This is a genomic window from Pseudomonas sp. QE6, assembly GCF_041379005.1.
Taxonomy (GTDB): Bacteria; Pseudomonadota; Gammaproteobacteria; order Pseudomonadales; family Pseudomonadaceae; genus Pseudomonas.
Genome location: NZ_CP166873.1, coordinates 631,391 through 687,743, shown reverse-complemented (window position 1 = coordinate 687,743; position 56,353 = coordinate 631,391). Strand labels below are relative to the sequence as shown.

General features: G+C 66.7%; 49 protein-coding genes (2 of these 49 cut by a window edge). 26 read left to right on the top strand and 23 right to left on the bottom strand.

The features are described from left to right. Nucleotides 1–623: the 5' portion of an ABC transporter ATP-binding protein gene (locus ACAW63_RS03100; protein WP_371231615.1), read on the bottom strand. Its footprint begins 427 nt before the window's first position; 623 of the gene's 1,050 nt are visible here — the first part of the coding sequence; it begins with the start codon at nt 621–623; its stop codon lies off the left edge, out of view. Between the two features lie 295 nt (nt 624–918). Further along, complete coding sequence (locus ACAW63_RS03095) at nt 919–1,935, bottom strand: AraC family transcriptional regulator (protein ID WP_371231613.1); 1,017 nt, start codon at nt 1,933–1,935, stop codon at nt 919–921. 148 nt (nt 1,936–2,083) lie between these two features. Here ACAW63_RS03095 and ACAW63_RS03090 point away from each other — a divergent pair, with 148 nt between their 5' ends. Together ACAW63_RS03090 and ACAW63_RS03085 are read left to right on the top strand one after the other, a co-directional pair. Next, nucleotides 2,084–3,016: an SdiA-regulated domain-containing protein gene (locus ACAW63_RS03090; protein WP_371231612.1), complete on the top strand. Its 933-nt coding sequence runs from the start codon at nt 2,084–2,086 to the stop codon at nt 3,014–3,016. 58 nt (nt 3,017–3,074) lie between these two features. After that, on the top strand, nt 3,075–3,845 hold the full coding sequence (locus ACAW63_RS03085) for a CatB-related O-acetyltransferase (protein ID WP_371231610.1): 771 nt from the start codon (nt 3,075–3,077) through the stop codon (nt 3,843–3,845). 42 nt (nt 3,846–3,887) lie between these two features. On the opposite strand, the gene ACAW63_RS03080 is transcribed toward ACAW63_RS03085, so the two are convergent. From ACAW63_RS03080 to rpiA, 3 genes are all read right to left on the bottom strand, one after another. Further along, nucleotides 3,888–5,831, bottom strand: coding sequence for an autotransporter domain-containing protein (locus tag ACAW63_RS03080; protein WP_371231608.1), 1,944 nt, complete (start codon nt 5,829–5,831; stop codon nt 3,888–3,890). Nucleotides 5,832–6,042: 211 nt separating this feature from the next. Then, nucleotides 6,043–6,375 (bottom strand): YegP family protein, encoded by a 333-nt coding sequence (locus ACAW63_RS03075; protein ID WP_371231607.1) that lies wholly within the window; start codon nt 6,373–6,375, stop codon nt 6,043–6,045. Between the two features lie 90 nt (nt 6,376–6,465). After that, the gene (gene rpiA / locus ACAW63_RS03070; protein WP_371231605.1) at nt 6,466–7,137 is read right to left on the bottom strand and encodes a ribose-5-phosphate isomerase RpiA; all 672 of its coding nucleotides are present in this window, start codon (nt 7,135–7,137) and stop codon (nt 6,466–6,468) included. A gap of 202 nt (nt 7,138–7,339) precedes the next feature. On the opposite strand from rpiA, the gene ilvA reads away from it, so the two are divergent. The 3 genes from ilvA (at nt 7,340) to ACAW63_RS03055 (ending at nt 9,874) form a co-directional block, all read left to right on the top strand. Next, nucleotides 7,340–8,854, top strand: a complete 1,515-nt coding sequence (gene ilvA, locus ACAW63_RS03065; RefSeq protein ID WP_275609157.1) for a threonine ammonia-lyase, biosynthetic — start codon at nt 7,340–7,342, stop codon at nt 8,852–8,854. A 74-nt stretch (nt 8,855–8,928) separates the two neighbouring features. Then, entirely contained in the window at nt 8,929–9,396 is a 468-nt protein-coding gene (locus ACAW63_RS03060) for a DUF2269 domain-containing protein (RefSeq protein WP_371231603.1), read from the top strand. Nucleotides 9,397–9,406: 10 nt separating this feature from the next. Beyond that, on the top strand, nt 9,407–9,874 hold the full coding sequence (locus ACAW63_RS03055; protein WP_371231601.1) for a DUF2269 family protein: 468 nt from the start codon (nt 9,407–9,409) through the stop codon (nt 9,872–9,874). Between the two features lie 6 nt (nt 9,875–9,880). Here the strand turns inward: ACAW63_RS03055 and ACAW63_RS03050 are convergent, their stop codons facing one another. Further along, nucleotides 9,881–10,537, bottom strand: a complete 657-nt coding sequence (locus tag ACAW63_RS03050) for an HAD family hydrolase (protein WP_371231599.1) — start codon at nt 10,535–10,537, stop codon at nt 9,881–9,883. 147 nt (nt 10,538–10,684) lie between these two features. Between ACAW63_RS03050 and ACAW63_RS03045 the strand changes: the two genes are divergently transcribed. From ACAW63_RS03045 to ACAW63_RS03035, 3 genes are all read left to right on the top strand, one after another. Then, complete coding sequence (locus tag ACAW63_RS03045) at nt 10,685–11,164, top strand: RNA pyrophosphohydrolase (RefSeq protein ID WP_152227102.1); 480 nt, start codon at nt 10,685–10,687, stop codon at nt 11,162–11,164. A gap of 32 nt (nt 11,165–11,196) precedes the next feature. Continuing rightward, complete coding sequence (gene ptsP, locus ACAW63_RS03040; protein ID WP_275609153.1) at nt 11,197–13,476, top strand: phosphoenolpyruvate--protein phosphotransferase; 2,280 nt, start codon at nt 11,197–11,199, stop codon at nt 13,474–13,476. Nucleotides 13,477–13,550: 74 nt separating this feature from the next. After that, a complete protein-coding gene (locus ACAW63_RS03035; protein WP_371231597.1) occupies nt 13,551–14,576 on the top strand; it encodes a sensor domain-containing diguanylate cyclase in 1,026 nt (341 codons plus the stop codon). On the opposite strand, the gene ACAW63_RS03030 is transcribed toward ACAW63_RS03035, so the two are convergent. Further along, the gene (locus ACAW63_RS03030) at nt 14,573–15,319 is read right to left on the bottom strand and encodes an NRDE family protein (protein WP_371231595.1); all 747 of its coding nucleotides are present in this window, start codon (nt 15,317–15,319) and stop codon (nt 14,573–14,575) included. The genes ACAW63_RS03035 and ACAW63_RS03030 overlap by 4 nt on opposite strands. Nucleotides 15,320–15,433: 114 nt before the next feature. Between ACAW63_RS03030 and ACAW63_RS03025 the strand changes: the two genes are divergently transcribed. Both ACAW63_RS03025 and lgt read left to right on the top strand, forming a co-directional pair. Continuing rightward, a complete protein-coding gene (locus tag ACAW63_RS03025) occupies nt 15,434–16,216 on the top strand; it encodes a sulfite exporter TauE/SafE family protein (RefSeq protein WP_371231593.1) in 783 nt (260 codons plus the stop codon). 19 nt (nt 16,217–16,235) lie between these two features. Further along, nucleotides 16,236–17,036, top strand: a complete 801-nt coding sequence (gene lgt / locus ACAW63_RS03020; protein WP_275609130.1) for a prolipoprotein diacylglyceryl transferase — start codon at nt 16,236–16,238, stop codon at nt 17,034–17,036. Between the two features lie 213 nt (nt 17,037–17,249). Here lgt and ACAW63_RS03015 read toward each other — a convergent pair whose 3' ends face one another. Continuing rightward, nucleotides 17,250–19,034, bottom strand: a complete 1,785-nt coding sequence (locus tag ACAW63_RS03015) for a GspE/PulE family protein (RefSeq protein WP_371231591.1) — start codon at nt 19,032–19,034, stop codon at nt 17,250–17,252. Between the two features lie 73 nt (nt 19,035–19,107). Beyond that, nucleotides 19,108–20,472 (bottom strand): inorganic triphosphatase, encoded by a 1,365-nt coding sequence (locus ACAW63_RS03010; protein WP_371231589.1) that lies wholly within the window; start codon nt 20,470–20,472, stop codon nt 19,108–19,110. 175 nt (nt 20,473–20,647) lie between these two features. Here ACAW63_RS03010 and argE point away from each other — a divergent pair, with 175 nt between their 5' ends. Both argE and argA read left to right on the top strand, forming a co-directional pair. Further along, nucleotides 20,648–21,787 (top strand): acetylornithine deacetylase, encoded by a 1,140-nt coding sequence (argE, locus tag ACAW63_RS03005; RefSeq protein WP_371231587.1) that lies wholly within the window; start codon nt 20,648–20,650, stop codon nt 21,785–21,787. A 156-nt stretch (nt 21,788–21,943) separates the two neighbouring features. Further along, nucleotides 21,944–23,242 (top strand): amino-acid N-acetyltransferase, encoded by a 1,299-nt coding sequence (gene argA / locus ACAW63_RS03000; protein WP_371231586.1) that lies wholly within the window; start codon nt 21,944–21,946, stop codon nt 23,240–23,242. Between the two features lie 77 nt (nt 23,243–23,319). Here argA and gshA read toward each other — a convergent pair whose 3' ends face one another. From gshA to ACAW63_RS02985, 3 genes are all read right to left on the bottom strand, one after another. Beyond that, the gene (gshA, locus tag ACAW63_RS02995; RefSeq protein ID WP_371231585.1) at nt 23,320–24,906 is read right to left on the bottom strand and encodes a glutamate--cysteine ligase; all 1,587 of its coding nucleotides are present in this window, start codon (nt 24,904–24,906) and stop codon (nt 23,320–23,322) included. 164 nt (nt 24,907–25,070) lie between these two features. Beyond that, nucleotides 25,071–25,433 (bottom strand): PaaI family thioesterase, encoded by a 363-nt coding sequence (locus ACAW63_RS02990; RefSeq protein ID WP_370601720.1) that lies wholly within the window; start codon nt 25,431–25,433, stop codon nt 25,071–25,073. 36 nt (nt 25,434–25,469) lie between these two features. Beyond that, nucleotides 25,470–27,806 carry a Tex family protein gene (locus tag ACAW63_RS02985; RefSeq protein WP_371231583.1) on the bottom strand — a complete coding sequence of 779 codons (2,337 nt, stop codon included), beginning with the start codon at nt 27,804–27,806 and terminating at the stop codon, nt 25,470–25,472. Between the two features lie 365 nt (nt 27,807–28,171). Between ACAW63_RS02985 and ompR the strand changes: the two genes are divergently transcribed. Next, nucleotides 28,172–28,912, top strand: coding sequence for a two-component system response regulator OmpR (ompR, locus tag ACAW63_RS02980; RefSeq protein WP_371231581.1), 741 nt, complete (start codon nt 28,172–28,174; stop codon nt 28,910–28,912). A 119-nt stretch (nt 28,913–29,031) separates the two neighbouring features. Then, the gene (locus tag ACAW63_RS02975; RefSeq protein ID WP_275609122.1) at nt 29,032–30,351 is read left to right on the top strand and encodes an ATP-binding protein; all 1,320 of its coding nucleotides are present in this window, start codon (nt 29,032–29,034) and stop codon (nt 30,349–30,351) included. On the opposite strand, the gene ACAW63_RS02970 is transcribed toward ACAW63_RS02975, so the two are convergent. From ACAW63_RS02970 to ACAW63_RS02960, 3 genes are all read right to left on the bottom strand, one after another. Further along, on the bottom strand, nt 30,348–31,277 hold the full coding sequence (locus ACAW63_RS02970) for an LD-carboxypeptidase (protein ID WP_275609121.1): 930 nt from the start codon (nt 31,275–31,277) through the stop codon (nt 30,348–30,350). The two genes, ACAW63_RS02975 and ACAW63_RS02970, sit on opposite strands and share 4 nt — an antisense overlap. A 296-nt stretch (nt 31,278–31,573) precedes the next feature. Continuing rightward, on the bottom strand, nt 31,574–32,479 hold the full coding sequence (rimK, locus tag ACAW63_RS02965) for a 30S ribosomal protein S6--L-glutamate ligase (protein WP_015479406.1): 906 nt from the start codon (nt 32,477–32,479) through the stop codon (nt 31,574–31,576). Next, complete coding sequence (locus ACAW63_RS02960) at nt 32,476–32,886, bottom strand: ATP-dependent zinc protease (protein ID WP_236620561.1); 411 nt, start codon at nt 32,884–32,886, stop codon at nt 32,476–32,478. Before ACAW63_RS02960 ends, rimK begins: the two co-directional genes overlap by 4 nt. Before the next feature lie 167 nt (nt 32,887–33,053). Between ACAW63_RS02960 and ACAW63_RS02955 the strand changes: the two genes are divergently transcribed. Next, nucleotides 33,054–33,446, top strand: coding sequence for an RNA-binding S4 domain-containing protein (locus tag ACAW63_RS02955; protein ID WP_275609120.1), 393 nt, complete (start codon nt 33,054–33,056; stop codon nt 33,444–33,446). Between the two features lie 45 nt (nt 33,447–33,491). On the opposite strand, the gene ACAW63_RS02950 is transcribed toward ACAW63_RS02955, so the two are convergent. Further along, complete coding sequence (locus ACAW63_RS02950; protein ID WP_371231579.1) at nt 33,492–34,292, bottom strand: phosphatase PAP2 family protein; 801 nt, start codon at nt 34,290–34,292, stop codon at nt 33,492–33,494. Nucleotides 34,293–34,410: 118 nt separating this feature from the next. On the opposite strand from ACAW63_RS02950, the gene hslO reads away from it, so the two are divergent. The 5 genes from hslO (at nt 34,411) to ACAW63_RS02925 (ending at nt 41,495) form a co-directional block, all read left to right on the top strand. Then, nucleotides 34,411–35,304 (top strand): Hsp33 family molecular chaperone HslO, encoded by an 894-nt coding sequence (gene hslO / locus ACAW63_RS02945; RefSeq protein WP_371231578.1) that lies wholly within the window; start codon nt 34,411–34,413, stop codon nt 35,302–35,304. 168 nt (nt 35,305–35,472) lie between these two features. Continuing rightward, complete coding sequence (locus tag ACAW63_RS02940; RefSeq protein WP_371231576.1) at nt 35,473–37,014, top strand: phosphoenolpyruvate carboxykinase; 1,542 nt, start codon at nt 35,473–35,475, stop codon at nt 37,012–37,014. Nucleotides 37,015–37,211: 197 nt separating this feature from the next. Further along, nucleotides 37,212–39,137, top strand: coding sequence for an ATP-dependent DNA helicase RecQ (locus ACAW63_RS02935; RefSeq protein ID WP_371231574.1), 1,926 nt, complete (start codon nt 37,212–37,214; stop codon nt 39,135–39,137). A gap of 114 nt (nt 39,138–39,251) precedes the next feature. Beyond that, nucleotides 39,252–40,751, top strand: a complete 1,500-nt coding sequence (locus ACAW63_RS02930; RefSeq protein ID WP_371231573.1) for a flavin-containing monooxygenase — start codon at nt 39,252–39,254, stop codon at nt 40,749–40,751. A gap of 141 nt (nt 40,752–40,892) precedes the next feature. After that, the gene (locus tag ACAW63_RS02925; protein ID WP_371231572.1) at nt 40,893–41,495 is read left to right on the top strand and encodes a nitroreductase family protein; all 603 of its coding nucleotides are present in this window, start codon (nt 40,893–40,895) and stop codon (nt 41,493–41,495) included. Between the two features lie 139 nt (nt 41,496–41,634). On the opposite strand, the gene ACAW63_RS02920 is transcribed toward ACAW63_RS02925, so the two are convergent. Beyond that, a complete protein-coding gene (locus ACAW63_RS02920) occupies nt 41,635–42,534 on the bottom strand; it encodes a LysR family transcriptional regulator (protein WP_371231571.1) in 900 nt (299 codons plus the stop codon). A 104-nt stretch (nt 42,535–42,638) separates the two neighbouring features. On the opposite strand from ACAW63_RS02920, the gene ACAW63_RS02915 reads away from it, so the two are divergent. Together ACAW63_RS02915 and ACAW63_RS02910 are read left to right on the top strand one after the other, a co-directional pair. Continuing rightward, nucleotides 42,639–43,880: a 3-hydroxyacyl-CoA dehydrogenase NAD-binding domain-containing protein gene (locus ACAW63_RS02915; protein ID WP_371231570.1), complete on the top strand. Its 1,242-nt coding sequence runs from the start codon at nt 42,639–42,641 to the stop codon at nt 43,878–43,880. Further along, nucleotides 43,877–45,667, top strand: coding sequence for an acyl-CoA dehydrogenase C-terminal domain-containing protein (locus ACAW63_RS02910; protein WP_371231568.1), 1,791 nt, complete (start codon nt 43,877–43,879; stop codon nt 45,665–45,667). Before ACAW63_RS02915 ends, ACAW63_RS02910 begins: the two co-directional genes overlap by 4 nt. A gap of 70 nt (nt 45,668–45,737) precedes the next feature. Here the strand turns inward: ACAW63_RS02910 and ACAW63_RS02905 are convergent, their stop codons facing one another. Genes ACAW63_RS02905 through ACAW63_RS02895 form a run of 3 tightly spaced genes read right to left on the bottom strand, consistent with a single transcriptional unit; the run spans nt 45,738 to nt 48,366 of the window. Next, on the bottom strand, nt 45,738–46,250 hold the full coding sequence (locus ACAW63_RS02905; RefSeq protein WP_371231566.1) for a dihydrofolate reductase: 513 nt from the start codon (nt 46,248–46,250) through the stop codon (nt 45,738–45,740). 20 nt (nt 46,251–46,270) lie between these two features. Continuing rightward, entirely contained in the window at nt 46,271–47,335 is a 1,065-nt protein-coding gene (locus ACAW63_RS02900; RefSeq protein ID WP_371231565.1) for a hypothetical protein, read from the bottom strand. After that, nucleotides 47,332–48,366 carry a hypothetical protein gene (locus ACAW63_RS02895; protein ID WP_371231564.1) on the bottom strand — a complete coding sequence of 345 codons (1,035 nt, stop codon included), beginning with the start codon at nt 48,364–48,366 and terminating at the stop codon, nt 47,332–47,334. Before ACAW63_RS02895 ends, ACAW63_RS02900 begins: the two co-directional genes overlap by 4 nt. Before the next feature lie 165 nt (nt 48,367–48,531). Here ACAW63_RS02895 and ACAW63_RS02890 point away from each other — a divergent pair, with 165 nt between their 5' ends. Both ACAW63_RS02890 and ACAW63_RS02885 read left to right on the top strand, forming a co-directional pair. Further along, nucleotides 48,532–49,908 (top strand): DUF2868 domain-containing protein, encoded by a 1,377-nt coding sequence (locus ACAW63_RS02890; protein ID WP_371231562.1) that lies wholly within the window; start codon nt 48,532–48,534, stop codon nt 49,906–49,908. Further along, nucleotides 49,901–51,274 (top strand): GTPase/DUF3482 domain-containing protein, encoded by a 1,374-nt coding sequence (locus tag ACAW63_RS02885; RefSeq protein WP_371231560.1) that lies wholly within the window; start codon nt 49,901–49,903, stop codon nt 51,272–51,274. Before ACAW63_RS02890 ends, ACAW63_RS02885 begins: the two co-directional genes overlap by 8 nt. Before the next feature lie 84 nt (nt 51,275–51,358). Here ACAW63_RS02885 and ACAW63_RS02880 read toward each other — a convergent pair whose 3' ends face one another. Further along, nucleotides 51,359–51,826: a metallophosphoesterase family protein gene (locus ACAW63_RS02880; RefSeq protein ID WP_371231558.1), complete on the bottom strand. Its 468-nt coding sequence runs from the start codon at nt 51,824–51,826 to the stop codon at nt 51,359–51,361. 49 nt (nt 51,827–51,875) lie between these two features. Beyond that, nucleotides 51,876–53,267, bottom strand: coding sequence for a nucleobase:cation symporter-2 family protein (locus tag ACAW63_RS02875; RefSeq protein WP_371231557.1), 1,392 nt, complete (start codon nt 53,265–53,267; stop codon nt 51,876–51,878). A 304-nt stretch (nt 53,268–53,571) separates the two neighbouring features. On the opposite strand from ACAW63_RS02875, the gene ACAW63_RS02870 reads away from it, so the two are divergent. Further along, on the top strand, nt 53,572–54,012 hold the full coding sequence (locus ACAW63_RS02870) for a pilin (protein WP_371231555.1): 441 nt from the start codon (nt 53,572–53,574) through the stop codon (nt 54,010–54,012). A gap of 63 nt (nt 54,013–54,075) precedes the next feature. On the opposite strand, the gene ilvD is transcribed toward ACAW63_RS02870, so the two are convergent. Beyond that, complete coding sequence (gene ilvD / locus ACAW63_RS02865; RefSeq protein ID WP_371231554.1) at nt 54,076–55,914, bottom strand: dihydroxy-acid dehydratase; 1,839 nt, start codon at nt 55,912–55,914, stop codon at nt 54,076–54,078. Between the two features lie 375 nt (nt 55,915–56,289). Here ilvD and ACAW63_RS02860 point away from each other — a divergent pair, with 375 nt between their 5' ends. Continuing rightward, nucleotides 56,290–56,353, top strand: the 5' end (the start) of a protein-coding gene (locus ACAW63_RS02860; protein ID WP_371231553.1) for a hypothetical protein. The gene runs 251 nt beyond the window's last position; the window shows 64 of its 315 coding nt (coding positions 1–64); the start codon lies at nt 56,290–56,292; its stop codon lies off the right edge, out of view.

Below are 56,353 nucleotides of genomic sequence, written 5' to 3'. Positions count from 1 at the left end.
CGGTCGGACATGGTCAGGGCTTCTTCCTGGTCGTGGGTGACGAAGATGAAGGTGATGCCGGTCTCGTGCTGCAGACGCTTGAGCTCGATCTGCATTTCCTTGCGCAGCTTGAGGTCCAGCGCGGACAGGGATTCGTCGAGCAGCAGCACCTTGGGCCGGCTGGCCAGGGCGCGGGCCAGGGCGATGCGCTGCTGCTGGCCGCCGGAGAGCTGGTCGGCGCGGCGTGAGCCGACATCCGGCAGGCGCACCAGGTCGAGCATCTTCTGCACGGTGGCGTCGATGTCGGCGCGGCTCTTGCCTTGCATTTCCAGGCCGAAGGCGATGTTCTGGGCCACCGTCATGTGCGGGAACAGGGCGTAGCTCTGGAAGACGGTGTTGACCGGGCGGCGGAAGGGCGGGAGGCCTTCCATCGCATCGCCGTAGAGGCGGATGCTGCCGGAGGAGGGTTGTTCGAATCCGGCGATCAGTCGCAGCAAGGTGGTCTTGCCGCAGCCCGAAGGCCCGAGGAGGGTGAAGAACTCGTTGGCGCGGATTTCCAGTGACACGTCGTCCAGGGCTTTGAGGCCTTGTCCGGGTGTACCGAACTCCATGCATATCCGCTCGATGGTGATCGCGCTGGTCATGCTCGTACCATGCAGTTAAGCAGTTGTTATTGTTTAGGTTTTACGGTTTCTGAGACCGTTTCACCTAGCTGCGGATTGATAATGACCAAGCAGCCCGGTGCGCAGAACGATAGATCAGGCCAATAAGGGATAAATCAGGCCAAGTTGAAAACGCGCCCGGAAATGCTGGATTTCGGGCGTCAGCGGGGTGTCGTTCTTCAGGCTTTTCGTAGGAGCGAGCTTGCTCGCGAACAATCTCCGTGGGGCCGGGTTCGCGAGCAAGCTCGCTCCTACAGTGACGTTTCTGGTCGTGGCTTCAGCCCCGATACAGGCTCGGACTCGACCCGCTCCAGCGCTGGAACGCATGGCGGAAGCTGGCCGTCTCGCTATAGCCCAGTTGCTCGGCGATCAGGTAGATCGGCAGGTCGGTGTCCTTGAGCAACTGCCGCGCGCGGTCGAAGCGCACCTCGTCGAGCACCTGTTGATAACTGGTGTTCTGCTGTTGCAGGTGGCGGCGCAGGGTGCGGGTGGAGCGGTGCAGGTGGCGCGCCACGGCGTCCAGGTTGGCGGTGTCCTGCAGGTGGCTGGCCAGGTGTTGGCGCAATTGCTCGATCACATCGCCACGGCTGCTGAGTGTCGCGCTCATGCGCAGGCATTGCTGCACGCCGTTGTGACAGCTCACCGGGTCGGCCAGCGGCAGCGGCCGGTCCAGCAGCGCCGGGCTGAAGCACAGGGCGCTGGTCGGCGCGCCGAACTCCACGGGGCAGCCCAGGCGCTCGGTGTAGGTTTCCGCGTGCAATGGCGGACGGTAGGCCAGCAGCAGGCGGCGCGGGCGCACCGATTCGCCGAGCAGGTCGCGGATCACCGTGAGCAGCGAGGTCAGGCACAGTTCTGTGTTGAATACCGTCAGTTCCGGCGCGTAGCGGTAGCCGTCGGCGCTCAGGTGCACCTCATCGTCCCGTGGCACCAGGGCCAGGCGGAAGTAGGTGCCGAGCAGTTCGGGGAAGGACAGCGCCAGTTGCAGCGCATCGCGCAGGGTGCGGCTGGCGAGCATGCTGTAGCCGAGGATGCCGTAGGCCGAGACATGCATGCGCAGGCCGAGGTAGAGACCCAGGGCCGGATCGTGGTGGCAGCTCAGGGCGTTGGCGAAGACCCGCAGCTCCTGGGCGTGGGTGATCAGCTTGTGCGGGGTCAGCAGGTCCGCCTCGTCGATGCCGCTGCCTTCCAGCAGCTTCGGCCGCGGCACGCCGGCATGGTGCAGTACCTCGGTGGCCAGTACCACGGTGTGCAGGGTCGCCTGCTGGCGCTGTTCGGGAAGCAGATGCGGGGCCATCGATATGCCTCTTGCCGTCTCTTGCAAAGCAACAGGGATTGGTCATGCGCTAACCTGACTCTAGCCTGCCCACAGCCGCTGGTGGCCTTTAAGTTTGGCTTCAGGCGCTGCTGCCAACCTGCCAGGCCACTTTCATTCCGAGACCTCCATGCGTCGTCTGCTCAAACCTCGCCGCCTGCTTCCGCTACTGGGGCTGCTGGCCCTGGCCGCCCTGCTCGCGCTGGGCCAGAGCTTGCGCGTCTACGAGCGCGTCTGGTTCAAGTTCAACGAATGGCGGCATGCGGCGCACTGGCAGGATCAGTCCATCTGGCTGCCCGGCTATCGAGTGCTGATCGAGGCGCAACCCATCGAGGGGCTGGCGGACAACGTCTCGGCGCTGACCTACGATCCGGACCGGCAGACCCTGTTCACCGTCACCAACAAGCGCAACGAGCTGATCGAGCTGTCGCTGGAGGGCGAGGTGCTGCGCAGGATCGCGCTGCACGGCTTCGGCGATACCGAGGCCATCGAGTACATCAGCCGCAACGTCTACGTGATCAGCGACGAAACCCACCAGCGGCTGCTCCGCGTCGAATTGCGCGACGACACCACGCAACTGCGCGCCGAAGACGCACAGCAGCTGGCCCTGGCGCTGGGGCGCGGCGGCAACAGCGGCTTCGAGGGGCTGGCCTACGATTCGCTGGGCAAGCGCCTGTTCGTCGCCAAGGAGCGCAATCCGGTGCATATCTATGAGGTGCGCGGCTTCCCCTACGAGCAATCGCAGGAGCCCTTCGCGGTGCACGTGGTGGAAGATCTCGAGCACAACCGCAATCTGTTCGTCCGCGACCTTTCCAGCCTGCAGTACGACGAGCGCAGCGGGCACCTGCTGGCGCTGTCCGACGAATCGCGGCTGGTGCTGGAGCTGAGCGCCGAGGGCGAGCCGATCAGCTCGCTGTCGCTGTTGCGCGGCATGAGTGGCCTGAGCCGCAGCGTGCCGCAGGCCGAGGGCATCGCCATGGATGACCAGGGCACGCTGTACCTGGTCAGCGAGCCCAACCTCTTCTATGTGTTCAGAAAGCCCATGCCGATGGAGCCAAGGTAATGAAGCCGTTACAGTGCTGCTTTCCGACACGAAGTATGGCGTTTTGCCAGGATCGGCCATGAATATCTTCCAGGAAGCGCTGATCAACCGGCGCTTGAAAAAATCACTCGACAGCCACCAGTGCCGCCTGGCCGGCGGCATCAAGTCCCTGCGCGATGGCGCCCAGCTCATCCTCGAGCCGGGGGTGAAGATCGGCAAGACGAAGATCTTTTCGCCCAGGCTGGCCATCGGGGCCTACAGCGATATCGTCAGCGGCAGCGAGTTGCGCCATGTCTCGCAGATCGGCCGTTACTGCTCCATCGCTACCGCGGTGGTCATCGGCCAGGCGCGCCAGTCCCATCCCATCGACTGGCTGACCACCCATCACTTCGCCTCCAACCCCAAGCTGATCAAACGTCCGATCAAGCGCGAGCATCCCTACCACCCCGCGGTGATCGGGCACGATGTGTGGATCGGTCGCGACGTGTTGATCCTGGATGGGGTCAAGATCGGCACCGGTGCCATCATCGGTGCTCAGTCGCTGGTCAACGCCGATGTGCCGCCCTACGCCATAGTTGCCGGTACCCCGGCGCGGGTGATCCGCTATCGCTTCGAGCCCGAAGTGATCGAGGGTCTGCTGGCCAGCCACTGGTGGGAGTTGCCGCTGGATGTCCTGGGCGAACTGCCGCTGGATGATCCGCAGACCTGCCTGGCGACACTGCAAAACAGAACGCCGCCAGCGGCAGCCCATCCGCGGCGTCTGCGAATCGATTCGGAACCCTTCCGGCTGCGGATTATTCCCGCCGTGGAAGCCGCGCAGGCTGCTTCGTTCGACGCTTCCGGCACTTAGCGAAAGAAACGAGGCGCCCCAGGGCGCCCCGCCTTGCCTCGGTCAGAACTGCCACTGCACCCCGAGCGAATAGGACGCCTGGCTGCCTTCGCTGTGGGCGAAGCGCGTATTGGCCTCGGCGAACACGCCCAACTGCTCGCTGACCGCCAGCAGCGCGCCGGCCTGGGCCCGGCCGAAGTCCTTGTCCACGTCGCCCAGATCGGCGATACGGGTGCGGCCATCGCCCAGGGCGGTCAGCGCGATATCGTCCAGGCGGCCGTCCGCCAGATCCATCACCCAGCGCACGCTGGCGTAGGGTTTCACGGCCATCCGCTTACCCAGCGCCAGTTCGCCGCGCAGGCCCCAGCCGAGGCTGGCTTCCAGCGAGTCGTAGTCCTGCTCCTCGAAGCCCAGCGCGGTGCGCAGGTCGTCGTCTTCGTCGAAGTCGTCGATGCGGTAGTGCACGTAGTCCAGTCCGCCCTGCGGACCGGTCTTGATACCGGCGATGTCGAAGTCGTAGCCGCCGTCGACGCGGGCGCCCCAGAACCAGGCGTTGGTATCGCCGTCGATGCGCTGGTCCAGCAGCACCGGCCCGCCCTTGGCCTGCAGGTAGACCGCACGCTTGCTGTCGAGGTCGCTGTAGCCGGTGCTCAGCTCGCCGCCGAGCCAGGCCGGGCCGCCGTCGTTGAGCAGGCCGTAGAGTCCCAGTTGCCAGGTTTCCGCTTCCAGGCGGGCGCTGTGGTCCAGGTTGTCGCGGCTGCGCTGGAAGCTCAGGCTGCCGCCGAGGGTCAGCGCTTCGCTGGCACGGTAGTCACCCAGCAGGTGCACGCCGGCGCGGTGCGAGCGCGGGTCGCCGGGCATGTCGAAGCCGCTTTCCGGGGTGGTCTCGCCTTCCACGCCGACCTCACCATCGAAGCTGCCCACGGTGCGTGGGCTGCCCAGCAGCGTCAGCCAGCGGCGGTCGTGCATCCGGGTCAGGGCCAGGTGCTGGCGCTGCAGCTGGTCTTCCATCTGCCGCGCCATCGCGCCGCCGGAAGCGGTGGAGGCCAGCAGGTCGGCATTGGTCAGTTCCAGCAGCAGGCGCGTGAGCAGGCGCGAGAAGTCGCGCAGGCGCTGGTCGATGCGTTCCTGGCCGAAGGCGCCGGTGAGCACCTGCTCGTTGTCCAGCGCCGGGTTGTGCCAGGTGGCGCCGCCGGGGATGGCCGGGTTGTCGGTCTGCTCGTAGCCGTCCAGCTCGCCCAGTTCCCAGTTGGTCGCCTCGATGAACAGCACCGGGACGTTCAGGCCCTCGAAGCTTTCGCCGTCGCTGCAGCAGCCGGTGCCGGCGGGGTATTCCTCATTCAGGCCGGGGTTGGTGAACAGCGGGATCTTCAGTTCCTGGGCGATGCGCAGGAGCTGGTCGCGGTAGGCGCCCAGCGCCGGATTGTCCACGCTGTTGAAGCCGGCGTGGGCGTACATCTTGTCGCCGGTGATCAGGCTGTCGAGGTTGATCATCCCCAGCAGGTTGCTGCGTTGCTCGTCGCTCAGGGAGGCGACGTAGGCGCGGGAGCCGCGCAGACCTTCCTCTTCGGCGCCGAAGCCGACCACTTCCAGGCCGTTCTCCAGCTCGATGCCGCCCAGGTTGCGGGCGATTTCGGTCAGCACCGCGGCGCCGGATCCGTTGTCGTCCAGACCCTGCAGGGTCGGCCGGCCGTAGTAGGTGTCGTAGTGGGCGCCCAGCACCACGTACTGGCCGCTGCTGCCCGGGGCGCTGGCGATGACGTTCTGCGAGCTGCGGCTACCGGCCCAGGTGAAGTCCTGCACCTGCGTCTGGTAGCCGAAGCCCAGGCGCGACTGCATCAGCGCGGTGGCGCCGGCGAAGCTGGCGGTGCCGCGGTAACGGCCGGGGTAGTCGTTGATCAGGGTGTCGAGGGTGTCCCCGGCGTAGTCCCCGTACTCGTAGGCGCTGGCATCGATCGAAAACGCGGCGCATCCCAGGCTGACCGCAACGGCTAAGGGTTTGAACACGGCACTTTCCTCTGTGTCGATTGGAATCGCATCGGTCTTGATGCGTGCGCCGGAGGAAAGCAGGATGTGCGCCGTTTCGCCGAAGATGCTCGGAAATTGACGCTTGAGTGATAGAGAGTGTCGCGTCACTGTAACATTGGTGATACACGGCCGGCCTGCTGGCCAGCCGTGTCCGGGCGGGGGTGTTCGACGCTCCCCGAAAGGGGGCGCCTCAGGTTTCGTCGCTGACCGGCGCCTCGGGCGCGTAGCGCTTCACCGCGGCCACGCCGTTCTCGGCGTTGGCCTGGCTTGCGTACATCTGGCTCTGGCCGACGACCTGGCCATTGGTGGCCTTGAGCACGAAGTAGTGCTTGCCGTTGGAGGCGGCCTTCACTTCGAAGGCGCCTTCGCGCTGGGAGTTCTTGCGTACCGACTCGATGCCGTCCTGGGCCGAGGCCTTGGCCTTGTACAGCTCGCTGGTCAACACGATCTCGCCGTTGCTGGCGTGCAGGTTGAAGTGGAACTGGCCATCACTGGCCTTCTTGAGATGGTACTTGCCGGCCATGCCGTTTTCTCCGTTGGGTGGAAGGTATCCCCCAGCGTAGACGGCTGCGCGCGGAAAGGAGCGCCATCGGCTGGATGGCGCCCCTCGGGCTCAGACCTTGAGGGTCTTCACACCTTCGGCGGTGCCGAGCAGCAGCAGGTCGGCCGGACGCGCGGCGAACAGGCCATTGGTGACCACGCCGACGATGTTGTTGATCGCCTCTTCCAGCTGTACCGGGCTGTCGATGCGCAGGTTGTGCACGTCGAGGATGATGTTGCCGTTGTCGGTCAGCACGCCCTCGCGGTACACCGGGTCGCCGCCCAGCTTCACCAGCTGGCGGGCCACATGGCTACGGGCCATGGGGATGACTTCCACCGGCAGCGGGAAGGCGCCGAGGATCGGTACCAGCTTGCTGGCGTCGGCGATGCAGATGAACTGCTTGGCCACCGCGGCGACGATCTTCTCGCGGGTCAGCGCGGCGCCACCGCCCTTGATCAGTTCCAGGCGCTCGTTGGTCTCGTCGGCGCCGTCGACGTAGAACTCCAGCTCGCTGACGGTGTTCAGGTCATAGACCGGAATGCCGTGGCTCTTCAGGCGTGCGGCGGTGGCTTCGGAGCTGGCTACGGCGCCGTCGAACTCGGCCTTGTGCCGGGCCAGCAGGTCGATGAAGAAGTTGGCGGTGGAGCCGGTGCCCACGCCCACGATGCTCTTGCTGTCGAGGTGCGGAAGAATGTGATCGACGGCGGCTTGGGCCACTGCCTGCTTGAGCTGATCCTGGTTCATGGCGGACTGTCTTCTGGATGGTCGGCGCGCCGGGCGCCCGGGAAGGTACGAAGGGTCGGATTATAGCGGCCGCGAGCGCCTGGGTGTTGCGCCGCCGGACAACTGTTCCGGTCTTTCCCGCGCGGATTGTTCGGTGGCCCGCCCGGCGCCGGCTGGAGTAGACTCGCAACTCCTCGAAAATGCCGCCGAATGTGCCCTTCCGATGCTCGAACAATACGTCAAGAAGATCCTCACCTCGCGTGTCTACGACGTTGCCGTGGAAACGCCCCTGCAGCCCGCCCGCCAGCTCTCCGAGCGCCTGGGCAACCAGATTCTGCTCAAGCGCGAAGACCTGCAGCCGGTGTTCTCCTTCAAGATTCGCGGCGCCTACAACAAGCTGGCGCAGCTGACCCCGGAAGAACTGGCGCGCGGCGTGGTCACCGCCTCGGCGGGCAACCATGCCCAGGGCGTGGCGCTGGCGGCCCGTGAGCTGGGAATCAAGGCGACCATCGTGATGCCGCGCACCACGCCGGAGCTGAAGGTGCAGGGCGTGCGCGCTCGCGGCGGCAAGGCCGTGCTGCACGGCGATGCCTTCCCTGACGCGCTGGCGCATTCGCTGAAGCTGGTGGAAGAGAAGGGCTACGTCTACATCCACCCCTACGACGATCCGGAAGTGATCGCCGGGCAAGGCACCGTGGCGATGGAAATCCTTCGTCAGCATCCGGGCCGGCTGGACGCGATCTTCGTCCCGGTCGGCGGCGGCGGCCTGATCGCCGGCATCGCTGCCTACGTCAAATACCTGCGCCCGGACGTCAAGGTGATCGGCGTCGAGCCGGATGACTCCAACTGCCTGCAGGCCGCCATGGCCGCCGGCGAGCGCGTGGTGCTGGGGCAGGTCGGGCTGTTCGCCGACGGCGTGGCCGTGGCGCAGATCGGCCAGCACACCTTCGACCTGTGCAAGGACTACGTCGATGAAGTGATCACCGTCAGCACCGACGAGATCTGCGCGGCGATCAAGGACATCTACGACGATACCCGCTCGATCACCGAACCGGCCGGTGCGCTGGCGGTGGCGGGCATCAAGAAGTACGTGCAGCGCGAGAGCGCCAGCGGCCAGACCCTGGTGGCGATCGATTCGGGCGCCAACATCAACTTCGACCGCCTGCGCCATGTGGCCGAGCGCGCCGAACTGGGCGAGAAGCGCGAAGCGATCATCGCGGTGACCATCCCCGAGCGTCCGGGCAGCTTCAAGGCCTTCTGCGAAGCCATCGGCAAGCGCCAGATCACCGAGTTCAACTACCGCTACAACACCAACCAGGAAGCGCACATCTTCGTCGGCGTGCAGACCCACCCTGACAACGACCCGCGCGAGGCGCTGGTGGAGCAACTGCGTGGCCAGGGCTTCCCGGTGCTCGACCTGACCGACAACGAGCTGGCCAAGCTGCACATTCGCCACATGGTCGGCGGCCACTCGCCGCGGGTCAGCGGCGAGCAGGTGTTCCGCTTCGAGTTCCCCGAGCGGCCGGGTGCGCTGTTCAACTTCCTCAACCGCCTGGGCGGGCGCTGGAACATCACCATGTTCCACTACCGCAACCACGGCGCGGCGGACGGCCGCGTGGTCGCCGGCCTGCAGGTGCCGGACGATGAGCAGCACCTGGTGGCCGCAGCGCTGGAAGAGATCGGCTACCCGTACTGGGACGAAAGCGACAACCCGGCCTATCGCCTGTTCCTCGGCTGACGCCGGGAAGCAGTGCCGCCGCGGCGGGTGCTAGTCTTCGCTGAACGCAGGATTGTTCACAGGAACGCATGACCATGGAAAGCTACCAGACCTTCCGAATCCTCCACGGTGTCGCGGCGGTGCTGCCGTTCCTCGCCATCATCGGCCTGGCCTGGTACGGCTGGCGCAGCTGGCGCGGGGGCGACGCCGGGAAGATCGCCACAGCGCTGCAACGCATCGGCCTGGCTGGCTGGGTGCTGGTCGCCGGCAGCATCGCCAGCCTGCCGGTCACCGGCTGGCAGATGGTGCACGGCGCGGGCCTGCCGCTGGGGCAGACCTGGCTGCTGGGCAGCGCCTGCCTGCTGATCGTCGCCACGCTGTTCTGGCTGCTGTTCACCACCCGTCTGTGGCGCATCCGCGGGCTGGCCCTGGCCGCCCAGGGCAGCGGCGAGCCGATCGCCGTACGTGCGGTGCGCGAGTGGAAGTTCGGCTTGGCCTTCTTCGTGCTCTCGCTGCTGTGCGTGATCGCCATCCTGGTGCTGATGATCAGCAAGCCGGTCTGACGCGAACTCCGTGAGCGTCTACCTGCTGCTCAAGATCCTGCACATCCTCTCTTCCACGCTGCTGTTCGGCACCGGCCTGGGCTCGGCCTACTACGCCTGGCGTGCGTGGCGCAGCGGCAGCCTGGAGGCGATCCGGGTCACCTTCCGCCACCTGGTCACCGCCGACTGGCTGTTCATCGCCACCACGGCGGTGTTCCAGCCGCTGAGCGGCATGGCCATGGCGCATCTCGCCGGCTGGCCGCTGGATTCGGGCTGGCTGCTGTGGAGCCTGTCGCTGTATGTGTTTGCCGGCGCCTGCTGGCTGCCGGTGGTCTGGCTGCAGATCCGCGTGCGGGATATGGCCGAGGTGGCACACCGGGAAGGTGCGGCGCTACCGCCGCAAGCCTTCCTCTATATGCGCTGGTGGTTCGCCCTGGGTTGGCCGGCGTTCCTGGCCTTCCTGGGGATTTTCCACCTGATGGTGAACAAGACGCTCTGAGGTAGCTCAGTCGCGCAGGCTGATCACCGGCCAGCCGCGCGAAAGCGCGGTGGCGCGCAGGGTGTCGTCCGGGTCGACGGCGACCGGGTTGGCCACCCGCTCCAGCAGCGGCAGGTCGTTGCGCGAGTCGCTGTAGAAGTACGCGTCGTCCAGCTTCAGGCCGGTCTCGTCGAGCCAGCGTTGCAGGCGGGTCACCTTGCCGCCCTGGAAGCAGGGCACGTCGAAGGTGCGGCCGGTGTAGAGACCGTCCTTCATTTCGCATTCGGTGGCGATCAGCGTTTCCACGCCCAGGCGCTCGGCGATGGGGCCGGTGACGAAGCGGTTGGTGGCGGTGATGATCACCAGCTTGTCGCCGGCGGCGCGGTGCTCGGCCAGCAGGGCCTCGCCCTTGGCCAGGATGATCGGCTCGATGACCTCTTCCATGAACTGGCGGTGCCAGATCGCCAGCTGTTCCAGGCTGTTGCGGCCCAGGATGGCCTGGGTGAAGGCCTGGTAGGCGAACACGTCCAGGGTGCCGGCCACATAGTCGGCATAGAAGGCGTCGTTGCGCGCCTGGTACTCGCCGGCGTCGACCAGGCCACGCTGGCACAGCCATTCGCCCCAGCTGTGGTCGCTGTCACCGGCCAGGAGAGTGTTGTCGAGATCGAAGAGAGCCAATCGCACGTCGAATTACCAATGGTTGCCTATGCTGAAAAGTCGCCTAGAGTAACGGCTTTTGTCGGCCCTGCACATGACGCCGCGCCTCGCGTTGCCGCTGTCACAAGCTTTGTGGAACAATGCGGGCACACGCGATTTCGAGGATGTACCGCCGTGATCGATCCCGATGGTTTTCGCCCTAATGTCGGCATCATCCTTTCCAACGATGTCGGACAAGTATTGTGGGCACGGCGTATCAACCAGGAAGCCTGGCAATTTCCCCAGGGCGGCATCAACGCCCGCGAAACCCCTGAGGAAGCGCTGTTCCGCGAATTGAATGAAGAAGTCGGCCTGGAAGAGCAGGACGTACGGATTCTTGCCTGTACCCGTGGCTGGCTGCGTTACCGCCTGCCGCAACGCCTGGTGCGGACCAACAGCCAACCGCTGTGCATCGGGCAGAAACAGAAATGGTTCCTCCTGCGCCTGACCGGCGAGGAAAGCCGGGTGCGCATGGATGTGACCGGCAAACCGGAATTCGATGGCTGGCGTTGGGTCAGCTACTGGTACCCGCTGGGCCAGGTCGTGACCTTCAAGCGCGAGGTCTACCGCCGGGCCCTGAAGGAATTGGCACCGCGCCTCCTGGCGCGCGACTAGCACGCAAGTTCAAGGAGTTAGACCCCCACGCCATGCTCAACACGCTGCGTAAGATCGTCCAGGAAGTGAACTCCGCCAAGGACCTCAAGGCGGCGCTGGGCATCATCGTGCAGCGCGTGAAGGAGGCCATGGGGACCCAGGTCTGCTCGGTCTATCTGCTGGACGCCGAGACCAACCGCTTCGTGCTGATGGCCACCGAGGGCCTGAACAAGCGCTCCATCGGCAAGGTCAGCATGGCGCCCAACGAGGGCCTGGTCGGCCTGGTCGGCACCCGCGAGGAGCCGCTCAACCTCGAGAACGCCTCCGAACACCCCCGTTACCGTTACTTTGCCGAGACCGGCGAGGAGCGCTACGCCTCCTTCCTCGGCGCGCCGATCATCCACCACCGCCGGGTGATGGGCGTTCTGGTGGTGCAGCAGAAGGAGAAGCGCCAGTTCGACGAAGGCGAGGAAGCCTTCCTCGTCACCATGAGCGCGCAGCTCGCCGGCGTAATCGCCCACGCGGAAGCCACCGGCTCGATCCGCGGCCTGGGCAAGCTCGGCAAGGGCATCAGCGAAGCCAAGTTCGTCGGCGTCCCCGGCGCTCCCGGCGTGGCCGTGGGCAAGGCCGTGGTGGTGCTGCCGCCGGCCGACCTCGAAGTGGTCCCGGACAAACCCATCGACGACGTCGAGGCCGAGGTCGAGCTGTTCAAGCAGGCCCTTGAATCCGTCCGCGAGGACATGCGCAACCTCTCCAGCAAGCTGGCTACCCAGCTGCGCAAGGAAGAGCGCGCCCTGTTCGACGTCTACCTGATGATGCTCGACGATGCCTCCATCGGCCTCGAGGTCAAGCGCATCATCCGCTCCGGCCAGTGGGCCCAGGGCGCCCTGCGCCAGGTGGTGATGGAGCACGTGCAGCGCTTCGAGCTGATGGACGACGCCTACCTGCGCGAGCGCGCCTCGGACGTCAAGGACATCGGCCGCCGCATCCTCGCCTACCTGCAGGAAGAGCGTCAGCAGTCGCTGACCTACCCGGACCAGACCATCATCGTCAGCGAGGAGCTGTCGCCGGCCATGCTCGGCGAGGTGCCCGAGGGCAAGCTGGTGGGCCTGGTGTCGGTGCTCGGCTCGGGCAACTCCCACGTCGCCATCCTCGCCCGTGCCATGGGTATTCCCACGGTCATGGGCGCGGTCGACCTGCCGTATTCCAAGGTCGACGGCATCGACCTGATCGTCGACGGCTACCACGGCGAGATCTACACCAACCCGTCGCCGCAGCTGGTCAAGCAGTACGGTGAAGTGGTCGCCGAGGAAAAGGAACTGAGCAAGGGCCTCGCCGCGCTGCGCGAGCTGCCCTGCGAGACGCTGGACGGCCACCGCATGCCGCTGTGGGTCAACACCGGCCTGCTGGCGGACGTGGCGCGCGCCCAGGAGCGCGGCGCCGAGGGTGTCGGCCTGTACCGCACCGAAGTGCCGTTCATGATCAACGACCGCTTCCCCAGCGAGAAGGAACAGCTCGCCATCTACCGCGAGCAGCTTTCCGCCTTCCACCCGCTGCCGGTGACCATGCGCACCCTGGACATCGGCGGCGACAAGGCGTTGTCCTACTTCCCGATCAAGGAAGACAACCCCTTCCTCGGCTGGCGCGGCATCCGCGTCACCCTCGACCACCCGGAAATCTTCCTGGTGCAGACCCGCGCCATGCTCAAGGCCAGTGAAGGCCTGGACAACCTGCGCATCCTGCTGCCGATGATTTCCGGCACCCACGAGCTGGAAGAAGCGCTGCACCTGATCCACCGCGCCTGGGGCGAGGTGCGCGACGAGGGCGTGGACATCCCCATGCCGCCGATCGGCATGATGGTGGAGATCCCCGCGGCGGTGTACCAGACCCGTGAGCTGGCGCGCCAGGTGGACTTCCTCTCGGTCGGTTCCAACGACCTGACCCAGTACCTGCTGGCGGTGGACCGCAACAACCCGCGCGTCGCCGACCTCTACGACTACCTGCACCCGGCCGTGCTGCAGGCGTTGAAGAAGGTGGTGGACGACTCCCACGCCGAAGGCAAGCCGGTGAGCATCTGCGGCGAAATGGCCGGCGATCCGGCGGCCGCCGTGCTGCTGATGGCCATGGGCTTCGATTCGTTGTCGATGAACGCCACCAACCTTCCTAAAGTGAAGTGGTTGCTGCGGCAGATGACCCTGTCCAAGTCCCGCGAGCTGCTCGGCCAGCTGATGACCTTCGACAACCCGCAGGTCATCCACAGCTCGCTGCACCTGGCGTTGCGCAACCTCGGCCTCGGCCGCGTAATCAACCCGGCGGCGACCATCCAGGCCTGACGCCGGACCCCATGCCTTCCCAGATGCGGGAGGTACCCAGACGGTGAGGCCGGTCACCGGCCAAGGCGAAGCTTATGGACGAGCTCGACGTCAGTCCCGGCACGGACTCCCACGACAGTGCCCTGACCCTGCGCCTGGCTCTGAAGATCGTCAGTGACGGCATCTGGGACTGGAACATCCGCACCAATCACGTCAGCCGCAGCCCCGGCTGGTACAGCATGCTCGGCTACGACGCGGACAGCCTGCCGGAGAACGTCGCGACCTGGCATGAGGTGATCCACCCGGACGACTTCGAGCAGGTGATGCGCGGCTTCAACGCCTATGTCGAGGGGCGCAGCGAGCAGTATGCCGAGGAATACCGCTGCCGCTGCCGCGATGGCAGCTACCTGTGGGTCAGCGATCACGGCCGCTTCGTCGAGTTCGACGAGACGGGGAAGGCGACCCGGATGATCGGCGCCCATCGCAATATCCACGAACGCAAGCTGGCCGAACTGGCCTTGCAGCAGAAGAATCTCGAATTGCAGCAGCTCAACCAGCAGCTCGAAGCGCTGGTCGAAGCGCGCACCGAGGCGTTGCGCCGGGCCAACGAGGCGCTGGTCGAGCAGGCGGCAGAGGCCCTGCGCCTCGCCGAGATCGACCCGCTGACGCAGATCGCCAACCGCCGCCGTTTCGAACAGCAGATGCATGCCGAATGGCAGCGCCTGCAGCGCCATGGCCACGCCTGCGCGCTGATGATGTTCGACCTCGATCATTTCAAGCGGGTCAACGATCGCCTGGGACATCAGACGGGCGACCGCGTACTGGTGGCGGTGGCGGAGGTGGTGCGGCAGCAGTTGCGAGAGGAGGACTGCTTCGCCCGCTGGGGCGGCGAGGAGTTCATCGTGTTGCTGCCGGAAACCAGCCGCGACGCCGCGCGGGAGCTGGCCGAACGGCTGCGCCTGAGCGTTCGCCGGGCCGACACCTCGCTACCGGTGCAGTTGACCGCCAGCTTCTCGATCACCGCGATGCATTCCGGCGAGGACCTGATGGCGCTGATGCGCCGGCTGGACGACGGGCTCTATCGCGCCAAGCAGCAGCGCGACTGCATCGTGACCTGCTAGAGGCTCAGGCGTACGTCGCCCAGGCGCGCGCCGCTGGGGCCGAAGCTGCGTTCCAGCAGTTCGCGGCGACCGTCGGCGTGAACGATCAGCGCCGTGCTGGCGCGGGTGCCGTAGTTCGCGCTGGCGATGAACACGCTCGACAACAGCTTTTCGGTGGCCAGGCCCACGCCGGTCTCGGGCAGTTCTGCGTCGCTGGCCTGGCGCTCGTCGGCCAGCAGGGCGACGAGCGATTCGGCCTCCGGTTGTTCGAGCTGTGTTTCCAGCGCTGAACGGGCGCGGAGCAGCTTGGGCCAGGGCGTATCCAGCGCGGCGTTGGACAGCCCGTGCACGCCGGGCGCCACCGCCGTCGGCGGGCCGATGCGCGGGTTGAAGTAGCAGAGCTGCCCGGCGTCGCCGACCAGCAGGTTGAAACCGCTGTAGTCGCTGGCGCGGTGCGCGACCTGCTGCAGATATTCCAGTGGTGTCTGCCGGCCCTGCAGGAAGGCGGCGACCAGCTCGCCGCGCGAGCGCGGCCCCAGCGGTTGGCCCGGATCACGGACGTTGGTCAGCGCCGCGAAGCGGCCGTCCGGGGCGATGCCCATCCAGGTACCGCCCGCTTCCAGGTCGCGGCCCGCGTAAAGGCCGGGAAAGTCCTCCCATGCCGCCAGCGGCAGGGTGGGGCGGGCGTAGAACTCGTCGCGGTTGGCCGCGACGATCAGCGGCGCGGCGTGGTCGGGGCGCCAGGCGAAGACGATCAGGCACATGGGTCGAACTCCGTAGTGTGTCGGCAGTCTATCAACTCCACCGATGTCCCGGAGTGGTTGGAGCGCCCCGGAGGCATCGGCTACCATGCCCGCTTTGCTCACGAAGGTTGCCCCATGGAGTTCGTGCTCTACCTGGTGCTAGGCGCCTGTGCCGGTGTGCTGGCCGGCCTTTTCGGGGTCGGCGGCGGGCTGATCATCGTTCCGGTGCTGGTGTACAGCTTCAGCGCCCACGGTTTCTCGGCCGATGTGCTGACGCAGATGGCGGTCGGCACGTCGCTGGCGACCATCATCTTCACCTCGACCAACTCGGTCCTCGAGCATCACCGCCGTGGTGCGGTGCGCTGGCGGCTGTTCTTCTGGATGACCGTGGGCATCCTGGTGGGCAGCGCCCTGGGAGCGCTCACCGCGTCGAAGATCCAGGGGCACGTGCTGCAGAAGATCATCGGGGTCTTCGCCATCCTGGTGTCGATCCAGATGGCGCTGGGCCTGCAGCCCAAGGGCGGCGGCGAGCTGCCAGGGCGCGTCGGCCTGGGCGTCGCCGGCGGGGTGATCGGCTGGGCTTCGGCGATCTTCGGCATCGGCGGCGGCTCGCTGACCGTGCCTTTCCTGTCCTGGCGCGGCGTCTCCATGCAACAGGCGGTTGCGACTTCGTCCGCCTGCGGGCTGCCGATCGCCATTGCCGGTGCGATATCGTTCATCGTCGTCGGCTGGCACAACGCCAAGCTGCCGGAAATGAGCGTCGGTTTCGTCTACCTGCCGGCGCTGGTGGGCATTGCCCTGGCCAGCATGTTCTTCGCGCGCATCGGGGCGCGGCTGGCGCACCGCCTGCCGGCGAAAGTCCTGAAGCGCCTGTTCGCCCTGCTGCTGTTCAGCGTGGGGCTGAGTTTCCTGATCTGATTCCTGCTAGGAGAAGCGGATGCTGCCTTATCCACAGATCGACCCGGTTGCCGTCGCGCTCGGGCCGCTGAAAATCCACTGGTACGGCCTGATGTACCTGATCGGCATCGGTGGTGCCTGGCTGCTGGCGTCGCGCAAGCTCCACCAGTTCGACCCGACCTGGACCAAGGAGAAGCTCTCCGACCTGGTGTTCTGGGTGGCCTGCGGCGTGGTCCTGGGTGGTCGCCTGGGCTACGTGCTCTTCTACAACCTGGACGAGTACATCGCCAATCCGACGCTGATCTTCGAGGTGTGGAAGGGCGGCATGTCGTTCCACGGCGGGCTGATCGGCGTGATGCTGGCGACCTGGTGGTTCGGCAAGCGCAACAACAAGAGCTTCTTCCAGCTGATGGACCTGATCGCGCCGCTGGTGCCGATCGGCCTCGGCGCCGGGCGTATCGGCAACTTCATCAACGGCGAGCTGTGGGGCAAGGTGACCGACGTGCCCTGGGCGATGGTCTTCCCCACCGGCGGCCCGGAGCCGCGCCATCCGTCGCAGCTGTACCAGTTCGCGCTGGAGGGCGTGGCGCTGTTCGTCATCCTCTGGCTGTTCACCCGCAAGCCGCGCCCGACCGCATCGGTCTCCGGCCTGTTCGTGCTGTGCTACGGCATCTTCCGCTTCATCGTCGAGTTCGTCCGCGTGCCGGATGCCCAGCTGGGCTACCTGGCCTGGGGTTGGCTGACCATGGGCCAGGTGCTGTGCGTGCCGATGGTCCTCGGCGGCATCGCGCTGATGGTCTGGGCCTACCGCCGCGCACCGGCTCAGCCGGCGGCGAACTGAGCTTCGCCTGAGTGAAAAAAGCCGCCCTCGGGCGGCTTTTTGCTTTTCGCAGGGCGTATGACGCTCCGCGTGATACGCCGATTGACCTGGGTTTCAGGGCGCTCCGAGATCGGCCCCGGAGCCGCGGCAGGGGCCTGCGGATCGGCGTACAACCGCGAACGGTTGTACGCCCTACGGGCAACCCGCGCGCCTCGTCGCGCAGCCGGGGCGGCCTTACTTCTGCTCGCTCTGCGGCGTGACGCGCAGCACTTCCTCGATGGTGGTCAGCCCGGCGGCGACCTTCTGCGCGCCGGACAGGCGCAGGCTGCGCATGCCTTCCTTGAAGGCCTGGCGGCGCAGCGGGATCAGGTCGGTATCCGCGCTGATCTGCTCCTTCACGGTTTCACTCAGCAGCATGATCTCGTAGACCCCGGCGCGGCCGCGGTAGCCGGTGTCACGGCACTCCAGGCAGCCGACGGCGCGATGGGCGTTGGTCGGCAGCGGGGCGTTCCACGGCCGGGTCAGTTCCTGCCAGTCCGCCTCGTTCAGCTCCATCGGCGCCTTGCAGTGCGGACAGAGGGTACGCACCAGGCGCTGGGCCATGACCCCGAGCACGGTGGCGCGGATCAGGTAGTAGGGCACGCCCAGTTCCAGCAGACGGGTGATGGCGGTGGGCGAGTCGTTGGTATGCAGGGTGGAGAGCACCAGGTGGCCGGTGAGCGCCGCCTGGATCGCCATCTCGGCGGTCTCCAGGTCGCGGATCTCGCCGACCATGATGATGTCCGGGTCCTGGCGCAGCAGGGCGCGCACGCCGCTGGCGAAGGTCAGCTCGATGTTGTGCTGGACCTGCATCTGGTTGAACGAGGGCTCGATCATCTCGATCGGGTCCTCGATGGTGCAGACGTTCACCTCGTCGGTGGCCAGTTGCTTGAGCGTGGTGTAGAGCGTGGTGGTCTTGCCCGAACCGGTCGGGCCGGTGACCAGGATGATGCCGTTGGGCTGGCTGGTCATGCTCTGCCAGCGGCGCAGGTCGTCCGGCGAGAAGCCGAGCTGGTCGAAGGTCTTGAGCAGCACCTCGGGGTCGAAGATACGCATCACCATCTTCTCGCCGAAGGCCGTGGGCAGCGTCGACAGGCGCAGCTCCACCTCGGCGCCGTCCGGAGTCTTGGTCTTCACCCGGCCGTCCTGCGGCTTGCGCTTTTCGGCGACGTTCATCCGGCCCAGGGATTTCAGGCGGCTGACCACCGCCATGGTGACCTGCGGCGGGAACTGGTAGACGTTGTGCAGCACGCCGTCGATGCGGAAGCGCACCGTGCCCTGTTCGCGGCGCGGCTCGATGTGGATATCGCTGGCGCGCTGCTGGAAGGCGTACTGGAACAGCCAGTCGACGATGGTGACGATGTGCGCGTCGTTGGCATCGGGTTCCTGGTCCGCCGCGCCCAGGTTGAGCAACTGCTCGAAGTTGCCCACGCCGCTGATCTTCTGGTCCTTGGCGGTCGCCCCGCTGACCGACTTGGCCAGCCGGTAGAACTCCACGGTGAAGCGCTGGATGTCGGTGGGACTGGCCACCACGCGCTTGATCGGGCGCTTGAGCACGTGGATGAGGTTGCTTTCCCAGGCCTGCACGAAGGGCTGCGCGCTGGCGATGGTGACTTCGTCCGGGGCCACGGCCACCGCGAGGATCTGGTGGCGCTGGGCGAAGGCGTAGGACATCAGCGGGGTGACTGCGGCGACGTCGATCTTCAGCGGGTCGATGCGCAGGTAGGGTTGTCCGCTGTAGTCCGCCAGCCAGTGCACCAGGGCGTCGAGGTCGAGCTTGCGCCCGCCGCGCTGGCGGTCCTCGATCTGCTGCGCGGCGAGGAATTCCAGCGGGTGCTGCTGGTTGTTCACCGCGCTGCGGCGGATGGCCAGGCACTGCTCGGCATCATCCTGGGCCACGCGGCCCTGGCTCACCAGTTCGCGCAGGATGTCGCCCAGATCGAGCAAACGGTCCTGGGCGGATGGGGCATAGGCGGACATACGGATTCCCTTCGTGTAGGGCGGGCTTCGTGTAGGGCGGGCCTGGCTCGACCCGCCGCGTTGCCGGGCCAGCTTATTTCAAAAGCGCCTTCCACGGCTTGAGGGTCAGCACAGTATGGGCCTGGGCCGCCAGGGCATCCAGGCGACCCTCTGCGTCCGGGCCGGCCAGCAGTTCTTCCAGCTTGGCCAGCTCGCCGTACAGGCGGTCGACTTCCGGCAGCTCCAGCACGCCGCGCGCCGGGCGCAGCCAGACCAGCATGCGCTGCAGGCGCGGCAGTTGGTCGGCGAGCACCTCGGGCAGTTGCTGGGCGCGTTGCAGCGGCATGGCCTGGGCCTCCTCGGCGAGCATGCGCTGCAGCCACTTGCCGAACGCGGCACCGCCCAGGCGGTTGGCGCGCTCGTTGCGCTCGCTGGTCCAGGCCTTGGCCAGCAGCCAGCTGGAGGCGCTCAGGGAGAACTGGCCCCAGCGGGTGTTGCCCAGCTCCTCGCGGAAGGCCTCCGGCATCTGCTGGCGCACGCTTTCGTCGTCGCGGCCCTGCTCGATGCGCGGCTGCCAGTCGGCGATCAACGCGTCGAGGGCGGCGCGCAGCTCACGGGTGCTGGCGCGCGGTACGGCCTGGCCGAGGCTGCCGAGCAGGGCGCGCAGGTCCATCAGCTGGCGCAGCCAGTCTTCCAGCAGGCGCCAGTGGCCGTTGAAGCGGTATTGCTCGGCCAGGCGCTGGCTGCTGCCCAGCAGCGCCCAGGCGAGCGCGGCGAAGGCGCCGTCGAGCGGGGTTTCCGCCAGCAGCTTCTGGGTGTCGGGCTGGATGCTGTAGCTGGCCGGGTCGAACAGCCGGTAGCCGCGCTCGGCCTTGCTGATGTCGCAGGGCATCAGCGGCAGGTCGGCGGCCAGCTCCAGCGCCAGTTCCAGCAGCGCGGCGGGTTCGCCCTGGCGTAGTTCCAGCTCCAGCTCGCAGATTTCCTCCTCCTGCTTGCCGGCCACCACCTTGCCCAGGTCCAGCGCGGCCTCGATGACCACCTTGGTCTTGCCGCGGCCCCAGGCGATCTCGGCGCGCTGGCGGGTGAAGTCGGTGCTGAAGATCGGCTTGAGCTGCTTCTTGTCCAGGTCGGCCAGGGCAGCAGGCCAGCACTGGTCGTCGAGTTTCTTCAGGTCGAGTTTGTTCTTCTCCAGGTACCAGTCCCACTCGTTGCGCTCGGACAGCCCGGCGACGCTCTGGCCGCGGGTCTTCAGGGTCTGGATGAACTGCTCGCCGTCGCGGCGCATGCGCAGGGCTACGCGGGCGCGGGCCAGCTCGCGGGCTGGCGTGTCGTAGTACTGGTTGAACAGCTCGCGGGGTTCCCAGCCGGACTTGTTGCGCTTCTTCAGTGCCGGGTGATCGCGCAGGGCGGCGAGGGTTTCGCGGCTGGCGCGCAATTTGATTTCGGTTTCTTTCTGCATGGCGATGTCCGGGTCAGGGCGGTTGCGCCCGTCTGGCGAAAAGCTTGAGGACGGGCGCGGAAAAGACGTCAAAGGTGTGCAGTTTACAGGGAGTTCGGCATGCCTGCCGGGCGGCGCGAGGTTTTACCGCAGGCCGGCATGGTCCATAGTGGGAACAAAGCCTTTGGAGACCACCATGTCGTTGCCGCCCCTGAAACAACGCTTCGCCGAGCTGATCGCGCTGCCGTCGGTGAGCTGCACCCAGGCCGCGCTGGACCAGTCGAACCGGCCGGTAGTCGAACGCCTGGCCGGCTGGCTCGACGAGCTGGGTTTCGCCTGCGAGCTGCAGGAAGTCTCGCCGGGCAAGTGCAACCTGATTGCCGTGCTGGGCGGCGGCCCCGGCGGGCTGGTGCTGGCCGGGCATACCGACACCGTGCCTTGCGACGAAGCCTTGTGGAGCAGCGATCCGCTGCGCCTGGACGAGCGCGATGGGCGCTGGTTCGGCCTGGGTGCCTGCGACATGAAGGGCTTCTTCGCCCTGGCCATCGAGGCCGTTCTGCCCCTGCTGGAGCAGCCGCTCAAGCAACCGCTGATCCTGCTCGCCACCTGCGACGAGGAAAGCTCCATGGCCGGCGCCCGCGCGCTGGCGGCCGCCGGCCAGCCGCTGGGGCGGGCCGCGGTGATCGGCGAGCCGACCAATCTCAAGCCGATCCGCCTGCACAAGGGGGTGATGATGGAGCGCATCGACATCGTCGGCCAGAGCGGCCATTCCTCCGACCCGAGCCTGGGCCGCAGCGCGCTGGAGGCCATGCACGCCGCCATCGGCGAACTGCTGGCGCTGCGCGGCGAGTGGCAGCGCGAGTTCGCCAACCCGCAGTTCAGCGTGCCGCAGCCGACGCTCAACCTCGGCTGCATCCACGGCGGCGACAACCCCAACCGCATCTGCGGCCAGTGCGCCCTGGAGTTCGACCTGCGCCCGCTGCCCGGCATGCAGCCCGAGGCGCTGCGCCAGGCCATTCGCGAGCGCCTGCGCCCGGTCGTCGAGCGCCATGCGGTGCAGCTCGACTACCGCCCGCTGTTCCCGGCCGTGCCACCTTTCGAGGAGGCCGCCGACAGCGAGCTGGTGCGTATCGCCGAAAGTCTGACCGGGCATCACGCGGAAGCGGTAGCCTTCGGCACCGAAGCACCGTATCTTCAGCAGCTCGGCTGCCAGACCCTGGTGCTCGGCCCTGGCGACATCGCCTGCGCCCACCAGCCGGACGAGCACCTTGCCCTGGAACGTATCGAGCCAACCGTGGAACTGCTGCGCGGCCTGATTCGTCACTATTGTCTATAAGACTTGCCTGTAGCGCGCTCGGACACCGGGCCCAACGTACTCACGAGGAGAAACCTGTCGATGTTCATGCGACGACGATAACCGCGCCGCCCCCTGGCCGAGCCTCGGCCGCATCCGACAGTTTTCCGCCCACTCGAACGACAGGCTTTTCAAGCAATGCACGACTACGTCAACTGGCTGCGCCACGCTTCGCCCTACATCAACTCGCACCGGGACTGCACCTTCGTGGTGATGCTGCCCGGCGAGGGCGTGGAAGATCCGAATTTCGGCAATATCGTCCATGACCTGGTGCTGCTGCACAGCCTGGGCGTGCGCCTGGTGCTGGTGCACGGCTCGCGCCCGCAGATCGAGGCGCGCCTGGCTTCCCATGGACTGGCGCCGCGCTTCCACCGTGGCCTGCGCGTCACCGACGCACCGACCCTGGGTTGCGTGATCGACGCGGTGGGCAGCCTGCGCATCGCCATCGAAGCGCGGCTGTCCATGGACATGGCCGCCTCGCCCATGCAGGGCTCGCGCATGCGCGTGACCTCCGGCAACTTCGTCACCGCGCGCCCCATCGGCGTGGTCGATGGCATCGACTACCACCACACCGGCGAGGTCCGTCGGATCGACCGCAAGGGCATCAACCGCCAGCTCGACGAGCGCAGCATCGTGCTGCTTTCGCCGCTGGGCTATTCGCCCACCGGGGAAATCTTCAACCTCGCCTGCGAGGACGTGGCCATGCGCGCGGCCATCGATCTGGGCGCGGACAAGCTGATCCTCTACGGAGCCGAGCGCGGCCTGCTGGATAACGACGGCAAACTGGTGCGCGAACTGCGCCCGCAGCAGGTGCCGGCGCATCTGGAACGCCTCGGCGCGAGCTACCAGGGCGAGCTGCTCGATGCCGCGGCCCAGGCCTGCCGGGCCGGCGTGCGGCGCAGCCACATCGTCAGTTACACCGAGGATGGTTCGCTGCTCAGCGAACTCTTCACCCGCACCGGCAACGGCACCCTGGTGGCCCAGGAGCAATTCGAGCAGCTGCGCGAGGCGGGCATCGAGGATGTCGGCGGCCTGCTGGAGCTGATCCGGCCGCTTGAAGAGCAGGGCATCCTGGTGCGCCGTTCCCGCGAAGTGCTGGAGCGCGAGATCGAGCAGTTCAGCATCGTCGAGCGCGAGGGGTTGATCATCGCCTGCGCGGCGCTCTATCCGATTGCCGATTCCGACGCCGGCGAGCTGGCGTGCCTGGCGGTGAACCCGGAGTACCGCCATGGCGGGCGCGGCGACGATCTGCTCGAACGCATTGAGCAGCGCGCGCGCAATCTGGGCCTGAAGACCCTTTACGTACTCACCACGCGCACCGCTCACTGGTTCCGCGAGCGCGGCTTCCAGCCCAGCAGCGTGGAGCGCCTGCCGGCGGCGCGCGCCTCGCTGTACAACTACCAGCGCAATTCGCAGGTGTTCGAGAAGAGCCTGTAAGGCCCTTTTCGTAGAGCATGGTGCGGAAATGAAAAAGAGGCCCGAGGGCCTCTTTTTCGTTCTGCGTGGCTGCGCACTCAGACGCTGAGCAGCCCCAGGATGCTCGCCTGGTAGGCCGCGACGAAGGTGTCGAAGTCGCCCTCGGGCTGCGCTTCCAGTTCCGCCTGCTCCTGCAGCGACTGGCTGGCCATGTCCTCGAAGCGCGCCTGCTCCTCGGCGGACAGCGGCTGCGCGCGCAGGGTGGCGGCGTGCTGGCGGCTGTAGCGCAGGGCGAAGGCTTCGAAGCTCTCGCCGCGCTCGCGCATTTCCGCCAGCACCTTCGCCGAGGGCGTCAGGCAGGCGTCGGCGACCTTGGCGCGCTGTTCGGCCAGGCTCTGCGCGTGCAGGCTGCCGCCGCGGGCGCGGTCGAGCAGTTCGATGATCGGCGCGATGGCGTCGAGCAGACCGCTGGCCCACTCCTTCATCTCCACCTGCTGGCCGCCGCGCTCCAGTTTCAGACCGGGGCGACGGCCTTCCTTGACTACCTTGAGGAAGTTGCTGGTGGCCGCGCCGCATTCGCAGCCGCCCAGCGGCGGGCTCTCGGAGAGGGCGCAGAAGAGCAGGAAGGCGTCGAGGAAACGCGCTTCGGGGAGGTCGATGCCCAGCGGCAGGAAGGGGTTGATGTCCAGGCAGCGCGCTTCGACGTACTGCACGCCACGGGCCATCAGCGCCTGGATCGGGCGCTCGCCGGTGTAGGTGACGCGTTTGGGGCGAATGCTCGAGTAGTACTCGTTCTCGATCTGCAGGATGTTGGTGTTGAGCTGCACCCACTCGCCGTTGACCTTGGTGCCGACCTTCTCGTACGGCGCGTAGGGCGTGCTGACCGCGCGGCGCAGGCTGTCGATGTAGCTGTCCAGGTCGTTGTAGCAGGGCGTCAGGCCCGCCTGGGCGTTGTTCTGATAGCCCAGGTCGCTCATGCGCAGGCTGGTGGCGTAGGGCAGGTAGAGCGTGTGCTCGTCGAAGGACTCCAGGCCGTGCGGGCGGCCGCGCAGGAAGCCGGCGTCCAGGGCCGGGGAGGCGCCGAACAGGTACATCAGCAGCCAGCTGTAGCGGCGGAAGTTGCGGATCATCGCGATGTAGCGGTGCGACTGGTAGTCCCGCGCGCTCTTCTCGCTGCCTTCTTCCTCGCGCAGCACTTCCCACAGCGCTTCGGGCAGGGAGAAGTTGTAGTGGATGCCGGCGATGCACTGCATGGTCTTGCCGTAGCGCAGGGCCAGGCCCTTGCGGTAGACGTACTTCAGGCGGCCGATGTGGGAGCTGCCGTAGCGGGCGATCGGGATGGTCTCTTCATCCGGCAGCTCGCAGGGCATGGACGGGCTCCACAGGTATTCGCCGTCGAGCTTCTGGTAGGCGAAGCGGTGGATTTCGCCCAGATCGTCCAGGGTCTTTTCGACGCTGCTGGCGGTCGGCGTGATGAACTCCAGCAGCGACTCGGAGTAGTCGGTGGTGATCTGCGGGTTGGTCAGGGCCGAGCCCAGGGCGCGCGGGTGGGGGGTCAGCGCCAGCTTGCCGTGCTCGTCGACGCGCAGGCATTCGCGCTCGATACCGTGCAGGCACTGGGTGAGCAGGGACAGGTTGTCAGCATCGCCGAGCAGAGCCAGGCGGCGGGAGAGTTGGTCGCTCAAGTTGGAAGTCCTTCACACGGCAGTCGCCCCACTATGGGGGTGGACTGGGCGGTCTACAAGGGGAGAACACAACCGGCGTTGTCGCCTGGCTTGTACGGACGCAGCGCCGGCGCCCGTGATTGCGGGCTCCGGCGTCCAGCATAGGTCAGATGTCGCGGTGCCAGTTACAGCTGGGCGAAGGTGCCTTGTCCCTTGGCGACCAGCTTGTCGCCCTGGTGGATGTCGGCCTCGACCACCAGCGAGCGCCGCCCGGCGTGCAGGACCTTCGCCACACAGCGCACCTCGCCCTCGGCGACCGCGCGGATGTAGTTGATCTTGCATTCCAGGGTGACGCTCTGCCGGTCGAAGCCATGGGCGCTGGAGCAGGCCAGGCCCATGGTCATGTCCATCAGCGTGAAGAGTGCGCCGCCGTGCATGACGTTGCCGCGATTGCGCAGGTGCTCGGCCATCGGCAGCAGCACCTCGGCTTCGCCGTCGGCGACGCGCACCGGCTGCACGCCGATGGTTTCGCTGAAGCGGCTGATCATCAGCTCGCGGGCGGGCATCTCGCTCATGGACCTTCCTTACTTCTTCTTCAGTTGCTTGGCGTTGGCGAACAGCGAGGCCATGGCGTTGTTCGCCGGGGCCTTCTCCTGCTGGCGCGGGGCGCCACGATCGGGACGCTGGCCGCCTTGCGGACGACCGCCGCCGCGCGGACCTTCGACCTTTTCGCCGGGGGTGTCGCTCATGCGCATGGACAGGCCGACGCGGTTGCGCGGGATATCCACTTCCATGACCTTCACCTTGACGATGTCACCGGCCTTGACCACTTCGTACGGGTCCTTGACGAACTTTTCCGACAGCGCGGAGATGTGCACCAGGCCGTCCTGGTGGACGCCGATGTCGACGAAGGCGCCGAAGTTGGTGACGTTGGTCACCACGCCTTCGAGCACCATGCCGGGCTTCAAGTCCTTGAGGCTCTCGACGCCTTCCTGGAACTCGGCGGTCTTGAACTCCGGGCGCGGGTCGCGGCCGGGCTTGTCGAGTTCCTTGAGGATGTCGGTGACGGTGGGCAGGCCGAACTGCTCGTCGGTGAACTTCTTCGGGTCCAGGCGCTTGAGGAAGGCCGAGTCGCCGATCAGCGAGCGTACGTCGCGGCCGGTGTCGGCGGCGATGCGTTGTACCAGCGGGTAGGTTTCCGGGTGCACCGCGGAGGCGTCCAGCGGGTTGTCGCCGTTCATCACGCGGAGGAAGCCGGCGGCCTGTTCGAAGGTCTTGTCGCCCAGGCGGCTGACCTTGCGCAGATCGTCGCGGGTCTTGAACGCGCCGTTGGCGTCACGGTGCGCGACGATGTTCTGCGCCAGGGTGCTGTTGAGGCCGGAGATACGCGCCAGCAGGGCGGCGGAAGCGGTGTTGACGTCCACGCCCACGGCGTTCACGCAGTCTTCCACTACCGCGTCCAGGCTGCGCGCGAGCTGCAGCTGGGACACGTCGTGCTGGTACTGGCCGACGCCGATGGATTTCGGCTCGATCTTCACCAGCTCGGCCAGCGGGTCCTGCAGGCGGCGGGCGATGGAAACGGCGCCGCGCAGCGATACGTCCAGCTCCGGGAATTCCTTGGCAGCCAGTTCGGACGCCGAGTACACCGAGGCGCCGGCCTCGCTGACCATGATCTTGGTGCACTTGAGCGCCGGGTATTTCTTGATCAGCTCGGCGGCCAGCTTGTCGGTCTCGCGGCTGGCGGTGCCGTTGCCGATGGCGATCAGTTCCACCTGGTGCTTGGCGCACAGCGCGGCGAGCAAGGCGATGGTCTGGTCCCACTGGTTCTTCGGCGCGTGCGGGTAGACGGTGGCGGTGTCCAGCAGCTTGCCGGTGGCGTCGACCACGGCGACCTTCACGCCGGTGCGCAGGCCCGGGTCCAGGCCCAGGGTGGCGCGCGGGCCGGCCGGGGCGGCCAGCAGCAGGTCGTGCAGGTTGCGCGCGAAGACGTTGATCGCCTCAAGGTCGGCGCCTTCGCGCAGCTCGCCCAGCAGGTCGGTTTCCAGGTGGGTGTAGAGCTTGACCTTCCAGGTCCAGCGCACCACTTCGGACAGCCACTTGTCGGCGGCCCTACCCTGGTTACTGATGCCGAAGCGCTCGCCGATCATGGTTTCGCACGGATGCGCGGTGCCCGGCAGCTCCTCGCCGACCTTCAGGGAAACGCTCAGCACGCCTTCGTTGCGGCCACGGAAGATCGCCAGGGCGCGGTGCGACGGGGCGTTCTTCAGCGGCTCGTCGTGCTCGAAGTAGTCGCTGAACTTGGCGCCTTCGGTTTCCTTGCCCGGCACCACGCGCGCGGTGAGGGTGGCGTTGTCCTTGAGGAAGCCGCGCAGGCGGTCCAGCAGGGTGGCGTCCTCGGCGAAGCGCTCCATGAGGATGTACTTGGCGCCTTCGAGCACGGCGCGGGTGTCGGCGAAGCCCTTCTCGGCATCGACGAAGCGCGCGGCTTCGGTTTCCGGGGTCAGGGTCGGGTCGGCGAACAGCGCGTCGGCCAGCTCGCCCAGGCCGGCTTCCAGGGCGATCTGGCCCTTGGTGCGGCGCTTCTGCTTATAGGGCAGGTAGAGATCTTCGAGGCGGGTCTTGGTGTCGGCGAGCTTGATCTCGCGGGCCAGTTCCGGGGTCAGTTTGCCCTGTTCCTCGATGCTGGCGAGGATCGCGCCACGGCGGTCTTCCAGCTCGCGCAGGTAACGCAGACGCTCTTCGAGCATGCGCAGCTGGGTGTCGTCCAGGCTGCCGGTGACTTCCTTACGGTAACGGGCGATGAAGGGGACGGTGGAGCCTTCATCGAGCAGGGCGACGGCAGCGGCGACTTGCTGCGGTTGAACGCGGCCGGAGGGCAGTGCGGAAAGCTCTTCGGCGATACGGGTGTTGATGCTGTCCATAAATCCACCTGACAAAACAATCGAAATACGGGGCGCCTGATCTGCTGCGCGTCGGCATAACTGCGTTGAGGGCAGCTGAAAAATGCTCATTGACTGCAGTCAACTCCGCTTTTTCAGCTGCCCTCGCCTTGTTCTGCTCTAGCTCGCGAGATCATGAAGCAGGCTCATAACAGAGCGCCCGGACCGGAGACCCCGGCCTTCGGACAGGCTCTGTGACAACGCCCCGCCGCAAAAGCGCCGCATTATACCCACGACAATTTCACCCGGTGGTCGGCTGGTCGGGGAAAAATCTGCTAACAATGGACAGGCCGTGTGCCACCGCGGCTGGGCGATAATGCCCGTCGAATCAGATTCTGGGAGTCTCCATGAGCAACGCTGCCACCCTGCCGGAAGGCGAAAAGATCCTCGTGGTCGATGACGACGCACGCCTGCGCCGTCTGCTGGAACGCTTCCTCGACGAGCAGGGTTACCGCGTCCGCGCCGTCGAGAACACCGAGCAGATGGACCGTCTGCTGGCCCGCGAGCTGTTCCAGTTGGTGGTGCTCGACCTGATGATGCCCGGCGAGGATGGCCTCTCCGCGTGCAAGCGCCTGCGCGAGGCGAACAACCAGATCCCGATCATCATGCTCACCGCCAAGGGCGACGAGTCCAGCCGCATCCAGGGCCTTGAGCAGGGTGCCGACGACTACCTGGCCAAGCCGTTCAACCCGCGCGAGCTGCTGGCGCGGATCAAGGCCGTGCTGCGCCGCCAGGCGCCGCTGGTGCCGGGCGCGCCGGCGGGCGAGGACGAGATCGTCACCTTCGGCGACTACGAGCTGCACCTGGCCACCCGCGAGCTGAAGAAGGGCGAGGAAGTGCACATGCTCACCACCGGTGAGTTCGCCGTGCTCAAGGCCCTGGTACAGCACGCCCGCGAGCCGCTGACCCGCGACAAGCTGATGAACCTGGCCCGCGGCCGCGAGTGGGACGCCCTGGAGCGTTCCATCGACGTGCAGATTTCCCGCCTGCGCCGGCTGATCGAGCCCGACCCGTCCAAGCCGCGCTATATCCAGACCGTCTGGGGCGTGGGTTACGTGTTCGTGCCGGATGGTGCCGCCCGTAAATGATGTTTCCCCTGTAGGCGCGAGGGGGACGCCATCGTTATTGCTCGCGAACGGCCCCTGCGCCGAAGCTGGTTCGCGAGCGAGCGCGCTCCTACAAAAAGCCGTTCTCTGGTAGTCCGTTCTTGAAAACACCCCTCTGGTTCCCGCAAAGCTTCTTCGCCCGCACCCTCTGGCTGGTGCTCATCGTCGTGCTGTTCTCCAAGGCGCTGACCCTGGTCTACCTGCTGATGAACGAGGACATGCTGGTCGACCGTCAGTACAGCCACGGCGCGGCGCTGACCGTGCGCGCCTACTGGGCGGCGGACGAGAAGTCGCGCGAGGCCATCGCCCAGTCCGCCGGGCTGAAGTGGGCGCCCCACGAGCAGGGGCAGCCGGAAGAGGTGCATTGGCCGTACACCGACATCTTCCAGCGGCAGATGCGCATGGAACTGGGCATCGACACCGAGACGCGCCTGCGCATCCATCATCCGTCGATGCTCTGGGTGCGCGCGCCGACCCTGGGCGAGGGCTGGATCGGCGTACCGCTCTACCCGCACCCGCTGCGCGGCCAGCAGATCTGGAGCGTGCTGGGCTGGTTCCTCGGCATCGGCCTCTTGTCCACGGCCGCCGCCTGGATCTTCGTGCGCCTGCTCAGCCAGCCGCTCAAGCGCCTGGTGTTCGCCTCCCGCGAGTTCGGCAAGGGGCGCAGCGTGCGCCTGCCGCTGGGGCCGGAGACGCCCAGCGAGATGGCCGAGGTATACCGCGCCTTCAACCAGATGGCCGACGATGTCGAGCAGGCCGGGCGCGAGCGCGAGCTGATGCTGGCCGGCGTGTCCCATGACCTGCGCACGCCGCTGACGCGCCTGCGCCTGTCGCTGGAACTGATGCCCGAGAGCGATCGGGAGATGGTCGAGGACATGGTCCGCGACATCGAGGACATGGACGCGATTCTCGACCAGTTCCTCGCCTTCATCCGCGACGGCCGCGACGAGCCGGTGGAGGAGGGCGACCTGTACGGCCTGGTGTGCGAGACGGCCGATGCCTTCAACCAGACGGAAGAACGCGTGCGCCTGTGCCTGGAGCCGCTGCCGCCGTTCCGTTTCCGCCGTGTGTCGATCAAGCGCATGCTCGGCAACCTGATCGAGAACGCGCTCAACCATGGCGGCGGCAAGGTGGAAGTGGCAGCCCACGTGGCCGGTGGCGGCGCGGCGCCCTACGTGGTGCTCAGCGTGCTCGACCGCGGCGCCGGCATCGACCCGCAGGAGCTGAGCAGCATCTTCAATCCCTTCATTCGCGGCGACAAGGCGCGCGGCGGCAAGGGCACCGGGCTGGGGCTGGCCATCGTCAAGCGCATCGCCGAGCAGCACGGTGGCAGCATCGAGCTGCGCAACCGTGAGGGGGGCGGGGTGGAAGCGCGGGTCTGCCTGCCGTTGGGGCTGCTGCTGCCGCGCAACGCCCACTAATCCCAGCGCAGGGATTTGCCTTCCAGCAGCGCCCGGCGTCCGTAGGGCCAGGCGCGATTGTGCGCGCCGTGGCCGCTGGGCAGGCCGTGGTAGAGCGGAACGCCCAGGGTGGCGACGTACTCGCTGATGATCTCTTCCAGGCTATGCGCCACGCCCTTGCGCGGGCAGTCGGTGAAGCCGCCCAGGCACACCGCGCCCAGGCGTGCCCCACCGCGGCTGTTGAGCAGTTGCCAGAGGCTGCGTTCGAGGCGGTAGTAGGGCTCGCCGACGTCTTCGAGGATCAGGATCGCGCCGTCCGGCACATGCAGCGCGCCTTCGGTACCGGCCATGCAGGCCAGCGCAGTGAGGTTGCCGCCGATCAGTTCGCCCTCCACGGAGTGCTTCGGCCCTGCCAGGTGCTGCACCGCCAGCTTGCCCGGATTTCCCGCCAGCACATGGCTGACCGAGGCCAGCGAAGCCAGGCGCTCGTGCTGCTCGCTGGGCGCACTGAGCGGTTGCAGGCCGAGGGCGGTGGCCACCGGTCCGTGGATCGCCGGCAGGCCATGGCGGTGGAAGGCGCTGAGCAGGATGGAGATGTCCGAGAAGCCGATCAGCGGGCGCGGCGAGGCGGCTTGCAGGCGCTTCCAGTCCAGTCGCGGGACCAGTTGTCCACAGCCGTAGCCGCCACGCAGGCACCAGACGGCGCTGACGTCCTCCAGCTCGAAGGCGGCGTGGAAATCTTCCAGGCGCTGCTGCGGCGTGCCGGCCAGGTAGCGGTAGCGCGCATCGGCGTGTTCGCCCAGGTGGTAATCCACGCCCAGCACTTCCAGCTGGCGCAGGGTCGCCTCCAGCACCTCTTCGGCGATGGCCGAGGCCGGCGCGACCAGGGCGATGCGGCCTTCGATGGGCGACCACTTGAGTTCGGCGTTGGAGCGGGGTGCGGGCATGTCTGATATCCGGTTACTGCGGGAGAACCTGTAGGAGCGAGCTTGCTCGCGAAGGGTTCAGTGGGGCAATGATGGGCTGGGCGCTTTCCGTTGGCTGGGTTGCCGTGCATTTCCTCACCCCATCCCTCTGTGAGAGGGATGGGGTGAGGGCGAGACCCAGTGCAGGGCTTAAGGGTGCTTCATGAAAGTTCGTTCCTGACATCCCTGCCGTGACTACGTGCTTCTCTGAGCCTCCTGCCAGGCCATCCGTGGCCTGGCGTTCGCCGGCGTGACGCATGCGTCACGAAAGCCCCGGCTCACCCCTTGCCCTTGGTCCGCGCCAGATGCGGCCCGCCATTTTTCTCCAGGTACTCGATGATCACCCCGGCGATGTCCTTGCCGGTGGTGGTCTCGATGCCCTCCAGCCCCGGCGAGGAATTCACTTCCATCACCAGTGGGCCATGGTGGGAGCGCAGGATGTCGACGCCGGCGACCTTCAGTCCCATGATCCGCGCGGCGCGGATGGCGGTCATGCGTTCTTCCGGGGTGATCTTGATCAGGCTGGCGCTGCCGCCACGGTGCAGGTTGGAGCGGAATTCGCCGGGCGCGGCCTGGCGCTTCATCGAGGCGATCACCTTGTCGCCCACCACGAAGCAGCGGATGTCGGCGCCGCCGGCTTCCTTGATGTACTCCTGCACCATGATGTTGTGCTTGAGCCCCATGAAGGCCTCCAGCACGGACTCGGCGGCCTTCTCCGTCTCGCAGAGCACCACGCCGATGCCCTGGGTGCCTTCCAGCAGCTTGATCACCAGTGGTGCGCCGCCGACCATCTCGATCAGGTCCGGCACGTCGTCGGGGGAGTGGGCGAAGCCGGTGATCGGCAGGCCGATGCCCTTGCGCGAGAGCAGTTGCAGGGAGCGCAGCTTGTCGCGGGAACGGGCGATGGCCACCGATTCGTTGAGCGGGAACACCCCCATCATCTCGAACTGCCGCAGCACGGCGCAGCCATAGAAGGTCACCGATGCGCCGATGCGCGGGATCACTGCGTCGAAGCCTTCCAGGGGCTGTCCGCGATAGTGGATCTGTGGCTTGTGGCTGGCGATGTTCATGTAGGCGCGGAGGGTGTCGATCACCACCATCTCATGGCCGCGTTGCTGCCCGGCCTCCACCAGTCGACGGGTGGAATACAGGCGCGGATTGCGCGACAGCACAGCAATTTTCATTGATCACCTGAAGGGGTGGAGGAAACCATGATGAGGGGTTTGTCCTGGACGTAGGTCAGGCCCGGGTTGACCACCAACTGGCCGTGGACGAGGGCCTTGGAACCTAGCAGCACGCGATAGCGCATGGTCTTGCGGCAGGCCAGGGTGAATTCCACCGGCCAGGCGCGGTCGCCCAGGGCCAGCAGGGTGCGGATCACGTAGCGGGTCTGGGCCTGGCCGTTGGAGCTCTTGATGGTCTTCATCGTCACCACCGGCGCTTCGCAGCGGTGGCGACGCTGCACCTGGGTGCCGAGGTGGGCGACGAAGCGCACCCAGCTCTGGCCGTTGCGCTTGAACGGCACGATCTCGCTGGCATGCAGGCTGGAGGTGCTGGCGCCGGTGTCGATCTTCGCGCGCAGGCCGACCATGCCCAGTTCAGGCAGGGCGATCCATTCGCGCAAACCGATTACCGACAGCTGGTCGAATGTCTTCAAGGCAGGCGTCCCCGGCGTTTGCCGGCATTCTAGTCAGGCCGGTTGTGCCCCGCCAGCGGGGCGCGCGGTACACTCGCAGACCCGCATGACGAGGTTATGAAGTGAGCGAAAAAGACGACGACAAGGTCCGCCTGGACAAGTGGCTGTGGGCGGCGCGCTTCTACAAGACCCGCTCGCTGGCCAAGGAGGCCATCGAGGGGGGCAAGGTGCATTGCCGGGGCGAGCGCTGCAAGCCGGGCAAGGAGCCGAAGATCGGCGAGGAATATGTGATCCGCACCGGCTTCGACGAGCGCACCGTGGTGGTCAAGGCGCTATCGATGGTGCGCCGTGGCGCGCCCGAAGCGCAGTTGCTGTATGAGGAGACCGCCGACAGCGCGAAGCGCCGCGAGGATGCGGCCGCAATGCGCAAGGCTGGTGCGCTGGGCCTGCAGACCGACGGGCGGCCAACCAAGAAGCAGCGCCGCCAGCTGTTCAGCTTTCGCGATCAGGAGTGAGTCGCCGGCGAGGCGCATCGGCACCTCGCCGGGACGGTGGGACGGTCAGGCCGCGACGACGCTCAGGCGGTTGAGCAGCGGGATTTTCGTCAGCAGGCCGAACAGTGGTTCGGTCCAGCGCACCAGCGCGGCGCTGCCCTTGGCGGCGAACGGGGTGAAGCAGCTCCAGGCCAGGGCCACCAGCGCCATCTGCACGCCGCCGATGTAATCGTCCTGGCCCCAGTGGGCGCCAGCCACCAGGCGCGGCAGCATGAACAGCAGCGCCAGGCCCCAGATCACCACCCATTGCAGGGCGCTGCGGGCGAACAGGGTGAGGAACAGCGCCCAGATCAGCAGCACCGAAGCATGGTCGCCGGGGAAGCTGCGGGCGGACTCGTCCTTGATCTCGAAGGCGGTGTTCTCCCAGCTCGGGAAGTACTGCTCCAGGCGCACGGCATCCGGCACAACGGTGGAGATGCTCGCGTGCTGCCAGCCGAAGTGGTGGGCGATCTTGGCGTAGAGGATGCGCACCACCACCAGGACCGCGGCGGCACAGAGGAAGCCGAAGGTGGCTGCGCGGGCCTGGGCGGCCTTGAAGATCCAGTCGCCCCGGATCAGCAGGAGCAGCAGGATCACGCCGACCAGCAGGTCGAACGGACGGGTGCTGGCCACCGCCCAGGTCAGGCGCCAGGCGTCGTTGGTCGCCAGTGGTTCGTTCAGAAGGCTGAACAGGCTGAAGTCGAACAGGTTCATCGCCTCTCGGGCGGGCTCCCAGAGCCACAGCAGGAGCAGCGCGAACGCGAGCAGGTGACAGGCGATGAAGGGCTTCCAGGACCAGGTGGCTTGGAACGGATTGGCTTTATCCATAAAATCGATTCCCCCTTACGGAACCACCCCACTGCGGGTGGGTGCTGCAAAGCGCGCTTTATAGGCCTTTGCCATCAACTTGTCATTTATTTGTGCCTATCGCAGCGTTGTGCCCAGCATGTCTCAGATCGATCAAAGTCAGCGTTTCCTGTTCGACAACACCGATGTTCGCGGTGAACTGGTGGAGCTCGACCGCAGCTACGCCGAAGTGCTGGCCAAGCACCCCTACCCGCAGCCGGTCGCCCAGCTGCTCGGGGAAATGCTGGCCGCCGCCGCGCTGCTGTGCGGCACCCTGAAGTTCGACGGCCTGCTGGTGCTGCAGGCGCGCTCCAACGGCGCGGTACCGCTGCTGATGGTGGAGTGCTCCAGCGACCGCGAAGTGCGCGGCCTGGCCCGTTACGAAGCGGACGCCATCGGCGATGCCGCCGGGCTCGCCGAACTGATGCCCCATGGCGTGCTGACCCTCACCGTCGACCCGAAGAAGGGCAAGCGCTACCAGGGCATCGTGCCGTTGGAGGGCGTGACCCTGGCCGACTGCCTGTCGACCTACTTCGCCACCTCCGAGCAGCTGCCGACCCGCTTCTGGCTCAACGCCGACAGCCGTCGCGCCCGTGGCCTGCTGCTGCAACAGCTGCCGGCCGACCGCCAGCGCGACGCGGAGTCGCGGGAAGCCAGCTGGCAGCATGTCACCACCCTCGCCGACACCCTCACCGCCGAGGAGCTGCTGGGCCTGGACAACGCCACCGTGCTGCACCGCCTGTACCACGAGGACGACGTGCGCCTGTTCGACCCGCAACCGCTGGTCTTCCGTTGCAGTTGCTCGCGGGAACGCTCGGCCAACGCGCTGGTCAGTCTTGGGCACGAGGACGCCGAGCGCCTGCTCGCCGAGCAGGGTGGCGAAGTCGTGATCGACTGCCAGTTCTGCAACCAGCGCTACCGTTTCGACGGTTCGGACGTTGCCCAGCTGTTCTCCGGTGGTGGTAGCAAAACGCCCTCGGAAACCCGCCACTGACCGCTTCTATCCGTCCGATAGCCGCACCAATGGCGCGCTTGCCGGATCAGAGGCTGCACGAAAACAGTTCTTTTCTGGCATAATCCCGCGACTTTTTTCCGCGGTAGTGGGAATTAGAAGTCACTACGCAATGTTTGGAGGACTCGGCTTCGGCCGACGGGGACCCACATGACGCAAGCCAATAAAGCCGTTTACACCGACATCAGCGTTGCCCAACTGGTCGAAGAAGCCATTCGCCGCGGCGAAGGCGAACTCGCCGACAACGGCTCGCTGGTCGTACGTACCGGCCATCGCACCGGCCGCTCGCCTGCCGACCGTTTCATCGTCGAAGAGCCGGGCAGCAAGGATTCCATCGCCTGGGGTGCCATCAACCGTCCGTTCCCGGCTGACAAGTTCGATGCCCTGTGGGACCGTGTCGAGGCCTTCAACAACGCCCAGGACCACTTCGTTTCCCACGTTCATGTAGGTTCGGCCCACGACCACTACCTGGCCGTGAAGATGACCACCGCCACCGCCTGGCAGAACCTGTTCGGCCGCGCGCTGTTCATCGAGCCTGAGCAGTACAACCCGGCCGGCCGCGAAGAGTGGCAGGTCCTCAACGTCGCCAACTTCGAGTGCGTGCCCGAGCGCGACGGCACCAACTCCGACGGCTGCGTGATCCTCAACTTCGCCCAGAAGAAAGTGCTGATCGCCGGCATGCGCTACGCCGGTGAAATGAAGAAGGCCATGTTCGGCGTGCAGAACTACCTGCTGCCGGAAAAGGACGTGCTGCCGATGCACTGCGCCGCCAACATCGGCGAAGCCGGTGACGTCACCCTGTTCTTCGGTCTGTCGGGCACCGGCAAGACCACCCTGTCCGCCGACGAAAGCCGCTACCTGATCGGCGACGACGAGCACGGCTGGGGCGAGGGCGTCGTCTTCAACATCGAAGGCGGTTGCTATGCCAAGTGCATCGACCTGTCCGAGAAGAACGAGCCGGTGATCTGGAAAGCCATCAAGTTCGGTTCCGTGCTGGAAAACGTCGTCCTCGACGAAAACCGCACCCCGGACTACGCCGATGACAGCCTGACCCAGAACAGCCGCGCAGCCTACCCGCTGGAGCACGTCGAGAAGCGTTCCGAGAAGAACCTCGGCGGCGAACCCAACGCCGTGATCTTCCTGACCTGCGACCTGACCGGCGTTCTGCCGCCCGTGTCGATCCTCAACAACGAGCAGGCGGCCTACCACTTCCTGTCCGGCTACACCGCGCTGGTGGGTTCCACCGAAATGGGTTCGGGCGGCGGCATCAAGTCGACCTTCTCCACCTGCTTTGGCGCGCCCTTCTTCCCGCGCCCGGCCGGCGTCTACGCCGAGCTGCTGATCAAGCGCATCAAGGCCTTCGGCTCCAAGGTCTACCTGGTCAACACCGGCTGGACCGGTGGTGGCTACGGCGTTGGCAAGCGCTTCAACATCCCGACCACTCGTGGCGTGATCGCCGCCATCCAGAGCGGCGCTCTGGTCGGCGCCGAGACCGAGCACCTGGACATCATCAACCTGGACGTGCCCAAGGCCGTTCCGGGCGTCGAGACCGTCCTGCTCAACCCGCGCAACACCTGGGCTGACAAGGCCGCCTACGACGAAGCCGCCAAGGGCCTGGCCAGCAAGTTCATCGAGAACTTCAAGAAGTTCGACGTGAGCGACGCCATCAAGAACGCCGGCCCGCAGCTGTAAGCGAGCCCGTTCTGCGAAAGAGCCGCCTTCGGGCGGCTTTTTCATTGGTGCCTCGGAACGGTCCTGCTCCAAGGTGCTCTTCGTAGGAGCGAGCTTGCTCGCGAACCGGAGTTGGGCTGTTCGCGAGCAAGCTCGCTCCTACAATGGACGTCCCTAGGCTCACGGGATCGTCCATGACAGGCAAGGGAGTTATCCACATGCACGACACCCTCGAACGCGTCTTCGGCTTCCGCCAGTTCCGCCCCGGCCAGGAGGCGGCGGTCAGCGCCGTGCTCGCCGGGCGCTCGGCGGCGGCGATCTTTCCCACCGGCTCGGGCAAGTCGCTGTGCTACCAGTTGCCGGCGCTGCTGCTGCCGCACCTGACGCTGGTGGTGTCGCCGCTGCTGGCGCTGATGCAGGACCAGCTCGCCTTCCTCACCCGCCACGGCATCGCCGCCGCCAGCATCGATTCGGCGCAGGGCCGCGAGCAGACCGCGCAGACCATGGCCCGCGCGCGCAGCGGCGAGTTGAAGGTGCTGATGATCTCGGTGGAGCGTCTGAAGAACGAGCGCTTCCGCAACTTCATCAGCGAGGTGCCGATTTCCCTGCTGGTGGTGGACGAGGCGCACTGCATCTCCGAATGGGGCCACAACTTCCGCCCCGATTACCTGAAGCTGCCGGACTACCAGAAGCAATTCCGCATTCCCCAGGTGCTGCTGCTCACCGCCACGGCCACGCCGGCGGTGATCGCCGACATGCGCGCCAAGTTCGCCATCGCCGAAAGCGATGTGGTCACCACCGGCTTCTACCGCGCCAACCTCGACCTGCAGGTGGAGCCCATCTCCAGCGCCGCCCGCCGGACGCGGCTGGTGGAGTGGCTGCGCGAGCGGCCGGGCAAACCGGCCATCGTCTACGTCACCCAGCAGAAGACCGCCGAGGACATCGCCGCGCACCTGGCCGAACGCGGCATTCCCGCCTGCGCCTACCACGCCGGGATGGAGCACCCCGAGCGCGAGGGCATCCAGCGCCGCTTCATGGACGGCCAGTTGAACTGCATCGTTGCCACCATCGCCTTCGGCATGGGCATCGACAAGAGCGACATCCGCCAGGTGGTGCACTACGACCTGCCCAAGTCGCTGGAGAACTACAGCCAGGAAATCGGCCGCGCCGGGCGCGACGGCCAGCGCTCTGAGTGCCTGGTGCTGGCCAACCGCGACAGCCTCAACGTGCTGGAGAACTTCGTCTACGGCGATACCCCCGAGCGCGAAGGCATTCGCAACGTGCTGGAGGAGATCCGTCAGGCGCCGAATGGCCAGTGGGAGATCATGCTGGTGCCGCTGTCGGACCAGTCCAACATCCGCCAGCTGCCGCTCAAGACGCTGCTGGTACAGCTGGAACTGCGCGGCATCATCGCGCCGCGTTTCGCCTATTTCGCCGAATATCGCTACAAACTGCTCATCGATTCCGCCGCATTGCTCGGCCACTTCGAGGGTGAGCGGCGGCAGTTCGTCGAAGCCATCCTCAACACCTCGGCGCGCGCGCGGACCTGGTCGACCCTGGATTTCGACGCCCTCTACAGCCGCCACGGCGCCGAGCGCGCGCGGGTGGTGAAGGCGCTGGACTACTTCCAGGAGCGCGGCTGGGTCGAGCTGGAAAGCAAGCAGATGACCGAGGTCTACGCGGTACGCGACGCGCGGTTCGATGTGGATAGGTTGAGCGCGGAACTGCACCGCTACTTCAAGCGCCACGAGGAAAGCGAGATCGCCCGCATCGGCGCCATGCTCGACCTGCTGGCCAGCGAGGAGTGCCTGAGCTGGCGCCTGGCGCAGTACTTCGGCGACGAACAGGCGCCCCGGCATTGTGGCCATTGCTCGGTGTGTGCCGGCCGCGTCGCCCGTCTGCCGGAGCCACCCGCGCTGCCGCCGCTGGACGGCCAGTCCCTGCACAACCGCTGCGCCGCCTTCCTGGAGAAATACCGCAGCGCGCGAGGGATGGCGCCGAGCGCCGACTGCGTGACGCGCTTCCTCTGCGGCATCAGCGTGCCGGCCTTTACCCGCATGCGCGCCCGCACCTTGCCGGGCTACGCGACGCTGGAGGATTACCCCTACGCCCGCGTGCGCGACTGGGTGCAGGCGCAGCTGTAACAGGCCAGACGCCACGCACGACTAAAGGTCGGCGTGGCGCCGCCGGGCTCCCTTGTAGGGTGTGGGGAGGCATTCCTGCCTAGACTCACAAGGGCGTCGCAAGAGGAACCCCGCATGTCCGTCGAGCACCTGGATGTACTGATCATCGGCGCCGGCCTGTCCGGCATCGGCGCTGCCTGCCACCTGCAGAAGCAGTGCCCCGGCAAGTCCTACGTCATCCTCGAGGGCCGCGAGGCCATGGGCGGCACCTGGGACCTGTTCCGCTACCCAGGCATCCGCTCCGACTCGGACATGTACACCCTGGGCTACAACTTCAAGCCCTGGACCGACCCCAAGGCCATCGCCGACGGTCCGTCGATCCTCAACTACATCCGCGAGACCGCCCGCGAGTACCGGGTCGAGGACAAGGTGCGCTACCGCCACCGCGTGCTCAAGGCCGACTGGGACAGCGCCGGCGCGCGCTGGAACCTCGTCGTGCAGCGTGGTGACGAGGACGAGCCGGTGCGCATGAGCGCGCAGTTTCTCTTCATGTGCACCGGCTACTACCGCTACGACGCCGGCTACACCCCGGAATTCGCCGGGCGCGAGAGCTTCGCCGGACAGGTCATTCACCCGCAGCTGTGGCCGGAGAACTTCGACTACAGCGGCAAGCGCATCGTGGTGATCGGCAGCGGCGCCACCGCCGTCACGCTGATCCCCTCGCTGACCGACAAGGCTGCCCACGTCACCATGCTGCAGCGCTCGCCGTCCTACGTGATCACCCTGCCGGCGAAGGACCCGATCTCCAACTTCCTGCGCAACTTCCTGCCGGAGAAGTGGGTGTACCGCCAGGCGCGGGCGCGCAACGTGACCATGCAGATGGTCTTCTTCATGGCCTCCAAGGCGTTTCCCGGTGCGGTGCGCAAGCTGATGCTCAAACTGGCCAGCCTGCAGCTGGGCAAGGACTTCGACATGCGCCACTTCAGCCCGCGCTACAAGCCGTGGGACGAGCGCGTGTGCTGCGTGCCGGATGGCGACCTGTTCAAGGCGCTGCGCCAGGGCCGCGCCTCGGTGGTCACCGACCATATCGAGCGTTTCACCGAGAAAGGCATCCTGCTCAAGTCCGGGCAACTGCTCGAAGCGGACGTGATCGTCACCGCCACCGGGCTGGACCTGGTGATGTTCGGCGGCGCGGAACTGGCCATCGACGGCAAGCCGTTCGACGTCACCCAGAGCATGGGTTACCGCGGCATCATGCTGCGCGATTTGCCCAACCTCGCCGCCATCGTCGGCTACACCAACGCCAGCTGGACGCTCAAGGCCGACCTCTCCAGCGAATACTTCTGCCGCCTGATCAACCACCTCGACGCCATCGGCATGCGCCAGTGCACGCCGCGCCAGACCGATGGATCGGTGAAGGAAGAACCCTTCCTCAACCTCAACTCCGGCTATATCCAGCGCGCCGCCGACCGCATGCCCAAGCAGGGCGACCGCACCCCGTGGAAGCTCTACCAGAACTACGCGCTGGACCTGGCCCTGCTGCGTTTCGGCAAGGTCGAGGACGGCTACCTGAGCTTCACTTCGCCCCAGCAGCGCCAGGCCACGGCGGCGCCGGTGGAAGTGCTGGAGAGCTGATCGCCGCGACGGCGCCCGAGGTGACGGGCGCCGTTCAATCGACGGTCTGGATAGACATTATCGATACGCCGCTCTGCAACGGGGCGGTCTCTGGGATTACCATGCGCGCCATTCCCGCCCATGCCAGCCAGAGGATTTTCCATGCTGATCGAAGACGCCATCCGCAGCCGCCGTTCCATTCGTGGTTTCGACACTTCCTATGTGATGAGCCGCGAGGAGAAAGACGACCTGCTGCAACAGGCGCTGCTTGCCCCCACCTCCTTCAACCTGCAGCACGTGCGCCTGGTGGACGTCAGCGATCCGCAGCTGCGCGCGCAGATCCGCGAAGCCGGCTGGAATCAGGTGCAGATGACCGATGCCTCGATGCTGGTGATCGTCTGCGCGCAGGTCGACAGCTGGGAGAAGAACGCCGAGCGCGTGTGGGACGGCGCCCCGGCTGAAGTGAAGAACTACATGGTCGGCGCCATCGACGGCTACTACCGCGACAAGCCGCAGACCCAGCGCGACGAAGCCATGCGCAGCAGCGGCCTGGTGGCCCAGACCCTGATGCTCGCCGCCCGTGGCCGCGGCCTGGACAGCGTGCCGATGGTCGGCTTCGACTTCGACGCCGTGGGCAAGCTGATCAACCTGCCGGACAACCACGTGATCGGCCTGATGGTCGCCGTGGGCAAGCAGGCGGTGGAAGCCAAGCCGCGCATCGGCCGGCTGCCGGTGGAAGAGACGATCATTCGCGATCGGTTCTGATCCCCACGAAACGCGCCTCCGGGCGCGTTTTGCTTTTCGTAGGAGCGAGCTTGCTCGCGAACCAGCCCAACACCAGTGTTTCGGGGGACGTCTGTTCGCGAGCAAGCTCGCTCCTACAACTTGGGCCTGGCCACGTCATTCACTCCGGCGCCGCCTCGACGACCCGCTCGATCAGCCACTGCAACGCCGTATCCCGCTCGCGCTGGGCGAGATAGACCAGCTCCAGATGGAACTGCCCCACGTCGAACGGCAGCTCCAGCACCTGCAGCGGCAGTAGCTGGGCGAAATGCGCCGCCAGCCGCGTCGGCAGCACCGTGAGCAAATCCGTGGTCGCCACCAGATGCGCCGCCTGCAGGTAGTTGGGCGTGGTGTAGGCGATCTGCCGCTTCAGCCCCTGGCTGGCCAGCCACTGATCGACCATGCCCTTGGTCTGCCCGCCGGAAACCCACAGGTGCCGCTGCTGGAGAAAGGTCTGCAGATTGATTCTTCCATCGACCTGCGGATGCCCGCGCCGGGCCAGCAGGCGCAGCGTCTCGCTGGCCCAGGGGCGGCGCAGGAAGCGCGCCGGCAGCTCCTCGAAGCGCCCCAGCACCAGGTCGAGGTTGCCCTTGTCCAGCGCCTCGGCCGGCAGCGTCGGCGTCAGGTGCTGGATGGTCAGGCCGATGCCCGGCGCCGTCTTGCCCAGACTTTCGAGCAGGTGCGGCATGCACAGCGCCTCGACATAGTCGGTCAGCGCCAGGGTGAAGCGCTGGCGGCTGCGCGCCGGGTCGAAGATGTCGCCGCCGGCCAGGCTCTGGCCGATGCGCTGCAACGCGTCGCGGATCGGCGCCTCCAGCTCCAGCGCCCGAGGCGTGGGCTGCATGGCGCGGCCGACACGTACCAGCAACGGATCATCGAGCAGCTCGCGCAGGCGGTTCAGCGCGTTGCTCACTGCCGGCTGGCTCAGCGACAGGCGCTCCGCCGCGCGGGAGACGTTGCGCTCGCGCAGCAGCGCATCCAGTACCCGCAGCAGGTTGAGGTCGAAGGTGTTCATATTCATTGAGTGAATTCCACTTATCACAACTCAAAATTTCAAAAATAGTAGCGCCTTCCCTAAGGTGAGTGGTCTTCAAACGAGCGTTTCCGGCTGACAAGAGGAACAACATGAGCCAGAACATCCGCATCGCCAGCGCCGCCGTCATCGGCGCCGGCACCATGGGCCGGGGCATTGCCATGTGCCTGGCGAACGCCGGTGTGCAGGTCCTGTGGCTGGACAACAACCCGCAGATGCTGACCCAGGCCCTCGGCGCCGTAGCCGACACCTACGCCCACAACGTGCGCCAGGGCCGCATCGACGAGGCCGAAGCCGCCCGCCGCCGCGCACGCATCTCCCAGGTGGCGAACTACGCGGCCATCCGCGAAGTGGACCTGGTGATCGAGGCGGTGTACGAAAACCTCGAACTCAAGCAGTCGATCTTCCGCGAGCTGGACGCAGCGCTGAAACCCTCGGCCATCCTGGCTTCCAACACCTCCTACCTCGACGTCGACGCCATCGCCGCAGTGACCTCGCGGCCGTCCCAGGTGCTCGGCCTGCACTTCTTCAGCCCGGCGCACATCATGAAGCTGCTGGAAATCGTGCGTGGCGCGAAGACCGCTCCCGCCGTGCTGCAAGCCGCGCTGGAGCTGGGCGAGCGCATGGGCAAGGTCAGTGTGGTCGCCGGCAACTGCCACGGCTTCATCGGCAACCGCATGCTGGAAAAGTACGTCCAGGAATCGCGCCGGCTGATCCTCGAAGGCTCGCTGCCGCACCGGGTGGACGCTGCGATCCAGGGCTTCGGCTTCGCCATGGGCCCGTTCCGCATGTTCGACGTGGTCGGCATCGATCTCGAGTGGCGCGCCCGCGAGCTGGCTGGCAAGGGCCAGGACGCGCCGACCGTGCAGGTGGACAACCGCCTGTGCGAGATGGGCCGCTTCGGCCAGAAGACCGGCAAGGGCTTCTATCACTACGAGCCCGGCAGCCGTCAGGCCGAGCACGATCCGGAAGTCGACGCCCTGGTGCTGCGCGAATCCGCACGCCTGGGCTACGCCCGCCGCGACATCGGCGACGAGGAAATCCTCGAGCGCTGCCTGCTGGCCCTGGTCAACGAAGGCGCGAAGATCCTCGACGAAGGCATCGCTTCCACCAGCGACGACATCGACACCGTTTACCTCAATGGTTACGGCTTCCCCAGGGACAAGTTCGGCCCCATGGCCTGGGCCGATGCCCAGGGCCTGCAGAGCGTGCTGGCGCGCCTGCGTGACCTGGCCGGTGCCCACGGCGCGCACTGGCAGCCGGCCGCGCTGATCGAGCGCCTGGCCGCCGCCAATGGCCGCTTCGCCGACGTCAAACAGGAGCTTTTCACATGAGTTACCAGGCACCCCTGCGCGACATGCGCTTCGTCCTCCATGAGCTGTTCGACGTCAGCGCCCATTGCGAGCTGCTGGGCAACGGCCTCGACCGCGAGCTGATCGACGGCGTGCTGGAAGAGGGCGCGCGCTACACCGGCGAAGTGGTCGCGCCGCTCAACCGCAACAGCGACGAGCAGGGCGCGACCCTGCTGAACGGCGAAGTCACCACCCCGGACGGCTTCCGCGAGGCCTACCGGCAATACTGCGACAACGGCTGGGCAAGCATGACCGGGCCGACCGAGTTCGGCGGCCAGGGCTTCCCGCAGATGGTCGCGGCGAACTTCCACGAGATGCTGATGGCCGCGTCGCTGTCCTTCCGCGTCTACTCCGGCCTGACCGAGGGCGCGGTGCTGGCGCTGTACAAGCACGGCAGCGAGGAGCTGAAGCGCGACTACCTGGGCAAGATGGTCAGCGGCGTGTGGACCGGCACCATGTGCCTCACCGAACCTCAGGCCGGCACTGACCTCGCGCTGCTGCGTAGCCGCGCCGAACCGCAGGCTGACGGCTCCTACAGCGTCAGCGGCAGCAAGATCTTCATCAGCGGCGGCGAGCAGGACCTCTCCGAGAACATCGTCCACCTGGTGCTGGCGCGCCTGCCCGACGCACCGGCCGGGGTGAAGGGCATCAGCCTGTTCCTCGTGCCCAAGTTCATCGCCAAGGCCGACGGCACGCCGGGCGCGCGCAATTCCCTGAGCTGCGGCGCCATCGAGCACAAGATGGGCATCAAGGGCGCGTCCACCTGCGTGATGAACTTCGACGGTGCCACCGGCTGGCTGATCGGCCAGGCCAACCAGGGGCTGGCGTGCATGTTCACCATGATGAACGACGCGCGCTTCCAGGTCGGCCTGCAGGGCCTGGGGATCGCCGAGCGTTCCTGCCAGGGCGCGCTGGCCTACGCCCGCGAGCGCCTGCAATCACGCGCGCTGACCGGCCCGGCGGAGCCGTCCAAGGCCGCCGACCCGATCATCGTCCACCCGGACGTGCGGCGCATGCTGCTGACCCAGAAGACCCTCACCGAAGGCTGCCGGATGATCGCCGCGCTCTGCGCCCGCGAGTTGGACCTGGAGCACGGCCATCCCGAGGCCGAGGCGCGCAAGGCCGCCAGCAAACGCGCGGCGCTGCTGATCCCCATCGTGAAGTCCTTCTTCACCGATGTCGGCCAGGAGGTGTCCAGCCTCGGCGTGCAGGTCTACGGCGGCCACGGCTACATCCGCGAGTGGGGCATGGAACAGCTGATGCGCGACAGCCGTATCACCCAGATCTACGAAGGCACCAACGGCATCCAGGCGCTCGACCTGATCCGCCGCAAGCTGCTGGGTGACGGTGGCGCGGAGCTCAATGCGCTGATCGGCGAGCTGGCTGCCGCCTGCGAAACCGCGGGCGCCCACGCCAAGCTTGCCGGTTTGGCCGAAACCGTCCGCCAGCGCTTGCAAGAGTGGCGCAGCCTGACCGACGACGTAATCGCCGCCTGCCAGCGCGACCCGCAGGAAATCGGCGCCACCTCGGTGGACTTCCTGCAGTACTGCTCCTACGCGTTGCTGGCCGGCCTGTGGGTCCAGGCCGCTGGCGTGGCGCAGGCGAAACTCGCCGCCGGCGAGGGTGACGCGGACTTCTACCGCGCCAAGCTCGCCAGCGCGGAGTTCTACGTCAAACGCATCCTGCCGCGCGCCAGCATGCACCGCGAGGCCCTGTTGGGCGGCGCGGACTGCCTGATGGGGCTGGACGCGGAGCACTTCGCATTCTGATGTCTCGCAGGTAAAGCAAAACGCCGCGCCGGGGGACCGGGGCGGCGTTTTTCTTTGAGCGGGATTCGGGTCAGGCCCGCTCCCACACCTCGAACGCATAAGCCGGCGTCTCGCCTTCCGCGTCATGCTCGATGCTCGACGCCAGGCGCCACTGCCCCTCGTTCACCTCGGGAAAATGCGCATCGCCCGCCGGGCTCAGGCCCACGCGGGTCAGGTACAGGCGCTCGGCGCGGCCCAGGGCTTCACCGTAAAGCTGCGCCCCGCCGATCAGCATCAGTTCCTCGGCGTCCTCTTCCCTGGCCCACTGCGCGGCGCGCTCCAGGGCGGCGTCGAGGCTGGTGAAGACTTCCGCGCCTTCGAGCTTCAGTCCGGCCTGGCGGGTGACCACGATATTCAGCCGTCCGGGCAGCGGACGGCCCAGCGAATCCCAGGTCTTGCGGCCCATGATCACCGGCTTGCCCAGGGTCATGGCCTTGAAGTGCTTGAGGTCCTGCGGCAGGTGCCAGGGCAGGCGGTTGTCGACGCCGATCACGCGGTTCTCGGCAAGGGCGGCGATCATCGCCAGGGGCAGGACTTCGGACATCGTGACTCCAGTGGTGAACATCAGCGGGAACTCCCGTTGCCAGAGGATACCAGTCGCACCTCCCCGGTGGGACCGGAGGGCGGAACGCGCATGAAGAAGGTGCCGTCCTCGTTGACCTGGGTGATGCCGGTGGCCAGCACCTTGCGATAGTCCTTGAGGTTGAAGGCCAGGGTCTGGTCCGGTCGTTCGGCCTTGAGCAGCACTTGCGAGTAGGTGATGAGGATCTCGAAGATCTTCAGGTCGCCCGACTGCAGCCAGATGTAGGACTGCCCGGCCTGGCGCGGCGGTTCGAAGGCCAGCGAGGCGGCACCCGGCTTGGGGGCGAACTTCAGGTGCAGGCCCTTGGCGTCCAGCCAGCTGGATTCGACCCGGCCGCCGATGCCCACCAGCGGGAAGACCTGGTGGTAGTTCAGGTGCATCACGTTGTCCTTGAGCACCGCGCCGGGGCGCTCCAGGGTCACCAGCGAATCCAGGCGCAGACCCACCAGGCTCATGGCGCCGTAGCTGGGCACGCCGAGCACCTTCACGCTGTCGGGCTGGTAGTCGAGGTTGTCGCTGTCGAGCTTCACCGTGCCGGAGAGCCGCAGCGGCAGCCAGGGTCCGACGCCCAGCGGCTGCACTTCGCCGGCCACCAGCAGGCGGTCGCCTTCGATGCTGAGCTGGAAGTCGCGCAGCATGGTTCCCGGGTAGGCGAGGATGTGCTGGTTGAACAGGTTGGCGAGCTGCTCGGGGCTGAGGATCACCTCGCCCTCGGACACCTCGATGCGCATGTCCTGGGGGCGGTCGAAGTCGATCGGCTCGCCGGCCTTGAGCGGCACCAACCAGCCCTTGAGCTGCGGGCTGTGGAAGCCGACGCCGCCCTGGAAATACATGTCCACGTTGTTGAGCAGGATGCCCACGCCGTCCTGGCCGGAATCGCGCAGGCCGCCGGGGCGGCTGGCCTTGAACTCCGGCGCCGGCGGCGTCTGCTGGAACCAGCCCTGGCGCAGTACGCCCAGTTCACGCTGCTGCTTGTCGATGGCGCTCTCGGCGGCGGCCTGGCCGGCAAACGCCAGCAGGAGCAGGGAAGCGAGGAGGGTTCTCATAGGGCTTTCTCCTCCGGGGCGGGCGCCTTCACCGGCGCTTTTATGGGAGATACCGCGATGTGCACCATGCCGTCCTCGCGCAGGCGGATTTCGCCGTACTGCAGCTGGCGGCGGTAGTCGTAGAGGTTGAACAGCAGCGGCGCGTCGGGACTGAGGCTGGTGAACAACGCGTAGGCCTTCACCAGGATGGTCCGCGCCATCTTGATGTCGCCGCCCTCGATGAACATGTAGCTGTGTGGCGCCTTGAGCTGCGGCCATTTCAGCTCGTCCAGATCGTTGCCCAGCAGCAGGTCCATGCCGCCGTCGGCCAGCGCCAGACGGCGCACGGTGAAGTCCAGACGCGGCGGCGGGAACAGGCCGTCGAGGTCGACCAGGATGCGGTTGCCGATCAGCTGCATGTGTGCGGTGTGCAGTTGCAGCACCTCGGACATCTCGATGGACGCGGCGGTCAGCGACGGCGTGACGTCCACCCCGTCGACGAAGATCCGCTGCGGCACCAGCGCCACCTTCAGCGGCCCGGCCTGCTCGATTCCCGTGACCATCCGCAGCGGCCGCCAGCGGCCCTTGCGCAGCAGTTCGCCGTGGACTTCCTGGCCATCGGCGCGAGTGCTGAGCTTCAGGTTGCGCACCGGCGCGTTCGCATTGCGCAGCTCCTCGTTGAGCAGCGTGGCGAGGGTAGCGTCGGCGACGAAGATATCGCCGGCCTGGATGCGCGCGACCATGGACTTCGGGTCGTCCAGCATCAGCGGCGTACCGGAGCCGGCTACCGGGCTCATCTGGATCAGCATCTTGCGGATGAAGAAGCCGATGTCGTCGTGCAGGCGGAAATCGGTCTGGCTGATCCACAACTGCGAGGTGTTGCTGGCTGACTGCCGCGCGCTGACGCTGGCGTCCAGCTGGCGTGGTGGCACGGCCTGCATCAGCGGGGTGTCCGGGCCCCAGTCGGAGGGGCGGACCGGGGGCGTTTCCACCGCCGCCACGGTGGTAGCGGCGAGCAGCAGGGGCAAGGCACTGAGCATCGAGCGCAGCATGGCGAGGCCTCATTGTTATTTTTGTAGGCTGAGTCTGAGGCCGACCGGTAGCCGCGAGAGCCCCCCCTTGGTTTGGTTGACGCCACGGGGTGTTACCGGCGGTGCCGGGACGTAGCTGCGAGCAGCGGTTATGCTTTGCCCTCAGTACCGATTGTCGGAGAACCCGTGAGCGAGTCCGCCCTCCAATCCCTGTGGCTGTGCGAGGCCGTGCGCCTGCGCGAGGAGCAGGCCGGTCCCCTGGAAGACAGCGAAGCCAATCGCCGCGCCATCGTCGGCGGCGGCGACCTGGCCCGGCGCCTGCAAAACCGTGCGCTGCTGCTGGCCGAACGCGACGGCCAGCGTGCCGCTCTGCGTACCTGGACCCAGGGCGCGCGGCTGGCGATTTATGTCCTGCTGGCGCTGGCCCTGTTCACCGGTGGCGGCCTGGCCCTTGCCGCGCTGGGCGATGGGCAGCGTCCGGTGAACGTGTTCTGGGCCCTGGCCAGTCTGCTCGGCCTGCACCTGATTACCCTGATTGGCTGGGCTCTGGCCTTCTTCGCCAGCGGCGAGGCGGCCGGCGTGCTAGGGCGCCTGTGGTTGTGGCTGAGCGGCAAGCTGGCCCGTGACGCCCAGGCAGCACAGCTGGCGCCGGCCCTGCTGGTGCTGCTGGACCGCCAGAAACTGACCCGCTGGGCGCTTGGCCTGCTGGTCCACGGCCTGTGGTTGGTGGCGCTGACCAGCGCGCTGGGCGTGATGCTGGCGCTGCTGGCGACGCGGCGCTATGGCTTCGTCTGGGAGACCACCATCCTCGGCGGCGATACCTTCATCGCGCTGACCCACGGCCTCGGCGCGCTGCCTTCGCTACTCGGCTTCCCGCAGCCCGATTCGGAGCTGGTGCGCGCCAGCGGCGATGCCCTGGTGGCCAGTGAAAACGCCCGTCACGCCTGGGCCGGCTGGCTGGTGGGCATCCTGCTGGTCTACGGCGTGCTGCTGCGCGGCGCGCTTTGGCTACTGTGCCTGTGGCGCTGGAAGCGCAGCCGCGCGCAGCTGGCGCTGGACGTTTCGCTGCCCGGCTATGCGCTGCTGCGCGAACGCCTGATGCCGGCCAGCGAGCGCCTGGGTGTGAGTGATGCGGCGCCGGATGAACTGGTTGAGCCGCAGGCACAAGCGCCGGCCACCACCGCCGATGGCGCGCTGTTGGTCTCCATCGAATTGCTGGACCGGCCGAACTGGCCGCCGAAGCTGCCGGAGAGCATCGCCAACGCCGGCGACCTCGACGACGGCGCCCAACGCCGTCACCTGCTGGAACAGCTCACCCGCTACCCGCCGGCGCGCCTGGTGATCGCCTGCGACCCACGCCGCTCGCCGGATCGCGGCACCCTGGCGCTGATCGCCGAACTCTCGCGCTGCGCCGCCGCCACGCGTATCTGGCTGCTGCAGGCGCCGCCGGGCGAAGCGCTGGACGCCGAGCGCCTGGGCGACTGGCACGCCGCCATCGACCGCCTGCAATTGCCGCACACCTCGGCATCGCCCCTGGGCTGGTTGGAGAGCGGGCATGACTGATGCGCTGAAACTGGCCGTGGTCGGCCACACCAACGTCGGCAAGACTTCGCTGCTGCGTACCCTGACCCGCGACGTGGGCTTCGGCGAGGTCTCCCACCGCCCCAGCACCACGCGGCATGTGGAAGGCGCCCGGCTGTCGGTGGACGGTGAGCCGCTGCTGGAGTTGTACGACACGCCGGGTCTGGAAGACGCCATCGCCTTGCGCGACTTCCTCGACGGCCTGGAGCGCCCCGGTGAACGCCTGGACGGCCCGGAGAAGCTGCGCCGCTTCCTCGATGGCAGCGAAGCCCGTGGTCGCTTCGAACAGGAAGCCAAGGTGCTGCGCCAGTTGCTCGCCTCCGACGCCGGCCTCTACGTGATCGACGCCCGCGAGCCGGTGCTGGCCAAGTACCGCGACGAACTGGCCGTGCTCGCCGCCTGCGCGCGGCCGCTGCTGCCGGTGCTCAACTTCGTCGCGAGCCCGCAGCATCGCGAGGAACAGTGGCGCGAGGCCTTGTCCCGTCTCGGCCTGCACGCACTGGTACGCTTCGACAGCGTGGCGCCGCCGCTGGACGGTGAGCGTCGCTTGTATGAAAGCCTCGCACTCATGCTGGAGCGTGCGCGCCCGCAGCTGGAGCGGCTGGTGGCCGATCACGAAGCCCAGGCCGTGGCCCGTCGCGAGGCCGGGGCGCGGTTGATCGCCGAACTGCTGGTGGACGTTGCCGCCTGCCGCCAGCTGGTGCCGGCCGGCGATGCCGCCATACGCGCCGCCACCGAGACGCTGCGCAATCAGGTGCGCAAGCGCGAAGACACCTGCGTGAAGGCGCTGCTCAGCCTCTACGCCTTCCGCAAGGACGACGCCCGCGCCGCCGACCTGCCGCTGCTGGATGGTCGCTGGGGCGATGATCTGTTCAACCCGGAAACCCTGCGCCAACTGGGCATCCGCCTGGGCGGCGGCGTCGCGGCTGGCGCGGCGGCGGGGGCGGGCATCGACCTGCTGGTGGGCGGCCTGACCCTGGGTGCGGCGACCGCCTTGGGTGCCATCGCCGGCGGCGCCTGGCAGACCGTCGGCCATTACGGGCAGCGTCTGCTGGGCAAGCTCAAGGGCAGCCGCGAGCTTTCCGTGGACGATGGCGTGCTGCGCCTGCTGGCGCTGCGCCAACGTCAGTTGTTGGCGGCGTTGCAGAGGCGCGGGCATGCGGCGGTGGAGGCGATCCACGTGCAGTCGCCCGAAGACAAGCAGTGGCGCGAGGGCAAGCTCCCCGAGGCCCTTCGCAAGGCGCGGGCGCACCCGGAGTGGTCCGCCCTCAATGGCGGCCGCCGCAGCGAAAAGACCGAGCGGCAGGAGGCGGTGGCGCAGTTGGCGGCGCAACTGCTGGTGCCATGACCGCGATGCCGGGGCGGTTCGCGAGCAAGCTCGCTCCTACGAAGAGCCGTGCACATGTAGGAGCGAGCTTGCTCGCGAACACTCTTAGACGAGCGTGACCATCTCCACCCTCGGCTGCCCGTCGACAATCTCCAGAATCGCCAACCCAATCGGCAACTTGAACCGCCTCGGCCCCGCGCTCCCGGGGTTCAGGTACAGCACCCCATTGCGCACTTCATTCAGCGGCTTGTGCGAATGCCCCGCGAGCACCACGTCGATGCCCTCGGCCGCCGGATCGACGGCCAACTGCTTGAGGTCATGGATCAGGTAGAGCCGCAGCCCACCCAGCTCCAGCAGCAAGGTTTCCGGCAGCGCGGCGGCCCAGCCGTCAGTGTCGTTGTTGCCACGCACCACCTCCAGCGGCGCCAGTTCGCGCAGCTGATCGAGCAGTGAGGCGGGGCCGATATCGCCCAGGTGCAGGATGCGCTGGCAGCCTTGCAGCGCCGCCAGCGCTTCGGGGCGCAGCAGGCCGTGGGTGTCGGCGATGACGCCGATGCGCAGGGAAGTGGTCATGCCAGGGAGCATAAACGACGACGCCACCCGAGGGTGGCGTCGTGGCGGATCAGCCGTTGTGCGAGGCCTTGGCGGCGTCGGACTCGGGCAGGAACCAGTTCAGCAGCAGGGCACAGATGCCGCCGGTGGCGACGCCGGACTCCAGCACGTTGCGGATGGCGTGCGGCATGTGCGCGAGGAACTCGGGCACCTGCGAGATGCCCAGGCCCAGCGCCAGGCTGACGGCGATGATCAGCAGCGCGCGGCGGTCCAGGTGGGTGCCGGCGAGGATGTTGATGCCCGAGGCGGCGACCGCGCCGAACATCACCATCACCGCGCCGCCGAGTACCGGCTCCGGCACGGCCTGGATCACCCCGGCCACGCTGGGGAACAGGCCGAGCACGACGAGCATCGCGGCGATCCACAGGCCGACGTGTCGGCTGGCCACGCCGGTCAGCTGGATCACGCCGTTGTTCTGCGCGAACACGGAGCTCGGGAAGGTGTTGAACAGGCCGGCCAGCAGCGAGTTGGCGCCGTTGACCAGCACGCCGCCCTTGATCCGCCGCATCCACAGCGGACCTTCCACCGGCTGCCTGGAGATCTTGCTGGTGGCGGTGACGTCGCCGATGGCTTCCAGCGAGGTCACCAGGTAGATCACCAGCATCGGGATGAACAGGCTCCAGGAGAAGCCCAGGCCGAAGTGCAGCGGCACCGGCACCTGGAAGGCCGGTGCTTCGTGCATGCCGGTGAAGTCCAGACGGCCCAGGTAGCCGGCCAGCGCGTAGCCCACGGCCAGGGCGATGACGATGGCGCCACTGCGCATCCACACCACCGGAATGCGGTTGAGGATGACGATGATCGCCAGCACCAGGCCCGACAGCATCAGGTTCTCGCCATTGGCGAAGGTGCCGTTGCTCATCGCCGAGAAGCCGCCACCCATGCTGATCAGGCCGACCTTGATCAGGGTGAGGCCGATCATCAGCACCACGATGCCGGTGACCAGCGGGGTGATCAGGCGCTTCACGAAGGGCAGGATGCGCGACACGCCCATCTCCACGAAGGAGCCGGCCATGACCACGCCGAAGATCGCCGCCATCACCGCTTCCACCGGCGTGCCGTTCTTCACCATCAGTGCGCCGCCGGCGATCAGCGGGCCGACGAAGTTGAAGCTGGTGCCCTGGACGATCAGCAGCCCCGCGCCGAACGGCCCGAAGCGCTTGCACTGGACGAAGGTGGCGATGCCGGAGATCACCAGCGACATCGACACGATCAGGTTGGTGTCGCGCGGCGACACACCCAGCGCCTGGCAGATCAGCAGGCCGGGGGTGACGATCGGCACGATGATCGCCAGCAGGTGCTGCAGCGCGGCCAGCAGGGCGATCGGCAGGGACGGGCGGTCTTCCAGGCCGTAGACCAGGTCGGGTTGGTCCTTGGCGGCGGACGGGTTCTCGAGGGAGCTCATGGGCGGCGGTCCGGAAAAAAAGAGCGCGATTTTACTGGCCAGAGAGCGGAGTGGACAGTGTCATGAGGCAAGGGAGGACGGGTGGTGACGGGATATGTCACTTCGCGACCTATTTGAAGCTGACTTGTGTCGTGCAAGGCGCAGTATTTATTGCGCTATTCAACGACTCCGATTTCATCGGAAATTTCAACTTTCTCAAAAGAAATTGCCGACAGATTTTGATTACCTGTGGGTCATTTAATCAATTTGTCCGGCGTTGTAAGGCGCTGGAGGAGTGAAATAAATACCCAAAAGGAAATTCAAGATGAGTGCGATTCGTACAGTACAAAAGGGTTTCACCCTTATTGAATTGATGATCGTTGTGGCGATCATTGGCATTCTGGCGGCGATTGCTATTCCGGCTTACCAAGACTATCTGGCTAGGTCCCGGGTCAGTGAAGGCTTGGCGTTGGCTGCTGCAGCAAAAACTGGCGTGACTGAGTATTATGCTTCTAATGGCTCTTGGCCAACAAGTAACGATATGGCCGGAATTGATGAGGCTGAGAATATTAAAGGGAATAGCGTAACGTCAGTAGAGGTTGGTGCGGGTGGGATTGTTACAATTACCTACAATGCCAAGCTTGGCGCAGCTGGTAGTGGTAAGACGGTTGTTCTAACTCCTACTAATAATGGTGGCTCTATTTCTTGGACTTGTACGGATGGTGATATGCCGGGCAAGTTGCGTCCTGCCGAGTGCCGTAGTTAATTATAAATTATCCTGAAATTAAAAAGCCCGGTCTAGGCCGGGCTTTTTATTGGTAGAACGATATTAACCGTCCAGCAGGGACTTGTCCCGTACCGCACCCTTGTCCGCGCTGGTCGCCAACAACGCATAAGCCTTCAGTGCGGTGCTCACCTTGCGCGCGCGCGGCTGGGCCGGCTTCCAGCCCTTCTTGTCCTGCTCGACGCGACGGGCGGCCAGTTCTTCATCGCTCACCAGCAGGTTGATGCTGCGGTTGGGGATGTCGATCAGCACCTTGTCGCCGTCCTGCACCAGACCGATGGCACCGCCGGCGGCGGCTTCCGGCGAGGCGTGGCCGATGGACAGGCCCGAGGTGCCGCCGGAGAAGCGGCCATCGGTGAGCAGGGCGCAGGCCTTGCCCAGGCCCTTGGACTTCAGGTAGCTGGTCGGGTACAGCATTTCCTGCATGCCCGGGCCGCCTTTGGGGCCTTCGTAGCGGATGATCACGATATCGCCCGGCTTCACTTCGTCGGCGAGGATGCCTTTCACGGCGCCGTCCTGGCTCTCGAAGATCTTCGCGCGGCCTTCGAAGACGTGGATGGATTCGTCCACGCCGGCGGTTTTCACCACGCAGCCGTCCAGGGCGATGTTGCCGTACAGCACGGCCAGGCCGCCTTCTTTCGAATAGGCGTGCTCGACGCTGCGGATGCAGCCTTCGGCGCGGTCAGCGTCCAGGGTCGGCCAGCGGGTGCTCTGGCTGAACGCCACTTGCGTGGGGATGCCGGCGGGACCGGCCTTGAAGAAGGTATGGACCTTCTCGTCCTGGGTCTGGGTGATGTCCCACTCGGCGATGGCATCGGCCATGCTCGGGCTGTGCACGGTCGGCACGTCGGTGTGCAGCAGGCCGCCACGGGCCAGCTCGCCGAGGATGGAGAAGATACCGCCGGCGCGGTGCACGTCTTCCATGTGGTACTTCTGGATGTTCGGCGCGACCTTGCACAGCTGCGGCACCTTGCGCGACAGGCGATCGATGTCGCGCAGGTCGAAGGCGATCTCCGCCTCCTGGGCTGCGGCCAGCAGGTGCAGGATGGTGTTGGTCGAGCCGCCCATGGCGATGTCGAGGGTCATGGCGTTCTCGAACGCCTTGAAGTTGGCGATGTTGCGCGGCAGCACGCTGTCGTCGCCTTCGCCGTAGTAGCGCTGGCACAGCTCGACGGCCAGGCGGCCGGCGCGCAGGAACAGCTGCTCGCGGTCGGAGTGGGTGGCCAGGGTCGAACCGTTGCCCGGCAGGGACAGGCCCAGGGCCTCGGTCAGGCAGTTCATCGAGTTGGCGGTGAACATGCCGGAGCAGGAGCCGCAGGTCGGGCAGGCGCTGCGCTCGTACTCGGCGACCTTCTCGTCGGAGCAGGAGTCGTCGGCGGCGACGACCATGGCGTCCACCAGGTCCAGGCCGTGGTTGGCCAGCTTGGTCTTGCCGGCTTCCATCGGGCCGCCGGAGACGAACACCACCGGGATGTTCAGGCGCAGGGCGGCCATCAGCATGCCGGGGGTGATCTTGTCGCAGTTGGAGATGCAGACGATGGCGTCGGCGCAGTGGGCGTTGACCATGTACTCCACGGAGTCGGCGATGATCTCGCGCGACGGCAGGGAATAGAGCATGCCGTCATGGCCCATGGCGATGCCGTCGTCCACGGCGATGGTGTTGAATTCCTTGGCCACGCCGCCGGCTTTCTCGATCTCGCGGGCGACCAGTTGGCCCAGGTCCTTCAGGTGCACGTGGCCGGGCACGAACTGGGTGAAGGAGTTGGCGATGGCGATGATCGGCTTCTTGAAGTCTTCGTCCTTCATCCCGGTGGCGCGCCACAGGGCGCGGGCGCCGGCCATGTTGCGGCCGTGGGTGGAGGTTTTCGAGCGGTAATCGGGCATGACGGGTTCCTGCGCATCAGGTCACGGTGGGAGCCGATCCGGGTCTTTCGTGCGGCGGCGTGCAGCGGGTAGGGCTGGCCGGCGAGACCTTGAGCGGACTCTGATTTCGTATCGTGAGCGCGGTACGCACCGGATGCAAACAGCAGATGGCCTTGCATGGGCGAGGTCGGCGCGGGGCGTGGCGGGGTCACCGCCTGCTCGGCCGGGGCTCACAGGCCCGCCGGGGGATAGATGGCAGGAATGCCCGGATTCTACGCCGGGCCTTGCCGCCAGGGAAAGGCTGGCGGTCGGCCTCGGCCTGGACTTTCGCTGCGCGGACGTGGTCTGAATGGGCAGTGACGCTTTTCTCGCCCCATTCGTTGAAGGAGCAACCCCATGAAAGTCACCCGCATTGCCCTGCTCGCCGCGCTCTTCGTTGGCAGCGTGCAGGCCTCGTCCG

What these genes read in the sequence shown, in the direction of transcription:
- ACAW63_RS03095 (WP_371231613.1), bottom strand. Translation starts at nt 1,935, where the DNA reads ATGGCCCCGCATCTGCTTCCCGAACAGCGCCAGCAGGCGACCCTGCAC.
- ACAW63_RS03090 (WP_371231612.1), top strand. Translation starts at nt 2,084, where the DNA reads ATGCGTCGTCTGCTCAAACCTCGCCGCCTGCTTCCGCTACTGGGGCTG.
- ACAW63_RS03085 (WP_371231610.1), top strand. Translation starts at nt 3,075, where the DNA reads ATGAATATCTTCCAGGAAGCGCTGATCAACCGGCGCTTGAAAAAATCA.
- ACAW63_RS03075 (WP_371231607.1), bottom strand. Translation starts at nt 6,375, where the DNA reads ATGGCCGGCAAGTACCATCTCAAGAAGGCCAGTGATGGCCAGTTCCAC.
- rpiA (WP_371231605.1), bottom strand. Translation starts at nt 7,137, where the DNA reads ATGAACCAGGATCAGCTCAAGCAGGCAGTGGCCCAAGCCGCCGTCGAT.
- ilvA (WP_275609157.1), top strand. Translation starts at nt 7,340, where the DNA reads ATGCTCGAACAATACGTCAAGAAGATCCTCACCTCGCGTGTCTACGAC.
- ACAW63_RS03060 (WP_371231603.1), top strand. Translation starts at nt 8,929, where the DNA reads ATGGAAAGCTACCAGACCTTCCGAATCCTCCACGGTGTCGCGGCGGTG.
- ptsP (WP_275609153.1), top strand. Translation starts at nt 11,197, where the DNA reads ATGCTCAACACGCTGCGTAAGATCGTCCAGGAAGTGAACTCCGCCAAG.
- ACAW63_RS03035 (WP_371231597.1), top strand. Translation starts at nt 13,551, where the DNA reads ATGGACGAGCTCGACGTCAGTCCCGGCACGGACTCCCACGACAGTGCC.
- ACAW63_RS03030 (WP_371231595.1), bottom strand. Translation starts at nt 15,319, where the DNA reads ATGTGCCTGATCGTCTTCGCCTGGCGCCCCGACCACGCCGCGCCGCTG.
- ACAW63_RS03025 (WP_371231593.1), top strand. Translation starts at nt 15,434, where the DNA reads ATGGAGTTCGTGCTCTACCTGGTGCTAGGCGCCTGTGCCGGTGTGCTG.
- lgt (WP_275609130.1), top strand. Translation starts at nt 16,236, where the DNA reads ATGCTGCCTTATCCACAGATCGACCCGGTTGCCGTCGCGCTCGGGCCG.
- ACAW63_RS03015 (WP_371231591.1), bottom strand. Translation starts at nt 19,034, where the DNA reads ATGTCCGCCTATGCCCCATCCGCCCAGGACCGTTTGCTCGATCTGGGC.
- ACAW63_RS03010 (WP_371231589.1), bottom strand. Translation starts at nt 20,472, where the DNA reads ATGCAGAAAGAAACCGAAATCAAATTGCGCGCCAGCCGCGAAACCCTC.
- argE (WP_371231587.1), top strand. Translation starts at nt 20,648, where the DNA reads ATGTCGTTGCCGCCCCTGAAACAACGCTTCGCCGAGCTGATCGCGCTG.
- argA (WP_371231586.1), top strand. Translation starts at nt 21,944, where the DNA reads ATGCACGACTACGTCAACTGGCTGCGCCACGCTTCGCCCTACATCAAC.
- ACAW63_RS02990 (WP_370601720.1), bottom strand. Translation starts at nt 25,433, where the DNA reads ATGATCAGCCGCTTCAGCGAAACCATCGGCGTGCAGCCGGTGCGCGTC.
- ACAW63_RS02985 (WP_371231583.1), bottom strand. Translation starts at nt 27,806, where the DNA reads ATGGACAGCATCAACACCCGTATCGCCGAAGAGCTTTCCGCACTGCCC.
- ompR (WP_371231581.1), top strand. Translation starts at nt 28,172, where the DNA reads ATGAGCAACGCTGCCACCCTGCCGGAAGGCGAAAAGATCCTCGTGGTC.
- ACAW63_RS02970 (WP_275609121.1), bottom strand. Translation starts at nt 31,277, where the DNA reads ATGCCCGCACCCCGCTCCAACGCCGAACTCAAGTGGTCGCCCATCGAA.
- rimK (WP_015479406.1), bottom strand. Translation starts at nt 32,479, where the DNA reads ATGAAAATTGCTGTGCTGTCGCGCAATCCGCGCCTGTATTCCACCCGT.
- ACAW63_RS02960 (WP_236620561.1), bottom strand. Translation starts at nt 32,886, where the DNA reads ATGGTCGGCCTGCGCGCGAAGATCGACACCGGCGCCAGCACCTCCAGC.
- ACAW63_RS02950 (WP_371231579.1), bottom strand. Translation starts at nt 34,292, where the DNA reads ATGGATAAAGCCAATCCGTTCCAAGCCACCTGGTCCTGGAAGCCCTTC.
- hslO (WP_371231578.1), top strand. Translation starts at nt 34,411, where the DNA reads ATGTCTCAGATCGATCAAAGTCAGCGTTTCCTGTTCGACAACACCGAT.
- ACAW63_RS02940 (WP_371231576.1), top strand. Translation starts at nt 35,473, where the DNA reads ATGACGCAAGCCAATAAAGCCGTTTACACCGACATCAGCGTTGCCCAA.
- ACAW63_RS02935 (WP_371231574.1), top strand. Translation starts at nt 37,212, where the DNA reads ATGCACGACACCCTCGAACGCGTCTTCGGCTTCCGCCAGTTCCGCCCC.
- ACAW63_RS02930 (WP_371231573.1), top strand. Translation starts at nt 39,252, where the DNA reads ATGTCCGTCGAGCACCTGGATGTACTGATCATCGGCGCCGGCCTGTCC.
- ACAW63_RS02925 (WP_371231572.1), top strand. Translation starts at nt 40,893, where the DNA reads ATGCTGATCGAAGACGCCATCCGCAGCCGCCGTTCCATTCGTGGTTTC.
- ACAW63_RS02920 (WP_371231571.1), bottom strand. Translation starts at nt 42,534, where the DNA reads ATGAATATGAACACCTTCGACCTCAACCTGCTGCGGGTACTGGATGCG.
- ACAW63_RS02915 (WP_371231570.1), top strand. Translation starts at nt 42,639, where the DNA reads ATGAGCCAGAACATCCGCATCGCCAGCGCCGCCGTCATCGGCGCCGGC.
- ACAW63_RS02910 (WP_371231568.1), top strand. Translation starts at nt 43,877, where the DNA reads ATGAGTTACCAGGCACCCCTGCGCGACATGCGCTTCGTCCTCCATGAG.
- ACAW63_RS02905 (WP_371231566.1), bottom strand. Translation starts at nt 46,250, where the DNA reads ATGTCCGAAGTCCTGCCCCTGGCGATGATCGCCGCCCTTGCCGAGAAC.
- ACAW63_RS02900 (WP_371231565.1), bottom strand. Translation starts at nt 47,335, where the DNA reads ATGAGAACCCTCCTCGCTTCCCTGCTCCTGCTGGCGTTTGCCGGCCAG.
- ACAW63_RS02895 (WP_371231564.1), bottom strand. Translation starts at nt 48,366, where the DNA reads ATGCTGCGCTCGATGCTCAGTGCCTTGCCCCTGCTGCTCGCCGCTACC.
- ACAW63_RS02885 (WP_371231560.1), top strand. Translation starts at nt 49,901, where the DNA reads ATGACTGATGCGCTGAAACTGGCCGTGGTCGGCCACACCAACGTCGGC.
- ACAW63_RS02880 (WP_371231558.1), bottom strand. Translation starts at nt 51,826, where the DNA reads ATGACCACTTCCCTGCGCATCGGCGTCATCGCCGACACCCACGGCCTG.
- ACAW63_RS02875 (WP_371231557.1), bottom strand. Translation starts at nt 53,267, where the DNA reads ATGAGCTCCCTCGAGAACCCGTCCGCCGCCAAGGACCAACCCGACCTG.
- ACAW63_RS02870 (WP_371231555.1), top strand. Translation starts at nt 53,572, where the DNA reads ATGAGTGCGATTCGTACAGTACAAAAGGGTTTCACCCTTATTGAATTG.
- ilvD (WP_371231554.1), bottom strand. Translation starts at nt 55,914, where the DNA reads ATGCCCGATTACCGCTCGAAAACCTCCACCCACGGCCGCAACATGGCC.